The organism is Paenibacillus sp. Aloe-11, from assembly GCF_000245715.1.
Taxonomy (GTDB): Bacteria; Bacillota; Bacilli; order Paenibacillales; family Paenibacillaceae; genus Paenibacillus; species Paenibacillus kribbensis.
The window spans coordinates 109,363-167,033 of record NZ_JH601082.1; the positions used below are offsets into that span (position 1 = coordinate 109,363).

Consider the following 57,671-nt stretch of genomic DNA (forward strand, 5'->3'; position numbering starts at 1 on the left):
GCCTTCCACTTGTTCCATCGGCTGCGATTTAAGGCCGTTAAACAAGAAGAGCCGCGTAACTTTTTCGTCATATTGAACCCCGCCGCTCTCGTAACTAAGCTGTTCTCTCACCTTTAGCCGACCACCCAGCGCCTTAATGAACGTGAGTCTCGCTCCGCCTGCATCGTGCCGAATTTTATAAGCCCGCCCCTGGAACGAAGCATTCTCGTCATAAGTGGTTGTCGTCAGCAGATGCAGCTGATCCAGAAATTCAATGACGCCTGTATCCTGAAGCGCAGAGCCGTAAGCACAGGGGAAGAGAAGACCAGCCGCTATCATCCTCTGCAAGGCCTTCAGCCAGAAGCCAGAAGCCTCTCTCCCCTCCAAGAATGCTTCCAGCAAGGCTTCGTCCCGCTCCGCCATGGCCTCCCGCAGCGGCTCGCCGACTATGCCGTCAGCGAAGCTCTGTGTAATGCAGCATACTTCCTCCGTCAACTGCTGACGAATATCCGCCTCGGTTCTGCCTGCATCCGCGCCGATCCGATCCGTCTTGTTGATAAAGAAGAACGTCGGAATCCGATGCTTGCGCAGCAGCTGCCAGACCGTCTCAGTATGGCCCTGGACACCTTCAACTGCGCTTACAATCAGGATGGCATAATCAATGACCTGAATCGCCCGCTCCATCTCTGGGGAGAAATCGACGTGTCCGGGCGTGTCTATTAAATAATAGCTATCTCCTTTATATCCTATTACCGCCTGATCTGCGAACACCGTAATACCCCTTGCCCGCTCGATGTCGTGGCTGTCCAGAAACGCATCCTGATGATCCACCCGTCCCCGCGACTGGATACTGTTCGTATGGTACAGCAGCTGTTCCGCAAAAGTTGTCTTACCTGCATCCACATGGGCGAACAGGCCAATCGTTAGTCGCTTCATAGAATCCCACTTTCAACGCTTCTTGTTGATACTGCTCATTTTATTAAAGCATAGAAATCGGGAGAGTGGGTAGAAGTTGGTTTTGAGAGAGGGTCTTTTTTCATAGACAGAGGATAAAAACAACAGTTTGATGAATCTGTTGAAAAAATTAAAGCGGATAGGAACAGTCCGATTAGAATCGGAGAAGATTGGGCTTATCTGACTGTGATGAGTGATAACGAATTACCTCCTTGTCCGGCTGATTAGTAACGGTTCTGTGATGCGAAAAAGCGTTCAATCATTTGTTTTGTTTCGTTTGGACTTCTCAATTGAACTGCCCTTCCGTTTTCATCAAAGGTAAAATGCCCCCTAAATGCTTCCGGCATATCCTGATACTGTTTCTCGACTTGTTGAAGTGCTTTTTCAAAACAGGGATATCCGTATTTTTTAATTAGTAGAGGCAGCCCGAAGGCAGATCTTAAAAACTCATATTCTTGGTAGTTATAGGGGGTATTCTCCGGTCTCTTTATCAAGATCTTAAGAAAATGGTCCATGACCTTTTCGATTTCTTCTTCTGAGGCATAATGTGATAATCCATGGATCGAGAGCAGTCTCATGTCCAAATATCGTTCTTTTTTATAGGCTTTCTGAAAGAAATCCTTCAGTTCCAAATTCCTGCACCGGATTAAACCATACAGAGTCTTATTTCGTAGGGCAATATTTTTCATTTTAGAATACAGTTGCTCTATCAAACCTACTTCATCTGTTTTATATGAAATAGACGATATTGATCGCGAAATATTTTCTGAGCGCCTGAGTGTATTAAACAAGGAGCTGGATACCGAACTTACCCACAAGTCAAAGCTGGAATTAGAACTTTGAGATGATCAAGGCGACCCTGTACCCTATGAGCTTGTGAAGTCCTTGATGACAAACTTCGATGCCTTGCTGCATCATTCCCCTTTTCAGCAACGCAAAACTCTCCTGCACCTTGATCGTAAAGAAGATTACGCTGGACAACAAAAAGCGTGTCAACAGCGTTGAACTCTCCTTCAACGAGGAGACTGAGAAGCATTTTTTAAGTGCAGCCCCCTCCGCAAACAATATAACGGAAGGGGCGTTTCTTTTGCCCGGAAAAGCCCCACTTCTCCATCAGAAGTTGGTCATTACAATTTGACCAGTTCTGTATATTTACTTTCACGATTCCAAGTCCTTCAGAGCGAGTAGATTTATCTTTTCTTGTTTTTTCTGCCAGACCACGATTTTCACCTTGGAAGGAAATGTGAATTTTATACGGCTCACTTTAAATGTCCATATAATGAGTTCAAGCAATTCTTGATCCAATATATTTTCGTATCCTCTAAAGCGAGTGATCCCAGATCCCAAAACAGGCAAGGCAACTGTTCTACCGGCATAGACTCTGTCTATCTCATTCCAGAAATTCAACAGGCAGTTTATATAGTCGTTCATCTCGAGATATGCTTTGTTTCTATCATCGAAACGTGAGAACGCCGTAAGGAGATAATCGTCTACCGTGCAGATTGTTCCAAGCCTATATCTAGTCTTCTTCCCGACAGTTCTGCCTGCATTTTCGTAGACAATCATTTCTGGCAAGTGGGGGTCAGAAGAGATAATTTCGTCTAAAACAGCGGTATTTCCCTGATAGAATTTTTTAATATATATTCCGTTGAGTGAACTGCTTGAGATGACTTTCTCGTCTACCAGTGTGTCAAAATATTCATTAAAAGCGATCGCTTTCAGATCAGCCTCCTCAGAAAATATATCACCGAACTTTACCTCAATCTCTGAAGTGTTAATCGTTAGTTTGATGCTGCGACGCATATTGGCATGGGCCCAGATTCCGATGTAAACAAGGACCAACAATGCCAGTGCTCCTCCACCAATGACCATCTTGATTTTAGGGTCTATTTCAACGAAAAGAAACACAATAGAGGTGATTACGCTTATCGCGTTTAGAAAGCCATAGAATATATGTAGTATCTTTTTATCGAAAAATGGGACTTTCATTCACATCTTCTCCTTTATTAAATTAGGCCCCATTTGATTTGCGTTTCGCGTTTGTAATGATTCTTACCACTACTAAGATGCTCACCATTCACATGAAAACGTGTGATAGCATTTAAAATGCACTCTTTAGCGAAAGGGATATGTATTGCTTCTATACCCGTATCATTTATACGGTCTTTAAGTGCCTTTGGCCAAATGCCACTGTGGCTATCCACATACAAAATAGATGAGAATTCAGGGTAAGCGACAATAAGCGGAATTCTGTACGTGTCTATGGCCTGCTCGATCTCATAAGATAAAGCACTTCCGGTATAACGAGTCTTACTCGTAAGAATGACGAGCATGTTTTTCGATGCTCTAAGCCGTTCCTGAATGCGTGCATACAATGTTGCCCGTTTACTTGTATCACGTACCGCATCCGTTTTCTCGTGACTGTTAGTCAGCGAAAACTGGATGTTTTTATTCGCATTCCATGCTTGAAGAGTGGCATAGTATTTGAAGTCAGACTTTGTAGGGTCTGCCTCTCCTAAACCATCAAAAGCAACATAGGTTCCAGTTCGATTTTCCATGATCTATTCCCCCATTATAAACATTATTTGCTTCTTCATATGGAGACATCTTACCATATATCTCCTGATACTGCTTACTCTATTTGTACTACTTGTAATATATTTCTCCCCTCGTTGGATGTTCCGGTAACGAAAAGTAAAAAGAGTCTGCATAAGCACAGACTCTAAATCAATTTATGTCGAAATTTGTATTCTTTGTCCCAATACCTTCTCCCAAAACGGTCGGTAGATCAGACTCATCCGTACAGATTCATACTCTGTTTCAAATCTTTCCTCGATAGCCGGCCCTATATCGCCAATATAAACAGCTAATTGGTCTAAGGCATCGTTTGCCTTGGAAATACTAGGATGTTCATAATCAGGTTCCCATCCTGCTTCCCATTTAATGTAGCCGTCGCTCTCATAAGTAATCAACTCCGACCTATCTTCGCTGCTGGTAAAACCCTCATAGCCTGAACGACGAGCATTATATATGATGCTAACTACCAGTGCCGGTAAAGGATCAAGTTTAATTTTAACGGACTCTACTTTTTCCATGAAGGTATCCCATTCGCTCATCTCAGCATAGTCCATTTCTTTAACTTCTTCTGCATCTTTCATTATTCTAAGTTGCTCATTCTGCTTTCTAAACTTCTCTAATTCTACTTCCATTTCTAAATACGCTTCCTTGTAAGTAGCCAGATCATTTTTTAGCGTAACGAAATCAGCATCTGTGAGTGGTTTCAATTCTTCTGTCGCTTTGATAAATGAGAGAAGTTTATCCTCGTAAAATTCTTTCGCCCTCGTTCCAAAACGCACCATATTAGGAGAGTTCAATCCACGATCTACAATGGCTTGAGCTAGCTTACTCAAGTCCTCAATGCTTGAAAGAGTAATTGTCTGTAAATTAGTACGGTATGGGGTTTCGGATAGTGCCCTATAATCCATCGGAGGTACCACTAAAGGTATAATTGCTTGCTTATTTACCCAAGTAGCCCCTAACTCACATAAACAAAATTGGCTTTGTAAGTAGTTGGGAGTTATAAACGGCAGAATTATTTTGCATTCTTCCATACCTTTTCGAATCTGCTCTACCCAATCTCCTCCGTAAGTTAGCTCTTCGTCAGAAGTTAAGAAGAAATCACTTCGCGAAAGGTTGAACTGGTTTTGAAGTAAATCCATGAGATTTCTTACTATAGTAGCATCCTTTGAGGAATGACTTATGAAAAACATGGCCATAAATTCCTTCTCCTTGTTTGTAGAATTAAGAGCAGAAAACAAATTTTACCTTCTTATATTAACACCTACTCAATGCAAAAAACTAGATCAAGTGCTCTTGAATCTTCTTATATTTCTTTATGTCTGTGAAAAAAATAAACATGAGAGCCAACGATCAAAAATCTGCTCTCAGGAGGTGAAAAAATGCCCCCTAATATGGATGCCTACGAAAAGCTGGTCGTACAAGAAGACCGGCTCGTTAAGCGTGTCTGCACTTGCGAAGGGACCACCAACACGATCCTGTATGTGCTCTTCCAACGAGGAAAAACGATCAGTCTTTCAATCTGTCGATATATGGCGATGAGTATGATGTACAACTTTGTAAATATACCAGTATTAGAAGAAATCAATAAATCGAGAGGGTGTTGTTATTTGATTAGATAAGTATCTGAGAGCGATTCCCAAGAAATCGCTAGGCTTTCAAGCGAATTGGGCTATACATTGGATGTCTCTAAATTGCATCTTTAAAGTCTAAAGGGAAGGCTGAAGCGCTATCAGCTATTTCGCCCTATTTGTGATACGGTTCACCGCGTTGTCTGTAACGGCAAGTTTTGAGAAAGTCCATCCTGGAGGGATGGACTTTTCATGCTTACCTTCTTGTAAGCAACAATGCTTTTGTTTGGATCAGTGTAATGTCATTTGTGGTTGGTTCGAGATCCCGACGCTGACGGCGTACAATACCTATGAGCCCAATATTCCTACCAACTTTTCAAATTCTCTTTCGATAATCTGCGGAAGGCTATCTTTGTTATTCTCAAATGTTGCTGCCCTACGGGCAAGTGCTTCTTTCGTAAAGTAAGTCTCCACATTGCAGTTATGCGCTTCAAAATATTCTTGGGTAACAATTTTAGTAAATGGAACAAAAAAGTCATTTGACCTACTGTACATAATGCCTTTGACTTTAAAAAGTCGTAGTAACTCTCTTAAGTTTTGATCATTACTTAGAAAAAAAGGAATGAAGTAACGTCCATGTCCGCCATTTATAAGCTGTCGCTCCATCATCCTAGGTACAGAGAAATCCCAGGCTATATTTTCAATAAATTGAAGCACTTTTTTAGGGTTCATCCCTTTATTGATTTTATTGAGAATTTTAACATCGTTTTGTGTAGTGAAATACTTATGAGCAATAACAAACTCTCTATCAAAATACACACCAACAATATTAGTTAAAAACTCAAAGAGCTTCTGAACTTTCTTATGTACAGTTGTTTTTGATTCAAACTTAATCTGCATTACCCCTATTATGAATAGTACCATATACCTCTGTATTCTTAAGAAATAATCCATCCCTTCTTGTGCATAAGCAGAATTGAAAATTCCATTAAAGATTTGATCGGCTTGCAATTGTGCTTCATTTTCTGTAATCCCATATTGCAACTTTCCTGTTTTAATATATTCTTCTCTATTAATGCTCTTGAAAAGTTCGAGGCTGACCAAATTAAGGTATAACTTGGCCTTTTTATCCCTTTTGGTCTTTTCATCCTCACCTTCTATATTTACAAACGAATTCTTATAGTTTTCTATCATATAAAAAATATGATCATAATTAAAATTATTCCTGATGAGTAGGTCAATTGTGGTAAATATCTCATTATTTAAAGTCGAATAATCTCTACTTACAAAATTATGTATATAGCTAGCATAATTTGTATCCAGCATTATTGAGTAGTCAAGACCAAATATGGTGTCCTTTTCCCCGTTATTAAAGGTTTCATTCAATAACTCGTCATCAATAAAGTATAGCTTGTCCGTCTCAAAGTAAGGAATGAAGTGGCTATCGATATTGTTGATTAATTTATTCAACTCAGTAGGATATACACTTTTGTGATAGTTGTCTAAAGAGATAATTGATGACTTACCTTCCGTTGACTCCCCCATCATTACCCAAGCTTCAAAAACTTCACTTGCATTTGTCGCAATAGAAAGACTGTATAGTCCTTGTTTAATACGTTCATCTTCCATTCGGTTACGCTCCTCATTAACAGTTAGCCTAATGACTTTTAACAGGTAACAGATCATAAATGCCTACATTCGCTAAAATATTGACCTTTATTTATGATGTCCTCAAAATACTCTACTGCCTTACAACTTTAATAACTCGTGCTTTACACTTTGAAAGGCATTTACCATTTCCTCAACAGAAATAAAGCGTTCATCAATATTTGCAGCCAAACCCTTTAAAAGAAATTCCTTAACCGCCTGGCTCTTCCCGTAAAGTCCATTTCCATGCTTCTTCCCACAAAGCAAAAAGTTTACGACCTGAGTGAGAGCGTATATCTCATGCCTCACTTCGTAGTTTGCGAATCCCACCTTTGTTAAGTCAGGATCGTTTAGTGAGCCTTTCACACTCGAATCTATACTCGTTAATGAGCTTTCTGGGATTTTTACTAGACCAAAATCCGCTATCTTGAGTACAGTCCACGTTTGATCGAAGTGATGAATCAGAATATTGTGGTAGCTAATGTCTCGGTGCAATATTTCCTTCTCATGGATGTAGATGAAAGCGTTGAAAAGCTGACCAATAAGCTTAAGCCGATCTTGCATATCCAACTTAGTGTTATTGTCGCGAATGTAATCAGCAAGCGTTCCTCCATTAGCATACTCAAGGGTATATTCATGCTTCTCATCGTTGTAGTTATAGGCTTCAATAATGTAAGGCGAATTAAATTTACGTGTAATCTCGTACTCATTCTTAAATCTCTGTAATTCCTTGGCCGTTAAATTAGTTTTGGCACGCTTTAGGGCAAACCAACGATTATAATACGGGTCTTTGTATTTAAATACCTGAGCATATGACCCACCGCCGATTAGCTTGGTTTGAAAGACTTCTTTATTGAATGGACGCTTAACTTCGACGACGTTCATCATTATAAATATAGCTCGATGCTCAATCAGTTCAATCATTGGAAAATCAGAGGGAATAGTGCTGCCCCCGCTCTTACTCAAAAAGGCACTACATCTACCTATTAACTCCACATAATATGGATCCAAATCAAAAGCAATCGGTGATTTCTTCAAATTTGCCTGAAGCTTCTGAAAAGCTTCAATCACATCAATTAATTCCCGGCTAGGGTCTGCATTGAAATGTCCACCATATCCAGGTGAAAGCTTCTGATTCATGAAGGAAAATAAATTATTTAACATGGCATGAAACAGTGGGAAAACTTGTTTAAGGTCATCATTCTCAATGTTTTCATAGTAGTCATCATATAATGCAGATGCATCTTTCATGTTAGAGAACTGAGCATTGATCTTTCGGGTTTGTACACGTAAATACTCGTCAATTTCATACACAGGAACAGCCATATTTACCCCCTAGCTAAAGTCGTATAAAAGCAACCAGTGTCAAATATCCTCATTTTACCATATCTAATTAACAGAGGTTACTTCTTTGATTACCTATAACCACGTTCGTAACAAAAAACTTGCCGTTATTTATGATACGGTTCACCCCGATTAATCTTCACCGCCCGATAAATCTGTTCCACCAGCACCAATCGCATCAACTGATGAGGCAAGGTCATCCTTCCGAAGCTCAGCTTCTGCTGGGCGCGACGTAGGACTTCGTCAGAGAGTCCGTGGCTACCGCCGATGACGAAGACGACATGGCTTGTACCGTAGGTGCCGAGCTTATCCAATTCCTCAGCAAGCTCCTCAGAACTCCAGAGCTTGCCATCGATGGCAAGCACAATGACATGTGCTTCACTTTTTACTTGAGCAAGGATGCGCTCTCCCTCTCGCTCCTTGACCTGTCGAACTTCCGCATCGCTCAGAGTGTCAGGAGCCTTCTCATCGGCTACTTCGATCATTTGAAACTTAATGTACGGGCCCAGCCGTTTAGCATATTCCTGAATTCCCATGACCAAATACTTCTCTTTTAACTTTCCCACACCTATAAGTTGAATTAACAAATTCCCTACCCCTATCTATGTCGAATGATAATGTAAAATTGTATTTACGGTCCCTAACATGAGAGATACCTTTAACATGGCTATTGTAGCACCTGATTTCATCTCTTACCTATCTATTTCCTCTCCGTTACAAGCATATTCTCTATTCAGATCATATCCAATCATTGATTTACTTTCTTCATGATGCTATCCCTATCAGTTTCGTACTCATCAAGACACTGCATTAGAATCTGCCGATATTCGCCGATTTGTTCCACTGTCGCCCACTCACGCAGTGATTCGAACAATGCCGTACATCTCTTAAAATGACCGTCATTACCCGACCGATCGGCTAAGTTCATCGCCTCCACAGTAAGCCCTACTGCTTCCTGTAATCTATCGTACTTCCGATAGTACAAAGCTAAATGATAGCAGTAGCTATAATAGTAAGATACGTTCTCTATGTCTTCGTAACTCCCGAATTCATTAATCTGCTCTGCAAACGTATGTAAAATATCTCCTACATCCAAATGATACATAAGCGCTGCCTGTAATATGGTATTGAGCCCCGGTAATATTTCCTCTAGATTATCCTGCAAAAAGGCTACATATTCCTCGATCAGCTCTATATTTCCAGACAAAATATCTACTGCATATAAATTAGTCTTGGCTAAAAACCTGAATTCCTCGACAACCTGCATGCCTTCTTCTTCTAAATCCTCCATCCAACCCAGCTCAGCATACTTATAAATGTACTCCCTTGCCTGCCCATATGCACCCTGGTTCTGGTGAGCCATTCCACACATCAGATGACTGAGTCCAAAATAATATACCAACGGACGCTCTAATTGCACATGCGGGATGGGTAATTTCATCGCTTTATGATACTGCCGTTCTTCATAGATACTCTGTACACATTGGTACAAAATATCCGCCGTCTCTATCACCTTTTTCCAATTCTCAAAAGCCACAGCCATCTTCAACATTTCAACAATGATGTCCGGTTTCAGTGATTTTAGGATAGAAGTTCTCAAGAATAGTCTCTCCTTATATTCCCATTTACATCCAATTGTATAGAAAATAAGAAAGATGGTCAATATAAAAAGTACTTAAAAGTACTGTTTTCGATGTTTTTATTTTGCATAAGATGGTCTGTAACGATAATCTGTCCTCTTCTAACCTTAAGTGGAGGTGATTACATGAGTTTACCAGAAAGTGTCGGAAATCGGATACGGGAGCTAAGAAAGGCTAAAGGATGGACACAGGAACAACTGGCAGAAGCCGCAGGACTTCATTACAGTTATATTGGCGGAGTAGAACGTGGGGATCGAAATATTTCATTGGAGACGTTGGAAAAAATAATTTTAGCGTTACAAGTTCCAGCCTTTGAACTTTTCCAATTCGATGAAACTACTGATCGAAAAGAAATCATAAATAAACTTATGTTACTAATAAATTCAAGAGAAACCGCAGAGCTTGAAATTCTTACTACTATAACAAAAAACATTATTGGCTTAATTGAGTTACAACAAAAAAGTTAATTGAACTATTTCCTTTCTACCTGACTTTTATACTTCATCTTCCATAAGCTTGTTATGAGGTGGTTATATGACAGAATTACGCAAGCAAATGGGTATCAGAATCCGGGCTCTTCGAAATGCAAAGGGACTTACACAGCAAAAGCTGGCTGACATCGCAAGCTTGGACTATAGATATATTGGTGCATTAGAAAGAGGAGAAAGAAACTTTTCGATTGATACCTTAGAGAAGGTGTTAACCGCCTTAAACGTGTCTATCAGTGAATTGATGTTTTCAAAAGAGCATGTGAATAAAGACGAAACTATTCGGCAAGAGGCGATAGATGAGTTTGTTGCGTTGACCAGCAGATTGAATGAAAAGCAAATCGGGATTCTCAGACGAGTCAATAAAGAAGTTTCACGCGCGTTCGAGTAAGTCATTCCACCTTCCACCTAGAATGGAACACAACATAAAAATTCTCATAGATACCTTTCAGATTGTCGAGAAGCCCATCTTTTTTTGAAGTGGGTTTCTTTTTTCTTTACATCACTGCCGGTATTCCTTACGGTCTGTCGTTAGATAGGGCAATTCTTGTTTGCCGGGCACATATACACATTGCGTTTGGCATCCAAACTTCCATTTCGTAAACGTCCTTGTCTGGGATGGAATCTTCAGTGAGCAATCACGGCAAATCGGCGTCGTTAAATAACCTGAATTTAGCTCAACTGCTTCTACTTGAAAATCAAAACGCTCTCTCTAGCAGTCTAAACGGGACAAATAGGGGGCGGAATCATGTACATTCCCCAGTGTCATATGCACATAAGTAATCACATTGTACTTCATATCCACTGTACGGTGTGGCTCAGATAAAAGAAGCCTTTGGGCTTGCCATCACGCATCATATAGCCACTGTCCGGATCTGTTTTGCTCACTTTTAATTTCTTTTTCTTCGTTCACTTCCTCTCAGGATTGTAACGCTTTTTTCCGTGTTTTCTCCGCTCCTCCTTTACCGCTTCGTTAAGCCCGTCCATATAGTCTTTGGTATTCTGCAATACTTGCTCTTTGGTGTACTGATGTTGATTGGCATTAGCCTTGACGTGTGTTGAATTGGTTATGAGAACACGTCCGCCCACCATTCGGTGAGAGATCACCTGTAGTACAATTTCATCAAGCATTATCAGAAGCAGCTTATTTCTTATCCATGAAAAATACAATCTTAACGACGATTATCATTATCGAAATCGTCTACAGTTTGAATCATTATATACGTTTTTATTAAAGCCTTAGTTTTATTTTAAGGAATAGTAACCCTAGCACCCCATATATTTAACAATGGAATTCCTACAAAGGAGATGATCTTATTGTCGCCTATCGAACTTGATAAAAGAATTTTTGATAGCTCAGCGGAGGGTGTTAGACCATGGTCTGAGATTAAGGGTAATAAAGTTGTTACAACAGATTTGAGTACAAGGCGTGGGTTTAATCTTGAATTAGAGGCTTATGCTTATGCTAAACTTGTGTCGGAATTGAAGAATTTTAATTTCTTTGCCAATGTTACGGCTGAAGCGGCCCTGCAAGCACAAGCACAATCGCCTCTTAATTTATTTAATGAAGCCGGGCTTGGATTAAGACTTAGAGCCATCCTCAGTCTCGCTGCCGGAATTGGATTGAGATTGGATGTCAGAGGGCGTGACCTCATTGATGCATTAAATGCAGACCCGCAAATATCAGGGCTGTTTGGCAAGATGATGGATATTTTCCTTGACGAAATTGAGCTTGAAGGCGGATTGTATGCTCAAGCAGCTTTTTCGATTATGGCTTATGCAAATATGGCGCTGACCGGAGCTTTGGTAGCGACCGAGGAAGTACCGAAACCTAGTTTTCAAATGGTATTTGATTATGGTTATGGATATGTCGCAGGCGGCGGCTACCGTGTCATTATGAATATGGATATCATCAACCCCCGACGGCTAGTGATAAAGCTGACTGATGTCTTCGCTGATGAAATCCTTCGAGAAGCCAGGGAAATAACAGGTGTTCACGTCCTTACTGCAGCTTTGAAGATAGGAGCCCGGATTTCATATGAGATTGGCCAGGGATTAGCTGGACCTAATGCCTTAAGTGATGACCAGTTAAAGGAACTTGCCATGAATGTCATTACCCAGGAGCTGCAGCGGTTTTTGTTTCACCAATTTAGCTACTATACGAAAGATCTTTTTCCAACCTTAGCTGGAAATGGAACACCAGAAATCAACAATTTTCTTAATATACTCTCAAGAAATACATTGGACACTCTTTTTGTCCCGCTTGAGGTATGGAATAAGGAGTTAATACCTGCTGGTGAAAATGTGATAGCGGCGTTGACGGATGAAACAGCTCGCGGGCAATGGCAGCAGGCACTTGCAGTTGCTTGGGGAGCTACCTATTTAGCGGAAGTCGTTACCACACATGTTGGTGAAAAAGGAACAACGTTTGCGTATACAGATGCTCTTGTATCTCAAGCACATCCTTCTATCGAATCATGGATTAATATTCAATTGAACCTTGCGTCGGATGCTTCTTTAACATTTGAAAATCTCGTCACCTTTTTAATCCGAAATCCTTTGAACACGCTACTTGGTGAAAGGGAAGAGTTGGCGGAACTGCTTAGAATTATAAGCGCTCCTAATGGGGATATAACCGAGCTTGTACAAGCGTTATTTTTTAATCCAGGGGCTTCTCCGGCAGAATTCTTGCAAAGAGCGATTCCAAATCTCCAAGCTCTTGTCTCCCGTTACCTGACCGGGCCGATTATTGATCAGATAAAAAGCGATTTAGCCGGAAATCAAGAAATCGTCATTTTATTTGAAAATTTTGTGGTTCCTGCTATACAGTTGGCCAGCAATGTGGCTCTTCCGTCAATATTGAACGGTTTTCAAGGGGGATTCAACAAAGAAGAGGTTCAGGAAGCTTTTTCAACGGTACTGTTAACTTTAGTCGGCCGAAACTTGGTTAGATTAATCGAAGTATCCATAAAACTGGTTCAACAGTATGTAGGGAATGCGATTAGACAGACAAGTGAGAATATTTCAGGAATTATGGATGTGTTAAAACCACTGGGAGGGAGCGGCGAAGACCTTGGGCTTCTTGGAGAATTACTTCAACTCTTTTTAAGGGAATTAAGTGAGCGGGTTGGGCCTTTCACGCAAAATCAGTACGAAAAAATTTTTAATAATTTAAGATCTGTCGTCACCCCAATGGAAGGGTACAGCGTTCAAAATTTCCTCCAGGAACTTAAGAGGCCTGAATGGGTGCCTCAACGGGATAACATTGAGAACATTGCATCGCAGCTGGCAGAAATTCTGTTTAATGGGCTGAGTACAATTTCTATTCCTTTGCTAGAAAAAGTCGCCGAGATTGTGATTCGTCTCATTGTTGCTGAGATACAAGGCCTGATTGCAATCTTCCAGGAAAATCTCAATAAGATTGGTAAAGCCCTTTCAGCCCTTATTCGTGATTCCTTATTAGAGCAGCTAACTAATTTATTTCTTCTAACGGCCAGGAATACGTTAGGACTACTATTGCTTTTTCCGTTTATTCGGGGCCTTGTTGAAAAAGAGCTGCCGAATGCCGTGCGTGCTGAAGTAGAGAGGTCTATTTTACCAGCAGTATCAGATGCGATAAACAATATTAACTTTACCCCTGGACCTGTCCTTGATACCTATCGCAACCAAACAGACATCCGTGCATTTAGGAACATCGTGACCAGCCAGCTCCAGGAACATCTAACCAATAGACTGCGAGCCATCAATCTTGGTTTCGATTTAAACATCCCCGTTTCATGGAAAATTGATAACCCAGTACCCGGATTACCAGATATCACAATAAATAGAACAATTCGTTTAGGATTCATTCAACTCCCTAATAATCAAGACATTGTTGATGCAGTGATGAACGAACTCACAAAAATAGACATTGAATTATTTTATTTATATTTTAGACAATTGTTTCCATTTGTCGGGCCGATTTTTGAAAAAGAAAGAGAACTGACGGAGAAACAGAACCAAATTAGTTCTTTAATGGAGTATTTACGAGGACTTATGAGGAATGCCTATCGGTTACTTGATGGATTTAGTAATCCGATTATTACCTTAGAGCCAGTGAGAAATTCACGTTCTGATGAAGAACTTGAACTGACCATTCATTATCCTGGTCTGCTCCCACAGCAAATCGGCTGGCCAATTGTCCATGCAGTATATTTGAATAATCGAATCATCCCATCTCACTCATTTATAATAAAAGAACCGTATAGACAATGTTCATCATATAATAAACCAGGAATGTTATTATTTAGAAACATTCAATACAATGAGTTGGTTCTTGGGAAAAATATTATCTCTACAATTGTCATTGATCCGTTAGGATTGCAATATGAGTCATCCTATACGTTTTTATTAAAAAAGTAGCCTGCCATAAATTTTTTTGATTTCTACTATTAATTAAGAGAGCTTTTGCGTCCACGAAAAAAGTAGTCTTTAAATAGACTCAGACTGTCGAGAACCCCCCTGTTTTTGAAGAGGGTTAAAATAGTCGTTTTTCTCAAATAAAGTGGGTCATCAGATCGTTTTAAATCGAATTTTGTTTTGAAAATTGGGTCTCCCCAAATAAAAAATAAAGTGTCGTAAAATCCACCGGACTTTCTCGACACTCTGAAAGGCACCACACAGGTGCCTTTAAATTTTTCCACCAAAAAATACTCAAGCATACAACATAAAAAAGCTCACATCATGCCCCAATTGCTTCAAATAATTATAGATCTGCGAACGGTGATGGAATACATGTGTCATGGTCTCGATCTGCCATTGGACCTGCAAATGTCCATGCTCCATATAAAAGGCCTTCGTCGAACGATTCAAATAATCGTCTTCACTAAGCGAAAGAATGTAAGCCTTATAGGCTTCAAAATTCTCTCTGAAAGTCACAGCCAAGCGCTCGGGATCTTCCACCCCGGACAGGCTGTTTTCGATGCTTCCCACTTCTCCCTCGGACTTCTCCTGCATAATCGCAAGATCCGACGCCGGAATAAGCACAAAATGATGCACTAACTCCAGCAGCGAGCGGAAATTGTCCTGCGGCCGAAAGCTCCAGTCCTCTGGACGTATTTTGCGGATCAGGGCTTCCCCTGTCCGTACTCCGGTCTCCAGCTCATTCAGCAGATGATCCCGAACTTGCAGCGTTCCACTCATGTTCTCTTCTCTCCTTTGCCATTCTCTTCATGTTTTGAGTATAATCGAAGGCTCTGCGCGTGTATTGTAAAAATCGGACAATCTCCGAAAATCCTTGGCCGCAGTAAGCGGGGAATCGCCATAAAACCTGCGAAAGTCTCGGCTCAGGTGTGCCTGATCGAAAAATCCATGCTTTAACGCAAGCTCCGTCCAATCCAGACTCCCACCGCTTTGAATTGTGTGCAAAACACTCTGGAAGCGGACAACTTCACTGAACTTTTTGGGACTGATCCCGATCCACTGCCCAAACTTGCGGTTAAGCTGTCTCTCACTGATCGCTTCGCGCTCGGCAAGCTCCTTGATCCCCACGCTTCCACCGCTCACAAAAATACGATGCAGCAGATTTTTCATCAGGTCACAATCGCTTGTCCTTTGCTGCAGCAGAAGCTGGCTGAGATACTCATCCATTATGCGCACCCGTTCATCAAAGTCTCGTGCCTCCAAAATACGCTCACCTATGATCTCGACATTCTCGGGCCATATCTCTTCCAAGCGATAATTACCACCTGTAAACAAATGAATCGGCATGCCGTGAAAATAATGTGCCCCGCCCGGAAAAAAACGCACCGCAAAAATACGTGTCTCGGCACCCGTCTGTCTGGCAGACACGAATGGATGCGTAAACGTCCCACAGTACGAGATTTCCTGACGCTTCGTCACCGGGTTGTATTCTAATAGAATATCCGTACAGCCATCAGGCAATACCCGGTCCACCGCCGCTTCATCCAGCCAGCTTAATGAAGTGGCGTCTTCACACGAAGCTGTTAGATTCCCCTCTACCACCCTGGCAGCCGGACCGGACTCCCAATAACAAGCTACGTAAGCTCTTAGCGCAGCAGACGGCTTTTTTTCGATATAGGTTGCGGAGGGATCACTCCCATTGACTTGAAGCGGACGAAATAGTGAATGCAGCAAAGGGTCCATCCATCGTTCACTCCTGTCTCAGCACGTGCTGGGAATAAATATAGCAGCTCTATGTATGAGGATGTTGGAAAAATCCTGGTATACAAAAAGGACGTTTCTGCCCGAAACGCCCGTGCTCCTTTTTATACGACCAAAAATTCCGCTTTGTTCTCACATTCCTTGCACTTCACCGGAGGGTCCCAATCCGAAAATTTCGTTTCCTTGAGATCGACGACATCCGGTGCATCCTCGTATTCATCGACGAACATATCAATTGCCAGTTCCACATGCTCTTTACATACTACGTACATTCAGTTGCATCCCTTTCCGTTTGAAGCTCTTCCTGTTGTAGGTGTCTGTTTCAACCGCCTTCTCTTGTTCTACCATACTTGACGCGGAAAGGAAAGGGCCTGCTTACTAAGCCTGACGTTTGGTGTTGAAAATAAGAAAATGGCTGACATTCAGGTCTTCCCGGAAATGGGGATATCTCTCCAGCATTTCGGCAGACGGCTTCGGTTCGATCATCCCTTCCAACAGCAAACCCGCCCCAATAATGGTCTGTACGTAGCTACCCAGCGTGCGGTGAAAATACAAGAACTTTTCCTCCTGATCATAGGGAATAGCCTGCTCCAAGGGGCCTTCGCTGAAATATCGATCCACTTTCCAATACAGCTTTTTCCCTGCCTCATCCTTCACCCATCCACTCTGCGGCGTCAGAAAGCACGGATGCAGAATCGAAAAAATAAAGTGGCCTCCCGGCACCAGCAGCCGCCGCATTTCGGCAATCGCCAGCTCATAATGGGCCAAATCCTGGATGACCATATTCGAAACGATCAGATCAAAGCTCTCATCTCTGAACAGGTCCAGCTTCTCCAGATTGCCGTGGTGATATGTAATGCCCAATGCTGGCGGTGTCCGCTCTCTTGCAAGCTTCAGCATTTCTGTCGAATAATCGACAGCCTCCACCAACGCACCCGCCTTGGCCATCTTCCGGCTCAGATAACCTTCACCACAGCCGGCATCCAGCACTTTTAGGCCCGTGAGAGTTCCCATACATTGTTGCAATGCAGGATTGAGCAGTACTTCGCGAGAGCGATCCCCTTCTTCAGTGTACTTGGAGGTAAAGTTCTCTGCATGCATATCCCAGCGTCGGATGGCCTCTTCGGTATCCCACTTATTCATATTCATCTCCTTCTTTCTCCTGTCTTGGCTAATCCACGCTACTCTAATTTCCGCGTAGGGCCATAGATTCTACACTCATTTTTACCTTTTCGCAATGATAACGCTTACAATAATAAAATATCTAATTATAACATGATTCTTCCATTAATTATATATGTATTATATAATGGAATAGTATGGTAGTATATCATCAGAAAGCGCTTTCAAAAAAATGTAAAGGAGACTATTATGTTAAAACGAAAACCCGTTTCATTGCTGTCGTTGACTCTTGCCATTACTCTAGTATTATCTATGTTCACGTCCGTTGCCGCCGCTGCGGAATCTGACGGACAAGCACAGCCAGCTGCCGCCACAAGAAATATGCAATCGTATGTGGAAGCCATGCAGCCGGGATGGAATTTAGGAAATTCTCTGGATGCTACCGGAGCAGATGAGACATCCTGGGGCAATCCGCGCATTACCCAGGCGTTGATCCAGCAAATTGCTGCCCAAGGATACAAAAGCATTCGTATTCCCGTCACCTGGGATAAGCATATTGGAGCAGCACCCAATTATACTGTTGAATCTGCCTACATGAACCGTGTGGATGAGGTTGTTCGCTGGGCGCTGGATGCCAATCTGTACGTCATGATCAATGTTCATCATGATTCATGGATGTGGGTAAGCAGTATGGAGCCCAAGCACGATGAAGTGCTGGCTCGCTATAACGCAATATGGACACAAATTGCCAAACACTTTAAAGATAAGCCGGACAAGCTGATGTTCGAAAGCATTAACGAGCCCCGTTTCACCGAAGGCGGAACAACCGATGAAGCGAAAGCGAACCAGATGCTCCAGGAACTGAATGTGTCCTTCCACAAAATTGTCCGCGCCTCCGGTGGTAACAATGCCACTCGCCCACTTGTTCTGCCGGGCTTGGATACTTCACCTGCCCAAAACAAAATCAATGAGCTGTACAACACGATGACCAAGCTTAAAGATCCCAACCTGATTGCCACCGTTCACTATTATGGTTATTGGCCTTTCAGTGTGAATATTGCGGGCCATACTACTTTTGATCAAGATACCAAAAACGATATTACTCAAACCTTTGATAACGTCTATAACACCTTTGTAGCCAAAGGTATTCCAGTTATTGTAGGTGAATTCGGTCTACTCGGCTTCGATAAAAATACAGGCGTTATTGAACAAGGTGAAAAGCTGAAATTCTTCGAGTTTTTGACCTATTATTTGAAAGAGAAAAAAATAACAGGCATACTTTGGGATAACGGCCAGCATTTTAACCGGACAACGTACAAGTGGTCTGATCCTGAACTCTTTAACGTCATCCGGGCCAGCCTGAAAGGTCGTTCCTCCAATGCAGCCAGTGACCTCATTCACTTGAAGAAAGGCGCTTCCGTTCAGGATGCCAAGGTCACCTTAAACCTGAATGGCAATCAGCTGAGCACACTCAGTGCCAACAGCAAGCAACTGAAACAGGGCACGGACTACACGCTGAGCGGTAACACATTAACGTTCAAGGCCAGCTTGCTTACCAGCCTGATCACTTCCGGCAAATATGGCGAGAATGCAGTCATCAATGCCAAATTTAACAAGGGTGCAGACTGGAATTTTAAAGTAGTCGTGTATGATACACCAAAATTAAGCGCTACCGAGGGGACTACGCAAGCCTTTACCATTCCAACCGACTTCCGTGGCAGCCAGCTTGCCACAATGGAGGCTGTGTATACCAATGGCGGCAATGCCGGTCCGCAGGATTGGACATCCTATAAGGAGTTTGGCAATACCTTTACTCCTGCCTATGATACCAATGGCATCAAGCTGCTGCCTGAATTCTTTAACAGCGTGAAGGATGGTGAAGTCACACTGAAGTTCCATTTCTGGAGCGGCGATGTGGTGACATACAAGATCACCAAGAGCGGAACCCGTGTGACGGGAAAGGCATCTTAACCTAAAACAACACTATCGACAAGCTGAAAAGGCGTTCCCGGATATGAGCCGGAGAACGCCTTTTTTTATAGTTATGCCTACAAGCTAAATCCTAGCCTTCCGGCTTATCCGTTAATTTTAACGTCACCGTTTCTTCCTTGCCTGCCCGGTAAAAAGTAACCTCCAGCTCATCGCCAATCTTCTTGGTATCATACAAGTAGCGGCGCAGATCAAGCGTGGAGTTGATCGGCTCACCATCAAAAGCTGTGATGACATCGTTCAGCTTCAAGCCTGCCTCTTTGGCAGGACCGTGGGCTTCCAGAACCACTGCCCCGTCCTTCACGCTATCGGGTAGCTTGAGTTCCTTGCGCTGTGTTTCATCCAGCGGTGCGTACTCATTATTGAGGTCAACCGTGTAGACCCCCAGATAAGGGCGGGTGATCTTGCCGTCCTCAACCAGTTCATTCACCGTCTTCATCACCTCATTGGCGGGAATGGCGAACCCAAGTCCTTCAACCCCGGTATCGGCGATTTTCATCGTATTGATGCCAATTACACGTCCGTCGAGATCGACCAGCGCACCGCCGCTATTTCCCTCATTAATCGCTGCATCGGTCTGGATAACATGCTGCTCCCAGTCATATACGCCATCCTGATTAATGGAAATGGGAATGATCCGATTCGTATAGCTCACAATGCCGGAGGTAAGCGTGTCACCCAGGCCGAGCGGATTGCCAATAGCAATGACGGTCTCGCCCAGACGAAGCTTGCTGGAGTCACCGATATCGGCTACCGTGCTAATGCCTTTATCATCAACCGCCAACACAGCAATGTCGCTGATGCGATCCTTTCCGATCAGCTTTGCCTCTTTTCTGACACCGTCCACGGTTACAATATCCAGATCATCCGAACCTTCGATGACATGGTTGTTCGTCATAATGAAAGCTTTGCCAGAGCTCACCCGGAAAATAACACCCGATCCAAGCGCCGATTGCTCTGTGCTGGTGCCGTTTTCCCCTTTCAGGTTCACGATGCTGACGACAGCCGGGCGCACCTTGGCTGCGGCCTGCACAATCCGGTCATACGGATCACCCGCTGCTTGCCGCAAGGAATAATGGCTTGCTCCGGTTACCGCTGTAGTGGAAGGCAAACCTGTAATAAAGCTGAACAGCAGCACAGCAACCACTGCACTGACGACCCCGCTAATGACAGCAGCCTGCATCGGACTCACTCCGCGGTTCCGGTGTGGCCAACGTCCCCTTCCTCCACGGCGTGCCTTGAATGCCGTTTTCTTAGCCGCACGTGTAGATACCTTTGTTGAATAAAAATCGTCTCCAAACAAGCCCATACTAATCCTCTCCCCTTCGTTGTCATGCACCGACACTCACTAAAAAATTAGGGCTATTCGGGCTTGCGCCAACCTATGCTACAGAGAACCTGCTCCGTTGAACATCTCAAGTGGATGGAATATCCCCCATCATCGGAATTCAGCAACCAATCGTTCCAGCCTACTTATCTATCACCACAACTGGCGACTTCCCAAGCAACCGGATCTCATAAAATAGCATACACGCCGAATCTGACGCCGAATAGAGGAAAAAGGAGGAATGATTTCCAAACCAATGGACTACAATAGTAACAAGTCTTCTATTCTATTACAAAATGATCGTCTCATAGAGACGTTCTGGCCTGTTCCCGTCTGCTTCAAGCAGCCTATACTTTTGGATGAGAGCCTTCCTTCAGAAAGCTATCTGTTGTTAGCTTCATTGTATCACAGCACCCAGCAAAACCACAGGCATAACCAAGCTTACCACACGCCATTTTCAAAATATTTTTCAGGAGGAATATATGATGAATTCACATCGTTCAGCTATGGATGAAGTTCGTATGGCTGCCAAGCTTGCGGATTTAAAAGACGAGCATTACCGCAACACACTGGCGCTAAGTACATTGATTGAACTACTGGTGGATAAAGGCGTCGTGACCCGTGAAGAGGTAGAACGAAAAGCCGCCGAGCTGGACAGCTTTATGACTCACTTACCTTATCCCAAGGTGTAGGACGATCATAATACGTATCGCACAACCGGAATTCACTGTCCTTGTAAAAGCAGCCGCGGTCCTCCATTGCTCCGCGTACGGTCAGTTTCGCAAGCTCCATCATATTGTGGTCACGGCTCAAATGTGCCAAATACGTTCGCTTCGTCCGTCCTGTCAGCAGCTCGCTAAGAATCGCACCCGCCATCTCATTGGATAAGTGACCGATATCACTCAGAATACGACGCTTGATGTTCCATGGATAACGCCCCATACGCAGCATCTCCACATCATGATTAGCCTCCAGCACCAATACGTCTGCGTCTGATATCGCCTGCTTCACTTTGTCGCTAACATAGCCGAGATCGGTCGCTACACTGAGCTTCTCGGCCCCATCGTAAAAGCTATACCCTACGGGCTCGGCTGCATCATGGGATATGCCAAAAGACTCCACGCGCAATGACTCGAATTCCCGCGTCGCGCCTGTCTCCAGTATTCTGCGGTTCTCGTCCGCAATTTGCCCGACAGCATTGCTGATGGCAAACCACGTCTTCTCATTGGCATACACAGGTAAATTATATTTACGCGCCATGGCGCCTAGTCCTTTAACATGATCAGAATGTTCATGCGTGACCAAAATACCATCCAGCTCTTCTCCGCTCAGGTCGCGTTCCTTCAGCAATTCATCAATACGCTTCGCGCTGAGACCTGCGTCGATGAGTAATGTCGTGTCTTCGTTCCGCACAACGGTAGCGTTGCCGGTCGAACCGCTCGACAGCACGGTAAATGAAATCCCCATATCGTTCAAGACCCTTCTGTATGTTCTGTCTTTGGACTAATGACATCTCCGTTCATCTGTACATAATAAACGCCTTTTCCGTTATCCAGCATAAACCGCCACACGGGGGCGGCCACCTGGCTATCCGAGTTAAAGGTCTGTCCATAATAACCGAGCCGAATATCCTTCACAATCGAGTCACGCGGCAAATAGCTGTCGATCAAGCGTGCCAAGGCCTTGGACGCAGGCAGCATTTTCTTTGCCTCGTCTGAGGGCTGGAGAATCACCTGAATTTTACGATACCCTGTAATCTTCTGGTTGCTGTAAAACAAAGCCAGCTTCACATTAAACAGCGGCCACTTATCCTGTACCAACGGATGCAGCACAAAAGCGTCCATCTGTCCGGATGCCGGCTCCTCCTGAACATCCAGTGGATCATACTGATAGTTGTCGATATCCTTGATTTGCGGCTCCAATGCCTCAACCAGCGCATCATGGGTGAAAACAAGCTTGCTGTCTACCGGTTTTACCAGCTGCACGCGATCATCCTTCTCCCCACTATGAACATACGTGTAGGAAAGCTTGGGCAACTGTGGGGTGTCCCCGGGAATCGGAGCCAGCACCTGAATGCTCTTTTCTTCCATTAAACGCTGCGTATTTTCATCCAATGAGGTAAAATCCAAATTCGGCCCTGCCGTTTCCTGCGCATCATGCCACAACTGGTAGCCCAGCACCGCATTGAGCAGCAAAAATGTACAGATCAGTACGTTTTTCGCGCGGCTCCAATCCATTCCCGTTCCCCCTTCCTGTCACTTTTTTGTCTCCTGAGACAGCTGCGTTTGTGGTGAATTCAATGCTGTCGATGCTGTCGTTACCGGAACAGCATGAATCTCTGCGACAGAACCGTCGCCCAGCGTAACGCGCCACTCAGGAACAAGCTTCAACCCATCATTGGTCAGCTCCGGCTGATATACAGGAGTTAAATCCCTGATGTTTTTTCCTTTGCCTATCGTCTCCAATTGCTTCTTCAAGGTTTCGCCGCCCGGAAGCATAGCCTTCTTCGAGGATTGCTCCCCACCCTTGAGGTACAGCAGCGAACGATCATAGACAGATGCCGTTTCCTGCTGGATTTGCAGCGCAATCGTACCAAAGCGGAATGACGGTGTATCCAGCACCGGATAAGCCCCGTAATACTGCTGGAACAGCACACTCGTACGATTTTCATCGCTGCTTCTCATTTTCAGCTGATAAGAAGCATCCCAGCCACCATGTTGATTTACAAAATCAACTGCGGCCAATACATCCCTGATCGGGCTGCTTCCGCTCGCCCCGGGGGCGCTGGGATCGGTATAGCTCATCCATCGCTGATCCTGCTTGATTTGCAGACTCCGCTTGCTGTCAGTATAAATTTGGGAGCCATCCTTCTCCTGAATATTGCGTGTAATCCCCGGATCGAAAAACAAGTTGCGCTGCATCTGCTCTGTCGTAAACAACCCGGCATACACCACAGGCTGTACCGTCTCCAGATCGTTTACGGGAATGTAATACTGATTATCCACCAGTTCGTACAACGGGGCATTTTTGCCAAAATTCACATGCTGTCTTACATCCTCCACCGTCATGTCGAACTGGTTCGCCTCATACACGACATCGCCTCTGGCACTGAAAAAGAGCGCATGCGGCTTGGCATTCTTTTCGTCGATATAGATCCAGATGCGGTTAATCGTCTCTCCCTGAAACACCGAATCCGGCGTCAGACGCATGACTCGCTCCAGTAATGAAACGGGAACGCCGCCCGAAAAAGACAATTCAATGCCCTCATTTTCGCTGCGAATCCGCGCCCAGTCCGCCGACTGGATACTTCGACGCTGGAAATTGTTAAAACTCCGGCTTTCCAGCCGCGTGTAAATCAAGTCGTAAAAAGCAACACCCGGATAAAAAACAGTATGTTTTTTGCCCCCTTGGTGAATGAGCATTTTATCAGGAAACACGAGGTTCTCAATCTTTTTCTCCTGCCCCATGCTTTCGGTCTTCACATAGTTTGTTTCTGAAGTGAGTACAGAATCACTGCCTGGAAGGCGGTAGATCAAAAAATAAGTCTGTACCAGGCTGGAAGCCACCAGAAAAACAAGCGCCCCTGATTTCAAACGTTCCTTCACTGTGCTTCCCTCCCTTCACCCGACATGGGGAGCGTAAAGGTTGTGCAGGTCCCTTGACCATATTCTGACTCCAGAAAAATCTGGCCTCCATGTGCCTTTACAATTTCCCGGGCAATCGACAGCCCTAATCCTGTACCGCCCATATTGCGCGATCTTGCCTTGTCTACACGATAAAACCGTTCAAAAATCCGGTCCAGGTCCTTTTTCGGAATACCAATTCCGGTATCCTGTACCGAAATGGACAGCATCCCCTCACTGTTGCGGCGAGCTTCAATCCGAATACTCCCGCCCTCCGGCGTATATTTCAACGCATTGGACATCAGATTGTCCAATACCTGCTCAATTTGATCGCGGTCGATGACGACCTTGCCGATCCCCTGTTCTACGAACATTCCTGAGCGAATGTGCTTTTGCTTCATTTGAAAAGAGAATCGATCCGCCACTTCGTCCAGCATCTCCATCACATCCGCAGGCTGCATCCGTAAAGGCGCTTCATTGGAATCCAGCCGCGACAGATGCAGCAAATCCGTGACCAGCCGGATCATACGCTCCGTCTCGTTGCGAATTACGCCCACGAAGCGCTCCGCAAGCTGCGGCTCACTCAGAGCGCCATCATCCAGCGCTTCGGCATAGCTGCGGATCGTCGTCAACGGAGTGCGCAGCTCATGGGATACATTCGCTACGAATTCCCGCCGTGTCGTCTCCATCTCCTCCTGCTCCGTCACGTCCTGGAGCACGGCAATCGTGCCCGTAATGCCAAATTCCCGCCGATGAATCGGCGTGAACGTCACGCGGATCACGATCGGCTCATCCTGACCCGCAGGCTCCAGCTGCAGCAGCGTGGAGGCCGAAGAGCCGCTGTACAGGGCCTCGGTTTCCTCCGGATCGATCCCCAGCAATACCGCGATATGTCTACCGGTCATTTCGTTCTCGTTCACGCCCAGCATGGCGCTGGCCCGGCGGTTAACCAGAATGACCCGGCCATGATCATCTGTAGCGACTACACCGTCGCTCATATTGGTCAGGATGGAGGAGAGCTTCTCCTTCTCCTCTTCATTTTGGGACAGCGCCTCACGCAAGCGGCCTGTCATATAGTTAAAGGCCACGCTGAGCCTGCCGATCTCATCTTCACCAAACACCGGCATCTGCTGGTCAAACTTGCCCTCTGCGACCTCTGTCGCATGGCGTGTCATCACCTTGATCGGGTGTGTAATGGTATGCGCCAGCACTACGCCCAGCACAGCCGTCAACGCCAGCGCAATCAGCATACCGGACAGAAACACATTGTTAATGCGTTTCATCGTATCGTACAGCTCAGTCATCGAAGCGGCAATGTACACCGCTCCAACAATTTTGCCCTGACTGATGACAGGCTTGGCGACGACCTTTTTACGGACGTTATCCTCGTCCACCATGTACTCCTCGTTATCGCGAATCCCCTGGAGTGCGCGACTGACGACGGTCTGCGTGTTTTTACGCCCGACATAATCGGCGTGTGAGCCTTGGGAGGTGATCAATACCTTGCCGCTGGCATCCAGCACCTGAATTTCCGCACCGCTGAAATCGAACAGATTGTTCACCCGCGCGCGCAGGCTTTCTACGCTGTCCTCCTCCATTTTACCGTCACTGCCGCTCAAATCCTGCTCTGCCAGCACAGACAGCATTTCCGCCCGTGCCTGCAAATCCTGTGTAAAATTACTCGTCAGAGAGTTCTTCATGGAGCTGACAAAATAGACTCCGATCAGCTGCATCGCCACCAAAATCAGCAGCACATAAATAATAATCAGCTTGGCATGAATGGTGCGAAAGAAAGACAGCCATCTCATGCCCTCAGGCCACCTTTGCTCCCGCTAACAATATATCCGAGCCCACGGCGTGTCAGAATGGTCTCTGGTTTGCTCGGATTTTCCTCGATCTTCTCGCGCAGTCTCCGAATCGTCACATCCACTGTCCGTACATCCCCGTAGTATTCGAACCCCCACACCGCCTGCAGCAAATGCTCGCGGGTCATGACTTTTCCAGTATTCTTCGCCATGTAGTGCAGAAGCTCATACTCTCGGTGTGTCAGATCAAGCGGCGTCCCGTTTTTGTAAGCTGTATACATATCTGTATCAAAAAAGAGGTCACCCACGCGCAGCCCCTGCTTGTCCTCCTGCGGACGACTTTCCGGCGTACTTGCCCCGCCGCGCTGCTGTCTGCGCATCTGTGCCTTTACCCGTGCCAGCAATTCCCGTGTACTGAACGGCTTCGTCACATAATCGTCCGCACCCAGCTCCAGCCCCAGCACCTTATCAATTTCGCCGTCTTTGGCGGTCAGCATAATAATCGGCGTCTGGAGTTGATGCCCGCGCACCTCGCGGCATACATCCATGCCGTCCATGCCCGGCAGCATCAGGTCCAGCAAAATCAGGTCAGGCTGCTGCTTGACCGCAATATCCACCGCGCTGATTCCATCAAACGCGCAAATTACCTGGTAGCCCTCTTTTTCCAAATTAAATTTCAAAATATCAGCGATAGGCTGTTCATCATCCACGACCAGAATCGTCCCCTGCATACAGCGTTCACCTCTTCTCACGGATCGTCATTTATATTGATCTTTCGTGTGTTAATACCCATAAGATGCTGATTCTATTCTATCATACCCGCGCGCCATTCCATTACTTCTTCGGACCCTTTTCTTTACGCAGAAAAAACCATGCCTGCACCTGACCTTAGTCATGCAGAAAAACATGGCCTTTCCCCTTGATCTTCATGAATCATGTACATTCCGATATAATCGATAAATCTATCTTAAATACGTCATTGGATTTTGTGCGGTATTATTTTTGCGAATCTCAAAGTGAACATGTGTGCCTGTTGAACGTCCGGTGCTTCCCATGATGCCAATCGCTTCACCCTGCTGTACGACCTGTCCCACACGAACACCAATACTGCTCAAATGCCCGTATACCGTTTGGTAGCCGTTGCGATGGTCAATGATAATGACATTACCGTAGCCATTCTGTTGGCCTGCAAATGTGACCACACCATCATCCGAGGCTTGAATCGTATGATTGCCGACCAAATCAACGCCTTCATGCATACGTCCCCAGCGTCCTCCGAAGCTGCTCGTCATGATTGCACCCGCCGTCGGCCAGGCAAATTGACCCGAGCCTTCTCCCATGACCTTCGTGCCTCTCAGAACCACCTCGGTAACAGACGGCTGCAGCACCTTTTGACCGAGCCATTCCTCTTGCACAACCTCACCGTTCTCCTTGGTCAAACGATAGTCCATCTCTTTAAGACCCGCTTGTCCTGGTCTGACGACTTTGGTGACCCCTGCCTTCAATTCATCACTCTGGCGAATCTCAACCTCAGGCTCGATGGCAATCTGCTCGGCAACCTTCTCTACCGTCCGTACCGTGACTGGGGCCTTGGGTGCAGTGACCTTCAATTCGTCCCCAATTTGCAGATACAGCTCGCGCACGCCAGGATTATTCTGTTTAATATCCCAAGCCGTCATATTGAATTTAGTGGCGATGGACGACAACGAATCGCCTTCCTGTACCGTGTACGTTACAGGCTCCTCCCGGCCCTCGGTCAACACCTTGACCGCTTCTGCCTCCGTCAGCACCTTGTTAGGGTCAGCTTTCACAGGCTCATATGCAATTTTCTCACGGATACTGGCAGACTCCAGCCATGCTTTAGGAGTTTTGGTACTGGCACCAGCGTGACTGCTGCCCACCGACGTCTTGCGAACCAGCCCCTTAATACCTGCAGCCTTACTCTCACCCGCAGGTATGTATTTCTTCTGTACTTGCTTTAACGCCGCCTGTGCCGTCGCTTTATCCTTCACAATGCCAACCGTCTTTCCATTGACCTTCACTTCGACCCCTTTGGCATATGCTGTCAGCATGCCGTCCAGCTTTTTTAGCGTGGCAGCACTGTCGATGTCCGCTTTATATGCCTTTTCCGTGCTTGTTGTTACCGCGCTCGTATTAAGTACCATGTCCACGCCGGGATACTTGTCCTTATACTGTTTGGTCTTGGTAGCATACAGCTGCTTCAGCTGCTGCTCATTCAGGATATTGCCGACCTCGACGCCCTTTACATACACTTTATAATAAGGAACCGTGTTGGCTCCAACATACTGATTGCCAGCAAAAATAAGAATGCCTGCAATCACTACGCCGCCTGCCGTCCAGCTCAGCCATCTTTTCCGTCCGCTCCACCATGCTGCTATTTTCCCTGCTTGGCCAGCAGCATTGCTTTCAACGCTTGAAACCTCATTGCTGTGATCTGGTGAATACTTTCCCTTAGAAACCTCCATGGTCCTCTCCTTTTCAGCATATCCTCTCTCTATTAAATGCGTTCGTTATTGTTCTTTTCCACGACAAAAGTAGTCATTTTGCAAGTCTATATAAGTAATTAGTCGCTATATATCATTACGTAGTTGCGTAAAAGGTTTCAAAATTTTAACCTTTTCACAACACAGTTTACTTTAACATAGCTTTTACAAAGAATTCAACTGCGCTCCAATTTCTTCCGAGCACGCAAAAAAATCCGCGCCAGGCGCGGACTCCTCAGTGTTATGTTGAGCATAAGCTTTGCCCATAATATCATCGTTATTATTTGAGCATACTCATCAGCTTGTTGTACTCTTCTTTCGTCAAATACTTCGCAAGCACCTGCTGAATATCCTGAAGCTCTTGTTCGGTCAGGCCGCCTTCCATGGCGGCTGATATTTTCTGCATCTCCTCCGGCGGCAGCTTATTCATCAGAATCGCAAAAATCTCCTGTTTCTGCGCCGCAGGCAAATTGTTCTTCTTCTCCGTTAAATGATCGGGCGTAATCACCAAGTCATGGCCCTCAATACTGGTCGACTGACCTGTTTCAGGTGTAGCGGCACCTGTACCGCCTTCACCCTCGTCCAATCCCTGTCCCATGACGGGCAGAGCACCATCTGGTGGGGTTGCATTTTCCGAGCTCCCGCCCGTCGCCTTGCTTTTTCCTGTGTCTGTACTTTTACCTGTATCTGTGCTTTTATCTGCGCCCGAGTTCCCACTCAGCCAGCCCAATCCCCATATCGGTTGATGATCGAGCTGAATGTTGAATTGCCGCAGCAGCGATTGAACATAGGCATTCACGACCACACCTGTCACAGCCAGCGTCAGAACGCTGACCAGCACCACCGTCATTCCTTTTTTGAGCAGCCATCCAAGCCATCTCATATCCCGTTACCTCCTTCATACGCAGCTTGCCATGTGTACATCATCATGAAGTGCATATCAATCAGTATTGACGAGATATGACGATTTTTAACCCTTGGAATATGTAAAACTAGCACGCTTGAATAGTAGATGTGACCTAGCAGTGGATCAGCGGGTCCGGCGTACCCAAAAGCGGAAAATATCATTGCGGACATAATCCAGTGAATACAGCACCTGTCGGTTCAGCTCATCGTAATGAAGCTGCTTGAGCAGTAATACCGTAGCCTGTGGCTGCTGGAGCAGACGTGCCGCGTGGGCATCGTGATCATTCGGAACGGTAAGCTCTGAATAGGCCCCTACAATTCGTACCCCGGCCTGAAGCTCCAGGCTCTGAAATAAGGACCCTGAAAAAGAGCCGTCCTCCAGAATTGGACTCGCTAACTTTTCCGGCATCCAGTTTATAGAGTGTGCCACCGCTTCTCCGTCCGCGGTACGCGTACGCTCCAGCACAATCATCGGTTCATGCTCGGAAAGCTCCATTCGGTCGGCAATATCCGGCGGACACGCCGAAATCCTCTGGATGGATTTCAGTTGCTCGTCCTCCCGCAGCCCTGCAGAACGGATCATATCCCCGATGCTGTACAAGCGATCCAACGAACTGGGAATGCTGGGGAGCGGACGAGTGGCGAACGTACCGCTTCCGTGCTTTACCAGCAGCTTTCCTTCCGCTTCCAGCTGGCGAATGGCTCCACGCAGCGTCGTACGCGACACTCGGAACGATTGAGAAAGCGCAGCCTCCGAAGGCAGCCTGTCACCCGGGCCAATCTGGTTAGCCTCTATATATTCCTCTATGAGCAACTTAATGCTCTCTTGTTTGGTCGACACCGTCCAAAGCCCAGCCTTTCTATCATAATGATTGGATTCCAGCGATATAAATCGGATTCGTAAAAGCAATCATAGTAACGCAGTCTTCCATACATCCATATAGCTCAGCTCGTACCCAGCCCTTTTCTGCCGGGTCTTGCAGTGTTATCGTATATTCTCCGGATTGAGCAGGAATGTGGATTTCAGAGCATGTCCCCTGACGGCTGGTCAGCAGCAGACGAAGGCTTTGCGGCTCCAAACGGTAATGGGCGGCTCTGGTCTCTGTATCCAACTGTATCGTCACTGACAGTGCATCTTCTACCTGCGGTTCTACATATTCCCCGATACGATAGCGCTTGTCATCCCCCTCAACCTGTGCCTGCATCGTCAGCAACGGCCCCATCGTAACCGATGCAGAGCCGTTGCGAATCGCCTCAACGGCCCGGATCGCCAAGGTCCCCTGTTCTCCTGTCTCCTCCTGCACACCCAGATAAGTGACCGCCGGAAGGGCATCATCCGGTTTGGATACGTGCCAGTCCCGACCGCTTACCGCCGTGATGCGATAACCCTGATTCAGCAAATCCGTCCACATCGCAAATGCCCGCTGGCTGTCACGCTTAATCGATGGCATGAGTGTTGACCATACCTCGATATAATCGACCTCATGCCAGTCCTGAATGGTGTATTCCCAAAAACACCCCGTACAGATCGGGCTTCCAATCCTGAACGGATGGGCAATCCCTGCAATCCCTCCCTGCTCATGCACCTTCCGAATCCCCTCGTGAATATCATCCGGCCCGAGAACACGCCAGTCGATAAAACGGTCTACCCCAAGCGTCAGCATATGTCCGTAAAAGGTGGTCCATTCCATCCCTGGAATGATCGGGACACCAAACTGCTGCTCGACCCGCTCCTGATCTACAAGTGCAGACTGGGTATTGTGATCCGTCATGGCGATGCATTCAAGGCCGAGATTGGCCGCACTTTGGGCCAGCTCCTCCAATGTTTGCTTGCCATCGCTGTGAAGCGTATGGGTATGAAGCTCCGCCGGAATCCATTTAACCATGTGCAGCATCCTCCCCCCATACCTGAATGCTGTATGCCAGCGTCTCTGTTACAACGGCATGCAGACTGACGGTTATCCTCCACATTCCTGCGGGATTGTCGCCTGCGACAAATCCCGGCGAAGCCGCGGAAGGACCCAGTCGATGCTCCTGCTGCATCTCGGGGCGGTGTGCATTGCCCCGATGGCGAACAGGATCATCGACAGACAGTGTTAATAAATTTTGCAGTGGCGCATACTTCTTCCACGCGTCCTCAGCATGACCTGGTTCATCGTATCCGTATCGGCTCATACTCGCTTCAATCATGCTTCGAGCCTGCTCCTGATCCTCCAATAGCTTGGGGGTGTACGAAAACTGAATGTGAATGATGTCTGCCGGCTGTGAAATATGAAAAGAGTACGTAATATGGCTCTGGGTACAGGAACGATCAACTGTTCCTTCTACATACAGCAGCTTGCTCATACATGCTCATCCTTGCCTGCTTGGTAATTCTCGGCATTAGAACCTGAGTCTGCCTCGTCTGCCGATGCCCATAGAATACCTGTTGGGGTATCCCGCGTTAGCTCAAGCACCCGGTTGGTACGAATCCCCGACTGCTGTGGCAAATAATTTTCGTTCAGCATAAAAGCATACAATCCCGCCACCTTCATCCGGTCGGCACCGCCTTCCAGCAGCACTGCTCTGATTTCCGCTATATCATCCAGCGCAGGCTCTCCCGATAGCTTGATCGTCGTGGAAAAATGTGACTCAGCCCCCTCGTAAGCGGCTCTAAAATCCCCGAGTCTCAGATCATGATGGCACGATGAATACCACTGATCGGAGCCATGCAGGCGAAGCTGGATATCGACACAGGCATCCTCTTCACGTCGATTAAAGCCCGGTCTGGATGGCAAAGCGCGTTCACCGTCGGAACTGGGCACAGGATATTTGGACGTCTGGATAAAGACGTAGCTTCGCTGAGAAGCAAGGGCGATAGATGACGCAAGCGATGGCATTTCCAGCTCCTGCTGGCGCTCCATTTCCCACCCGGTGACCTGATAGGCAAAAGGAAAACGACTCATAACCGCCTCACGCGGCTCTTCCTCTGGCTTCCACTGGAATGAAGGTGTCAGCATAAAACGGTAGCCTGACGTAATATGATCCGTAAAGTTTCCATTGGTCGTAGCCGATTGAAGAACAGGATGCCCGCCCAAAGCATATTTTCCCTGGAAAGGAGTAGTGATGTGATGAGGGCCTTGGAAAACAGCATTCAACACGCCGCCTTCTGCATCCAGCTCAACGCGATACATCCATTCAATATCTGTTGTTCTTCCCCACTTGCTCATTAACAGCGGTGCTGGCGTTCCTTCATCCTCATGGCTGAACATCATCTGATATTCGATGATCGTTCGTTCTGCCTCCTCTGCCACCGAATAAAACAGAACCAGCGGCGTATCCGTGAAACGATTTTCATAGGGATGGGACAGATTGCGACCATACAAAAGAGGGGTGTGGCGATAGACAAGCGATCTGGCCGAAGAATCAGCCACACAGCGCAGCTCGACCCCGTCGATCCAGGCTCTGGACACCAGCGGAGCAGACTCCAATTCGCGGAATTCCGCATACACCTCATAATCGCCTTCCTTCAGATACCCCAACAAACGAGTGTACACACCCAGGCTGCTGCCATAATACAAAATAACGTCCTGATTATAGACATCGTTCAGGTAGAGGCGCACGAAGGCTGATTCCCGATCTGCCGCAGCCCAGTCGCTCTCCGAGCGGGCCAGCAAATCCAGCTCTGCGAATCCGTCTTCCGGCATGGAAAACGTGAATCGGAACCCGTTCCCCGTGCTGAGCTCGACCTCGGCTTTGTGTAAGGCAATCCGATACCCGCAATCCAGCAGGTCTTTTTCCTGTAATTCCCCGCGAAATCCGGTCATCTGCACTTCTGCTTGGCTGTTCATCCCTGTAACCTCCTTAGTGTATAGCGGCCATCTAGCCCGCATCCGCATCCTTCACCATGGTTCGAATATAAAAGTAGCCCATGAAAGAACACAGTAAAAACATAAACACTGCCATAGCGCTTGCCGTATGCGTTTCCTGATAGCTGGAAAATACCTGCTGCATGGCGACACCCAATACCTGCGGCGAGTTGGCTCCGATCAGGAACGGGGCTGTGAAGCTGCCCATGATTCCCATAAAAATGAAAGTCACCGCGACCCACATCGTTTTGTAGGAAAGGGGTAAAATAAAGCGCCCAAACAGCTGCATCGTGCTGGCGCCCGCATCTCTGGCACTTTCGACCACAGCGTTCGGAATGCTGGCAAGTGCCGAGCTGAGCAGCATGGTTGCAAACGGGATGTTGAACCACAAATTAGCCAGCACCAGCCCTTTGTAGTCATAAATAATCCTGGGAATGGTTTCAATGCCGAGCGGCAGCAAAAGACGTGCAGCCCAGCCGTGATTGCCATACATCGTAATAATCGCATACGTTGCAATTACTCCGGGAACAAACATCGGAATAAAATACAATCGGCCTATCCACTTTACGACGACCCCTTTGCCAAATCTCAGGTAAATCGCCAAAGCATAGCTGATGACCAGCGTAAGGGCCGTCGAGACTAGCGTGACATTGATCGTATATATAATATTTCTGCGCATGGCAGGCTCCGTGAACAGCCGAATATAGTTCGCCAGGCCGTAGCCGGTTCCATGCTGATCAATCAAGCTTTCCTTCACGGCATAGACAATGGGAATAATAACGACCACCAGCAAAATGAGAAAAGACGGGATGACCAGGGCAAGCCCCACCATCCCTCTTTTAGAAGATGAACTCATGATCAGCCGCCTGCGACTTCACTTTGCCAGCGTTTGTAGATTTCCTGCTGAAGCTCGCCGCTGTTGAAGCTGCGGTAGCCTGAAGATACGCTGTTGAATTTCTCTTGCAGCTCACTTGGCATCAGACTCCACTTGATTCCCGGGTATCCATACATTTTATTGATAACAACCTTCTGTGCTTCCGGTGTCAGCACATAGTTCAGAAATTCTTGTGTCGCTTCCTTCTTGGAGGAAAGGGAAGGAACCATCAGATAAGACGGGCCGCCTGTAAAAGCAGGATCAATCTGCGTCAGCTTGATCGTGTCAGGTAGCAGTCCTTTCGCCAATTGCTCCAAAGCCATATCGGACCAGGCTGGAATCATATCCACCTCTCCGCTCGCGAGAACATCAAGCGTGCCCTGATTCTTTTTCGGATAGACACCCTTTTGATACATCGAAGGCCCCAGTTCCTTAAGCAGTGAGAAGCCTTGATCCCATTTCTTCATATTAGCCGGATCATTGCTGTTCATGGCCTCTGGCGGGAGGAAGTTATAAATGACGGTATTTACAAACGAACTGCCTGAACCACCCGTGGACGGGTCGTTATAAGCAAACTTGCCGGGATGCTGGCGAATCCACGTATACAGCTCATCCGCTGTTTTGGGAGGCGTAGCCACCTTCGCACTATTATAGGCAAGAACTACCGAAGATGCCCGGTATGGAATAGCCTGATTATTTACTTGCTTCAGATAGGTTTCATCGACATTAGTCAGGTTCGGAACCTTCTTGGCGTCCATCGTGTCCCACAGTTGTTCACCTGCACCTCTGGTGATGTCATCCAGACTACCCTCGTACAGATCGATATCCACATCGGTTTGTCCGCTCTTTTTGGCTGCGATCAGACGATCCAGCGTCGATGCACCTCCGGTCCCGGCTGGCAAATATACCAGTTTGACCTTAATGCGATCATTTTTAGCTTCAAAATCTTTAATTAAGGTTTCCCATAACTCTTTGACGTTCAAAGATCCGCCAGTGTACAAGGAAATCTCCGTCGCGCCTGCAGCTGCCCCTGCTTTCGTGTCCTTGGCCTCTCCTGTCGTGGTTGCGGCCTTGCCGCTGTTCCCACATCCGGCCAATAACGATAGGCTGAGCACCCCAGCCAAAATCAGACTCATCTTCTTTTTCCCAAACACGTTGTTTCCTCCTTTAGATGGTTGCACAAGTTCGCAACACCGCTAGATGATGCGTTCATGATGGATTGATATTGAAGCAATGTAGAAGGTTGACGGTAGACATTCACTGTGCTGCTGGAAAAGTAACAATTTTATTGAAGCTGAATCTGATTTGCTCTCCACTGCGCAGCTCGGCAGCCCGTTCACGCGGCACAAACATTTTCAGATGATCCGTACCACTGTCCAGCGACACCTCGGCATAATGCCCGAGAACCATCACCTGCCGGATCGTTCCAGACAGAGACGGGTTGTCCTCATTCGTCAGAACAACATCCTCCGGCCTTACACCTACCATGGATTCACCTGTGTATTCATGCTCTTGCGGAAAAGGTATTCCACTTACGGAGACACTGCGGCCTTTGCTCACCCCCCTTAATAAATTGATACGGCCGATAAATCCTGCCACAAACAGTGACTGCGGATGGTCATAAATCTCCTGCGGCGTCGAAAGCTGCTCAATCCGGCCTGCATTCATGACTACAATCCGGTCCGAAATGGACAACGCCTCTTCCTGATCGTGGGTAACGAACACCATCGTCATTCCCGTCCGCATCTGGATGTCGCGCAGCTCCTCCCGCATCTCCATCCGCAGCTTGGCATCCAGTGCGGAGAAAGGCTCGTCCAGCAGCAATACTTCCGGCTTTAGCAGCAGAGCACGGGCAAGTGCTACCCGCTGCTGTTGGCCGCCTGAGAGCTGACCGGGCGTTTTGCGTTCCGCCGTCTCCAGCCGGACCAGCGCCAGCGCTTCCTTGACCTGGCGGTCGATCTCCGCCTTTTTCACCTTGCGGATCTTCAATCCGAAGGCCAGATTGTCATACACCGTCATATGCGGCCACAGATTATAGCTTTGGAACACCATAGCTGTCGGGCGCTTTTCGGGAGGCAGCTTCAGTACGCTTTTACCTTGAATCCGGATGTCACCAGCGTCCGGGTCAAGAAAGCCGCCAATCGAGCGAAGCACGGTTGTTTTGCCGCAGCCGGACGGCCCAAGCAGCGTCACCAGTTCCCCCTTCATTACGTCAAGTGAAATGCCTTTGACTCCGTCTCCTGTCTTGAAGCGTTTGGTTAGCTCTTGAATGGATAGTTGAATGGACATGATCTAGGCTCCTTTTGACCAGTTACGTTATTTCACCTGAAATCCGCCTGCCAGTACATCCGCACTTACAAAACGCTTGGCGGCCAATAGCAGAATAATCGTTGGTAGAGTAAGAATGACCGAGAACACAGCACCCGTTGTGCTCGGATAATCGGCAATGATGGAATACATAATGACTGGCATCGTTTTATAGTCCGGTGTTCCGACCAGCAGTGTCCCCTGTGCCTCATCCAGTGAAGCGAGAAAGGTAAAGATGGAAGCAACCACAATACCGGGCAACGCCATGGGAAAGGTGATTTTCCAGAATACCCGAAACGGTCCGGCTCCGGCATCCCGTGCGGACTCCTCCTGTGCGCGATGTACGCTGCGGAACGCAGAGGAAGGAATCCATGTCATATACATGAGCGTGTTCACCATGTGGATGAGTACAATGCCTGCAAAAGTGTTCATTAACCCGAATTGGTAGAACAGCACGGCAATAGACACATACAAACCCATTTTCGGAAAAGCATGCGTGAGCAGGAATGAGAATAGAAACCACTTGCTGAGCGGAAAGGAAATCCGTGCAAAGGCATAGGCAGCAGGAATACATACGATAATCGAGCAGACCGTAACGGTAATAGCAATCAGGAAGGATAGGGAAATCGAGCTGAGTACGTCATCCTGGGTAAGTACAAACTTCCACCATTCCAGTGACAAGCTCTGTGGGAGCGGTGCAGGATACTGCCATTTTCCCGAAACCGCCAACAGAAGCAGATTGGTCAGAGGCCCCAGAAAAAAGATGACGAAAACGACAAGCACGATGAATTCCACAATTTTGCGTGTGCCGAGTGAGCGAAGATACCAGTTCATAATTCATCCCTCTCAAGACGTCTAGACGTCCGAATCTCTTTTCAATTTGGATTATAGAGAGGGTTTGTTATCACAAATCGACAAGGAAGATAAGATTATGTAAAGGGGGACGGAAAATGTACACGAAGCGCCACTACGCGAACGGATGGTGCTTCCCATCGCTGTTGTGCCCGGATTTCCTTAAATCAAGCTAAAATGGTTGAAATCCGGGCACAAAGGCGAACGCTGTCGCTTGTACAGCACCATTCCGTCCACTTCGTTCTCGTTCCACTTGTTCTATTCTTTAGTTCATCCTATATAGTGAGACGAATAATAAAGGTCTATCTTTAAAGCAACTTTGTTCCTGTTCTCAATCAGGATTACAAAATGACTTTAAAGATAGACCCTATCCTTCTTATTACGAATTTATATAGGAAAAAACCAAAAAGAGAAACCCGGAGTCTTTGAAAAAGACTGGGTTTCTCTTTTGAAAATAGCTATATCATTGAACGAGGCAATCGGCTTAACCCATCCCCGTTCATTCTGTCTTACAAGTAAATCGGAAGCACCTGGTTTGTTTGATCACGGTTACGACCCACAGAGAAGATGGCGATAGGAATGCCTGTCAACTCGGATACACGTTGTACATAATTGCGGGTTGCCTCAGGCAGCTCCTCCAGTGTTTTCACACCAGTGATGTCCTCGCTCCAGCCCGGCATTTCTTCGTATACCGCCTCGCACTCCGCCAGCATTTTCAGACTTGCCGGATAATGCGTAATGATCTCGCCACGGTATTTGTAGCCTGTGCAGATTTTGACCGTTTTCAGGCCTGTCAATACATCCAGTGAGTTCAGGGACAGACCCGTAAGTCCGCTGACACGGCGGGCATGGCGCACAACGACGCTGTCAAACCAGCCTACACGGCGAGGACGACCTGTAACGGTGCCGTACTCATGACCTGTTTCACGGATATAATCACCGATCTCATCGTTCAGCTCGGTTGGAAACGGTCCATCCCCTACACGAGTGGTGTACGATTTGGCTACACCGATCACTTGTTGAATTTTGGATGGTCCGACACCGGAACCGATACATACGCCGCCAGCCGATGGGTTGGAGGACGTTACGTACGGATACGTACCTTGGTCGATATCGAGCATAACGCCTTGCGCACCCTCGAACAGTACCTTACGGTTCGCGTCAATCGCATCATTCAGCACAACAGACGTATCGCCTACATAAGGACGAATAAATTCCGCATACTCCAGATATTGCTTCAGTATTACTTCTACATCCAGCGGCTCACCGCCGTAAACCTGCTGGATCACTTGATTCTTTTCCTTCGTAAGAAGGCGCAGCTTCGTTTCGAATTCCTCCGCATCCAGCAAATCAGCAATACGGATACCGTTTCGTGCAGCTTTATCCATATAAGCAGGGCCGATCCCTTTACGCGTCGTACCAATTTTGTTAGGACCTTTACGGTCTTCTTCCAGTACGTCCAGCGTCATATGGTAAGGCATAATCACATGTGCACGGTCACTGATGACCAGATTTTTCGTAGAAAAGCCATTATCATGAATATAATTAATTTCTTCAATAAGAGCGGCTGGATTCACTACCATGCCGTTGCCAATAACACACTTTTTATCTTCATAAAAAACGCCGGATGGAATCAGGCTCAGCTTATACTTTTTACCGTCAATGAGAATCGTATGACCAGCATTGTTTCCGCCTTGGTAACGGGCCACCACTTCAGCACTTTCTGCCAAATAGTCCGTGATTTTACCTTTGCCCTCGTCTCCCCATTGTGTTCCCACAACGACTACAGTTGACATGTTTCATTCCTCCGTGGAGTGCCACAGACACTCTGATTTTGAGCTGACACACTACGCACATCTGACTTTAACTGTCTCAGCGAACAGATATGGAGCGTTCTCGGACAGCAGGAAAAAACGTCCGTCGCAGACATTCCGTAGATCGGAAAGCCCCGGGCGTAATGATCTCCCCACTGCGTTGAAGCAGCACTATAAGTGTACCAGCACCATTTTTCAAAGTCAAATAAAAAACGAACAATATATCACATGAAAATAGTATTGTTCGTAATTAGGAGTTTCAATCCTGATATGAAAATATGTAAATAGCCTATGAAAAAGACTCCTTCAACTCGCAAAACACGCGTCGAAAGAGCCCTTTTCTAATATATTCATTACATTAGCCCGCGAACGCATCCGAATGGGCACGCTCGTAATTGGCGAATTTATTATAGTTTTTGAGAAACACCAGCTCTACCGTTCCGACCGGGCCGTTACGTTGCTTGGCTATGATAATCTCAATAATATTTTTCTTTTCCGTTTCCTGATTATAGTAATCGTCCCGGTACAGAAACGCGACAATGTCGGCATCCTGCTCGATGGAACCCGATTCCCGCAAGTCACTCATCATCGGCCGCTTGTCTTGACGCTGCTCCACACCCCGGCTCAACTGGGAAAGGGCAATAACGGGCACTTCAAGTTCACGGGCAATTTGCTTCAATGTCCGTGAAATTTCGGATACCTCCTGCTGACGATTCTCGCCTGCTTTGCCGCGTCCGTGAATGAGCTGCAAGTAGTCGATTACGATCATGCCAAGTCCCTTCTCCGTCTTGAGACGGCGGCACTTGGCACGGATATCGGCGACAGTGACACCGGGCGTATCGTCGATATAGATTTCTGCCTCGGACAAGGCTGCAATCCCCATCGTCAGCTTGGCCCAATCCTCGTCGCCTTTAAATTCACCTGTCCGCATGACGTTCGCGTCCAGATTAGCCTCGGCGCAGATCATCCGCTGTACGAGCTGAGCCGCCGACATCTCCAGACTAAAGATGGCTACCGTCTCTTTCGCCCGCACTGCAACGTTTTGCGCGATATTCAGGGCGAACGCCGTTTTACCTACAGATGGACGGGCGGCCACAATGATCAAGTCATTGCGTTGAAAGCCTGCCGTCATCTTGTCCAGGTCAACGAAGCCGGATGGAATTCCGGTTGTGTTGCCCTTGTTCTGATGCAGCATTTCGACACGGTCGAACACTTCCATCACGACATCGCGGATGGCGATAAAACCACTGCCTGAGCGACCGTTGGATATCTCCATGATCTTGCGCTCGGCATCGCTCAGCATACCGGCGACATCTTCGCCGTTGCTATAGCCTTCGCTCACAATTTGCGTAGCTGTGCGAATCAAGCGACGAAGCATCGCTTTTTCTTCAATAATCTGGGCATAGTAATCCACGTTAGCCGCTGTTGGCACCCCGTGAGCCAGCTTCGCCAGATAACTGACACCGCCGATATCCTCCAGCTGACCTTTGTCCTGAATTTTCGAGGTCAGTGTAACCAGGTCAATCGGCTGCCCGGATTCACCCAGCTCAATCATTGCTTCGTAAATCATCTGATGAGCCTTATCGTAAAAGTCCTCGGTCTGCACCCGCTCCATCGCGGTAATCAGTGCTTCCGACTGGAGCAAAATCGACCCGATAACCGCCTGTTCAGCCTCCAGATTTTGCGGAGGAATCCGATCAAAAAATTCGCCGCCCATAATTATTCTTCAGTCACCTGTACCTTCAGCGTAGCTTTGACCTCAGGATGAAGCTTGACGGTCATTTGAGTCACGCCGAGCGTACGAATCGGTTCTTCCAGCTCGATTTTGCGTTTATCCAGCTTGATGCCGGTTTTAGCAACAGCCTCTGCGATTTGCTTGCTTGTAATCGCGCCGAACAGCCGTCCGCCGTCTCCAGCCTTCGCTTTGAGCTGAATTGTTGTCTCTTCCAGCTTTTTGCCGAGTACTTGTGCCTCTTCCTTTTCCTCTTGCTTGCGTTTTTCCTCAGCAGCGTTTTGATTCTCCAGCGTCTTCATATTTCCTTCCGTTGCTGGACGGGCAATACCACGCGGCAGCAGAAAATTCGCTGCGTAACCGTCGGATACTTCCTTAACCTGCCCTTTCTTACCTTGACCCTTCATATCTTTAATGAATATCACTTTCATTCAAATAACCCCTCTTCCCCATCAATTTCGGCCAGCACGTCGACCACTCTGCGCTCGGCTTCCTCCAGCGAGCAATCCAGCTGGACCGCCGCATTCGTCAGATGTCCTCCGCCGCCTAGCCGTTCCATGACGACCTGTACGTTCATGCGCCCGAGCGAACGGGCGCTGATCCCCACCAGGCCGTCAGGACGTTCACTGACCACAAAGGAGGCCAGTACATCCGTCATATTGAGTAATGAATCCGCCACCTGAGCAATCAGAAGCTGCGGTATTTTTTGTCCGGGCTCTGTCACCGCAATCGCGATGTGGCCATATATCATTTTAGCATGCTTAATAATTTCCGCCTTAGCAATATATTCATCCAGGTCCTCTTTTAGCATACGCTGGATCATGACTGTATCTGCCCCGCTGCGCCGTAAAAAACCGGCCGCCTCAAACGTACGTGAGCCTGTATGCAGGGAAAAATGCTTGGTATCCACCGTAATCCCGGCCAGCAGCGATGTCGCCTCCAGCGGTGTCAATTGGACCTTCTCATGAATATATTGCAGCAGCTCGGTCACCAGCTCACAGGCCGACGACGCATACGGCTCCAAATAGATCAGAACCGAATCGTTGATAAATTCCTCGCCCCGACGGTGGTGATCTACAACGACCACCCGGCTTGCCGTCTGCACGAGACGCGGCTCAATCGTCATCGAGGCCTTGTGCGTATCCACCACGACCAGCAGGCTATGCTCGGTCATGGCCTGGAGCGACTGCTCCGGCGTCATCAGTGCCTGCGACAGCTTCTCGTCCTTGTTAACCTGCTCCATCATCCGGTCGATGGACGGATTGGATTTATCCAGCACGATATGTGCTTCTACATTGTACAGCGCTGCAGCCTTCCACACGCCGATGGCCGCTCCCAATGCATCCATGTCCGGTATTTTGTGTCCCATGATCAGCACGCGGTCGCTCTCCTGCATCAGATCACGCAGCGCATGGGCAATGACCCGAGCGCGCACCCTTGTACGCTTTTCGACAGCGTTGGACTTGCCTCCATAAAAAGACAGGCGCTGCCCGGCCTTCACTGCTGCCTGATCGCCCCCACGTCCGAGCGCCATATCCAGACTGGACTGAGCCAGCTCGCCCAGCTCCTTGATGCTCTCCGCACCGAAGGACAAACCGATGCTCAGTGTCATGGGCACTTTCAAATCCGCCGTCATTTCCCTTACCGTATCCAGAATGACGAATCGGCTCTGCTCCAGCTCCTGAAGCGCTTTATGATTCAGCATAATGAGATAGCGCTCGGATGACAAGCGGCGCAAATAAATATTGTAATGGTTCGCCCAGGACGTAATCTCGCTTGTCACCTTCGCAATAAGCGCAGTACGCTGCTGATCGTCCATCCCCTGAGCGGCCTCGTCCATATTGTCGAGCATGACGATACCGAGCGCCAGGCGCTCGTTTTCATACTGCTTGCGCAGTACCGCCAGCTCTGTTACTTCATACAGGTATATCAGGCGCTCATCCAGCACAATCAGGAACTGATAGTAGCGCTCATCATGCTGAAGCTCCACCTTCAGCTCGCGAGTCAGCTCCTTGGTTTCCTTTTTGACACTTAAAGCTCCTGCCAGTTGGGGAAATAGATCCTGCAGAGGCTCGCCGATCAGCGACTGCTCCTCGAACATTTCCCCGACAAACCGATTATGCCATTCTACCGTTCGATGTTCACTGTATAAAATGATCCCAAACGGCAGTGTGCTGATGGCTTCCCCCTCTACCCGCTTGACCCGGAAGGAAAGACCGCTGATATATTGATTCATCTCCCGACGAAAATCCAATTCCGTCTTCAGCATCAGCCCGCCAAGCAAGAATGACAGCAGCAGTCCTATCACACCCAGTTCCCAATTGTACATGGAAATACATATGACAAGCACCAGCAGCAGCAAAAACGCCCAGGCAGTTTGATAGCCGTGCCAGCGTTTTTGTAGAAATTTAGGCATGACTGTTCACCTTATTTCTTTGATCTTGTAATAGCTTCACGCAGCGGAAAGGCCAAATCAATAATACCTATAATGCGGAGCGGTGGGACAATCAGGACGACGAGCGACAGCAGCAGTGCAATCACCGAACTCATTTTACGGCTATGCATCCAGAAGTAAACAAAACCAATCGTCTGAATGGTGAAGCATGCATGGACTAGCGGCAGCATACTGATGGAAACCATCTGAATCCAGCTGCCATTGGAGGAACTTGCTATCCATTCAATCACAATAGCTAGCAGATAATACCAGATCAGCGCGCGCGGCAGCCTCCACTCTCGGGCAGGCTTCATTTTACGCACAGGCACATCGAGACTACTCAATGCCGGACGTACCAAAGCGTGTGTGATTACAGCCAATAAGAAGGAGGTTACAATCAGCACATATGGCACTCTACCGATAAGCATCGTACCGAGCTGCTGTGTATCCTCCGCAGTCCAATTTGTGCCCGAAAGCATCGGATTGGCGCTTAAAATCTGCTGTACAATATGTTCCGTTATCGCCGCCTGATCGCGAAGATACTGCGAAAGATCGAATCCGAATGAATACGTAGCGATAAGCAATACAACCAAGAACTCGGCTAAAATAACACCCATTCCTGTCATCAAAGCCTGAAAAGAAGATCCTCCCCTTTTATATATCCGTCCCATCAACATGGAAGGAATCAGAAAATAAATCGCAAGGAGCAATGAATACACGTCTAGTAGCGCCAAAATCAACAACGCCGGCATGACATGAATCAAAAATCCTTTGAAATGCAGCGATGAAAACAGTACAGCGCCAGGCACAATTAGCAAAAATACGGTAATGATTTTCAGTGGTGTCAATAAAGTCAGCAGCAGAAGCAAATAAATAACGCTCCATGCTACAGTTGCCAAGCGGAATTTCAACATTTTCACCTCTTACGCATATGTTCTTCCAGTGCAGAGATATCCTGATACCAATCCTCCAACTGGTGTCCTTCTTTTCTGTGTCTTCTTAGCTTGTCGATGAGTAGATCATCCAATTCACGGTAAGACACTCCAAGACGCCTTCCCAAAATATAACTGCTCATCATTAAGCTCGCCAGACAATCGCCAATACGGGCTGTACTGCCTTCCCACATCGCTTTAAACAGACGGGAAACTTGGTCAAGAACTTCTGTTTTGAGCCATTCAATAACCTTGGCCCTTTTCACAACATCCATTTCCTTAGGCATATGATGAAGAGTCACACTCCTCTGAAAAAGCTTTATTCTCCATTATAGCATATCCTATTTTGAAAATAATTGTTGCCCCATAGGAGAAATCGTTATTTTCAAAAGCAGCTATGCGCTTATTTTAAGATGAAGTATTAAATGATTCTCTGGACACAAACTTTTCACAATACTCTATAATTTGGCTGCGGCGCACGATACCGATAAATCGTTCCATATCATCCACAACGGGTACAAAGTTCTGTACTTTAGCCAAATTAATTAAATCCTCCATATTCGCATCAATAGACACCGGCTTCATCGAAACCCGCAGCGGAACGTCCTTGAGCATAAACTTAGAAGCGTTTTCGAAGGTGATTTTCCCCTCAGACTCTTTCATATGCCACAACAGATCACCTTCTGTAACCGTACCCGTATATCTACCTTCCTTATCTAAAATGGGAACCGCTGTGAAACGGTGATATTCCATCCGCTCCAACGTTTGCCGCAAAGTAGCATCCGCCGTTACACAAGCGACTTCCTGTTTGGGAAGCAAGAAAAAAGCGATATTCATGAGAAACGAATCCCCCTCAAAATCAAATGTAAATCAAATGATTACTCACTGAATGTCCTGCTTGTCGGGAAGCTTCAGCGTCTGCGGGGTTGTACCGGAATCCAGCCAATTCGCGATCAGAAGCCTGGCATATTCCAGCTCTTGTTCATTGGCACGATCATAATACACGCCCTTCTTCTTGAACCCTTCCCCCGTAATCGTAAAACTTGAGATCTGCGGTTCACCCTGCGTAATAGCCTGCTTGCCGAGCCCTGTAATAAAAGCAGGCTCCATATCGGTCTTGAAATTGGCGCCCATAATATCGAGCAGTTCCGGAATTTTGGAAATTCCGTTGATATTCAGCAGCTTATCTGCCATAGCATTCAGAAAAATTTGCTGCCGCTTCGTACGGTTAAAGTCACTATCTTCCCGATATCTAACATAATACATGGCTTCTTCACCATTATAAAGCGGCTTCCCCGCCTCTATGCGAAACTGGATATGCAGCGGATTTTTGTTCTCAATCGGCTTGTCGATTGGAAGCACAACTCCGCCTACTGCATTCACGGCATCCTGAATACCCTGGAAATTAATCGTAGCATAATAATCGGCCTTATGCTCCATCAGCTTCTCTACCGTAGCCATGGACATATCTTCGCCTCCGAACGCATAAGCGTGCCCCAATTTATCAAAATCATCCTCACCATCGCGATTCGGATCATGTCCGGCAATCTGTACATACGTATCCCTGGGGATGGAAATCAACAGCACACGCGATTCCGCAGGCCGTACTACCGCATACATAACGGTATCCGAGCGACCGCGCGCCTTTTCGTCTGGCCTCTGATCGGTACCCAGCAGCAGCACCGAAAACGGCTCCTGATGGTAAGCCACCGTCTCCTGCTGCTTCTGTTCTCCAGACAGGCGCGGCTGATAGGACTTCTCCAATTTTCTTTCCAACGTCGGAGATACAAACCAGTCAAAAGCCACCAGTGTTAACTGTTTGCGGAACAGATACCCTCCCACTGCGACCAGAAATAAAACAATACATGAAATATATAGGGCGGTAAACCTTTTTTTCTTTTGAGGCTTGCCGCTGGTCCTTCTCTTATGTCTTCTCTCCATAACAGGTTCTTCCTTCCTTCTCTCCTTCACAAATCCCATCTCTCATTAGACCGAATAGATCCCTCATGAAGCGGAGGCTTCCCCTCAAAGCATAAAAGGTCTGCTGCCTTGTTGTCAAAAAGCGTAACATGCTATAAAGTACACATACAAAAAAACCATCTATTGGTCCTCTAAAGGGATAGATGGTTTTTCTGTATGTGTATAATTAAATGGAGCCTGCGCCTAATCCGAGCACTTTGTCCAGATAACGCAGAGCTGCTTCCTTATTACCGGACACTTCTGTCTCCCGCCGCTGGTCCTGAACATACTTCAGCCTCGCTTCTTCAGCCACCTGCTGCTCCATCCCCTGCGGAACAACCACGACGCCGTCGACATCCCCGATAATCCAGTCTCCAGGTTGAATACTAACTCCGCCAACCGATACGGGTACATTCGTTTTGCCTCCACCATATTTGCTGCCTGAGGCAATCGTAGTTCCTCTGGAAAAAATGGGGAAGTTCAGCGTGCGGACTCCTTCAATATCGCGAATCACGCCGTCCACTACAATCCCCTGCAATCCCAGTGTCTGCGCCAATCCTGCCACAAAATCACCCGCAACCGCACGGCTGGTATCTCCCTTGGCGTCAATAACCAACACATCGTCGGGGTTAGCTTCCCGAATGGCCCGAAGCACGGCCAAATTATCTCCCGCAGGTATAGTAACGGTAAATGCTCTGCCCGCAATCTTACAATGCCCGTGTATCGGCTTAATATCATAATCCAGATTGGTTAATCCGCCCAGAACATCTGAAATACTGGTTGTCGGAAGCTCCTTAAATGGCTGGTCTATGCTCGACATATCGTTCTCTCCTCTTGATTACTTTTGGTTATTGTGAAGCCCGCGCGTATGGCGGTTTACCGGGACAGGTAAGCCTAGATGCTCCCGCAACGTGCTGCCCTCGTATTCTGTCCTGAATAACCCGCGATTCTGAAGTTCAGGGATTACACCGTCCACAAATTCATCCAACCCACCCGGTACATAAGGCGGCATAATATTAAACCCATCGGCGGCATATCCCACAAACCATTGCTGAATGTGATCCGCAATTTGCAGAGGCGTGCCCGTCACAATGCGGTGCCCACGTGCTCCGGCAACCTCCTTGTACAGTTGGCGCAACGTGTACCCCTTATCGCGTGCAAGCTTGAGCAGCAGCCGAGGACGACTCTTTCGCCCGTCCGCTTCCGGAATATCCGGAGCCGGCTCATCCAAAGAATAAGCCCTCATATCATACTGAAATCTCTCCGACAAGGAGTCGTACGCGAAGGAGTCATCAATAAAGCTTTGCAAATATTCATATTTTTCATGAGCCTCCTTCTCTGTGGCACCGATAACCGGAAGCAGTCCTGGCATGATATGTAGATGCTCAGCGGCACGACCATATTTGGGCAGTTGCGCTTTCAGATGACTGTAGAACTGCTGTGCATCCTCCAAGGATTGCTGTGCCGTAAACACCACTTCACCGATTCGTGCAGCGAGATCCTGACCCGGGCCAGATGATCCTGCCTGAATAATGACTGGATGCCCTTGAGGACTTTGCGTGACATTAAGCGGCCCTTTTACGGAGAAAAATGTGCCTTCATGATTCAGCTCATGCAGTTTGCTCTTGTCGATGTACTCTCCCGTTTCTTTATTCACAATGTAGGGCTGCTGTTCCCAACTATCCCACAGCCCTTTGACGACCTCGACAAACTCCGCAGCGCGTTCATAACGCAAATGATGATCCGGGTGATCTTCCCGCGAAAAGTTTTTGGCCGCTTCAGGTGATGAGGTTGTGACGACATTCCATGCTGCTCGCCCCTGACTCAGTTGGTCCACAGATGCCAACAAGCGGGCGATATTAAAAGGATCGTAATAAGTCGTTGAGGCTGTGACAGCAAGACCGATCCGGCTGGTGACCGTAGATAAGGCAGCCAGCAATGTAATCGGTTCAAAACGGGCAACGACGGATGCCGAAGCATCGGGAGACGTGATCAGACCGTCAGCGAGAAAAACCATATCCAGCTTGGCCCGCTCGGCTGTTTGAGCCAGTTGCTTGATCAATTCAAAATTTTCACTTCCCGATTGGGCATCTTTATGCCGCCAGCCTGATGTATGGTGGCCTGCACCCTGAATGAATAATCCGAATTTCAGCTTTCTTCCTTCGCTCATGTATGAAGAACTCCTTTCCCCTCCTGTGGATTGGCAGTAAATTGATTCGTCGGCCGGGATAGACCGAGATTCTCACGCAGGGTTCTTCCCTCATACTCCGTATGGAATAATCCTCTGCGTTGCAGCTCAGGCACGACAAGGCGGGCAAAATCCTCTAGCCCGGTCGGCAACTGCTGCGGCCGAATTACAAAGCCGTCACAGGCTCCCTGACTGAACCATTCCTCCATCTCGTCGGCAATCTGGACAGCCGTCCCGGCAAAGGTACGGTGGCCATTGCCCCCGGAGGCTCTCTCGATCAATTGGCGGATCGTCAGCTTTTCGGTTTCGATCATATTTTTCATCAATTCAAACCGACTCCGGTTCTCATTAATGGTGGCAGGGTCAGGCAACTGCGGAACCGGACCATCCAGCGGATAGGCGGACAAATCCACCTTCAGTCGCTTAGACAACCGCTGTAGACCAAGCTCGGGAATAACCGACTCACGCAGCTCAGCCTCCTTCTCTCTCGCCTCAGATTCAGTAGCTCCGACGATCAAGCTAAAACCCGGTACGATTTTGACATCCTCTGGATTACGTCCGTATTTCTCGACTCTAGATTTCACGTCAGCATAGAACGCCTGTGCATCCTGTAACGTCTGCTGGGCCGTGTAGATCATTTCTCCCGTCCGGGCGGCCAGTTCCTTCCCATCCTCCGACGAACCCGCCTGTGCCAGCACCGGATAGCCCTGCGGAGGACGCGGAAGATTCAGCGGGCCTTCGACCGAGAAGCGCTCGCTTTTATGGCGAATCGCATGGATTTTGTCCGTATCGGCATATAGTCCCTCGCCTTTGTTAAACAGCAGCGCATCGTCTTCCCAGCTATCCCACAGCTTGGTTGTCAACTGTACAAATTCCAAGGCCCGTTCATAGCGCTCCGTGTGTTCAAAATTCTGCTCTCTGCTGAAATTCAGGTGCGTGTTGCCGATGCCTGTCGTCACAATGTTCCAGCCTGCACGCCCCTGACTCAAATGATCCAGCGAAGCAAACAAACGGGCTGTGTGAAAAGGTTCTGTATAAGAAGTAGATACCGTAGCCACCAACCCTATGCGCTCCGTTACCGCAGCTAGAGCCGCCAGCAGCGTATACGGCTCCAGACGGTTTAATGCCTGATGCTTGACTTTCTCGCCCAGTTCGTAGGAATCTGCCAAAAATATCGTATGGAATTTGGCTTGTTCTGCAATAAGCGCCATCTTCTTATACAAGGAAAAATCCGTAATCCCCGCCGGCTCTGCCAGAGGATGCCTCCACGCGGTTTCATGAAAGCCTGTACTATTCATAAAAAAATTCAAAATCATTTGACGTTGATAACTCACTTTCCCTCACCTCATGTTCTGGTTCATTTGAGTTTCCACATTGTTCCTGTATGTGTTGCTTACATCGTCACTCACATTGGAAAATGGCAGGCTACGCCATGCTTATCTGTATGCTGCTCGAAGACTGGAATCTGACTTTTGCAAATATCCTGAGCCATCGGACAACGAGTATGAAAGCTACAACCGCTTGGCGAGTTAATCGGACTTGGAATGTCGCCCTTCAACAAAATCCTCTCCTTGGTTTCCCGGGGATGAGATACAGGAATGGACGACAGTAATGACTTCGTATACGGGTGTTTGGGGCGAGCAAACAACTCATCCTTCTGCCCCATTTCAACAATCCTGCCCAAATACATGACAGCTATATGTTCACTGACGAATTTGACGGAAGCGAGACCATGAGCAATAAAAATATACGTTAGCTGATATTCCTTTTGCAGCCTTTTCAATAGATTTAATATCTGAGCCTGAATCGAAACATCGAGCGCCGAAACCGCCTCGTCGCAAACAATCAGCTTTGGGTTTAGCGATAATGCCCGGGCGATTCCGATCCGCTGCCGCTGTCCACCACTGAATTCGTGCGGATACCGATTCAGATGATGCTCTCTCAAGCCGACAATTTCCATCAATTCGCTAATTCGCTTTCTTAACTGCAATCCTTCTGTTTCCCCGCGAATGATCAGCGGCTCTGCGATAATATCCTTAATTTTCATTCGTGGATTCAGAGAAGCGTAAGGGTCCTGAAAAATAAGCTGCAAATCGGCTCGAACATGACGCAATGCCTTACCGCTCATCCCCGTTAATTTACACTGGTCGAACCAGACTTCACCGCCTGTCGGCTCCTGCAATTGTAAAATCATCTGTCCCAGAGTCGTTTTCCCGCTACCCGATTCACCGACAATACCCAGCGTCTCTCCCCGGTTAACCGAAAAGCTAAGACCGTCCACTGCTCGAACATAACCGGTTTTGCGTGATAACCATCCTGTTTTCACTGGGTAATATTTTTTCAAGTCCTTGACCTCAAGCAAAGGCTTCTCTTCCGAAATGACCAAGCTCATAGCACCTCCCCTTTAGCGCCGGGATAAAAACAACGTACGACATGGCCTGCCTCCACCTGTTCCAGCTCTGGCTTATCCAACATACATCTGGTTGTCGCCACAGGACAACGTGATTGAAAGGCACACCCTTTCGGAAGTTGCGACATATGAGGTACTGTCCCGGGGATCGAATATAATTCCTCCTGATATCCATCCATTCGGGGTAGCGAATGCATCAGGCCTATCGTATACGGATGAAGCGGACGGTCAAACAAATCAACTGCATACGCTTCCTCCACAATTTCACCGGCATACATCACCGCAACCCGGTCTGCCATTTCAGCCACCACGCCCAGATCATGGGTAATCCAGATGACGCTCATCTCCAGCGTGCCGCTCAGTTGCCCGATAAGGTCCATGATTTGGGCCTGAATGGTTACATCCAATGCTGTTGTAGGCTCATCCGCAATGAGCAGCTTGGGGTGGCAGGACAAGGCGCTCGCAATCATGACTCGTTGTCTCATACCGCCCGATAATTGATGAGGAAAATAATGAATGACCTTTTCCGGATGAGAAATGCCAACCAGCTTCAGCATCTCGATGCTTCTGGCCTTGGCCTCCTGTTTGCTCAATCCTGTATGAGTTCGTAGTGACTCCGAAATTTGGCTGCCTATCGTAAACACGGGATTCAGCGAGGTCATAGGCTCCTGAAAAATCATCGAAATTTCGTTACCGCGAATTTTACGCATTTCTTTGGGCTTCAGCTCTAACAAATTGCAGCCTTCCAGTACAATTTCGCCTCCTACGACCTTCCCCGGCTGATTTACCAATCCAATGATGGACAACGAGGTCACGCTTTTGCCGCTTCCTGATTCACCGACAATACACAGCGTTTCTCCCTTGGCTACATGGAACGATACCCGATTGACTGCCGGGACCACACCAGACTTCGTCATGAACGAGGTCTGCAAATCTTTGACCTCCAGCAACATTTCTGGCATTCTATCCCTCCTTTCCTGCCTATGCCGAACCATCAGTTGCACTGCTATACATCCAGCTTGGGATCAAGCCAATCTCTTAGCCAATCTCCGACAAATATAATGGCGAGCACGGTAATCGTAATAGCAATACCCGGAAAAGTAGCCACCCACCAGCTTGTAGCTAAATACTGGCGACCATCACTCAACATTCCTCCCCACGATACAGCAGGCGACTGAATGCCCAATCCAAGGAAGCTCAAAGCCGCCTCAGAAATGATCACCCGACCTATGCTAAGCGTAGAAATGATAATAAAAGAAGAAATCACATTAGGCAGCACATGTACTCGTATGATTCGGAAATCTTCAGCACCGACCACTCTTGCCGCGCGTACATAATCACGCTCACGTACACTCAGAACCTCACTCCGTACCATTCTTGTATAGCCCACCCAGCCGGTTATCCCAATTACAAAAATCAACGTTCCCAATCCCTGCCCGAGCACCAGCATGAACAGCATCATAAACAGGATCGTGGGTATAGCCAGAAAGGCATCTACAATCCGCATAATGAACGCATCCACCCAGCGGCCGTAATATCCCGAGATCAGTCCCAGAATAATGCCAATAGCACCCGAAATACCTACGGAACAGAAACCCACGATTAGCGAGACACGGGACCCGTACACGATTCGGCTCCAAATATCTCTGCCCAAACTATCTGTCCCCAGCGGAAATTCAGTCATTCCTCCTGCTATCCATGCCGGTGGCAGTAGCTTCCGCGCGATGTTGGTCTGAGCCGGATCATGAGGAGCAATCAGGGGTGCAGCCACAGAAATAGATACAATAATGACAAGAACAATCAAGCCTAGAAAACCCGTCTTGCTCTGAAACAGATAGCTCAGACCCCTCCTCAGCAATCCTTGTGTACCCACGCTTTGTACGGGCAAAGCAAGAGCAGCCTTGGATTGAACAGATTCAGACATGCTCATACCACCCCCATTTCCTTTTTATCCGACTATTCTTTCAACTTGATATCATCTGCATAGAACATCTCGTCCACACGTGGAGTAAACTCCACCCGGTTATTGACACCATAGTTGAATTTGTTCTGGTACAAGAAAATTCGAGGGCGATCCACCGCCAGAATCTCCTGTACTTTTTGATACTGCTCTGCTCTCTTCTGGTCATCCAGATTGGTAGAAGCGTCTTTCAGAAGCTTATCGACCTCCGAATTGCTATAATCGGTCTGGCCTTTGGCATTTTCCGTTGTAAATACTTCCAGCGGAAGCGGTGACTCAAACATGGAATTGCCTTTACCCTGAAGTGCCAGTTCCTTAAAGGTGTTGGAGTTATCCCGTTGTTTATATTGCGTCTGTTCCAGAATTTCAAGCTTCACCTTGAAGTTGACCTCTGTCAAATATGCAGCGATCGTCTCCGCGACCTCCTTCGTACTGGCCGGGCTGCTCAACGTCAGCTCCACTCCATTCGGATACCCTGCTTCCACCAATAATTGCTTGGCACGTTCAGGATTATAGACATTCGTATTGAACAGCTTGGGGTCATGTCCCAGAACACCTGGACCAATCGCCTCCTGTGTGGGAACCCCTGCCCCACCAAGTACATTGTCTACGAGTGCCTTCTTATCAATAGCCAACTCAATAGCTTCCCGCACTTTGGGATTAGCGGTTACGACTCCGGGTGTCTGACGCACCAGCAAGCTTTGGACCCGCGCGCTATCCTTATCGGTATAGTAGGTTGTTCCGCTATCCTGTACACGCTGGATATCCCCGGGCGGGATGATGACGGCAATATCAATAGCGCCTGTCAACAGCTCGGATATGCGGGTCGTGGATTCAGGAATCGTACGGAACACCAGACGATCCCATTGAGGCTTATCTCCGTAATAGTCTGTATTTTTAACCAGTTCCACACGGTCGTCCTTAATCCATTTATCAAACTTATACGGGCCTGTGCCCACCGGATTCCGAATGAATCCTTCTACACCTTGTTTCTGAAAATAGGCTGCAGGCAGGATTCCCGAGCTAATTCTGCTTAAGCGGGCCAACATGATTGGGTCAGGTCCTTTCGTAATGATGTCCACGGTATAATCATCAATAACGTTCACCTGCTGAATACCGGAATAAGCCGAATAATCCACCAGCGATTTATCTTTAGCTACGCGTTCCAGTGTAAATTTCACATCTGCGGCGGTGAATGGATCTCCATTATGGAATTTGACCCCCTTTCTCAACTCAAATCTCCATGTCTTGTCATTCGTTCGCTTCCAGGATGTAGCGAGGCCCGGTAGTTTTTTTTGCGGATCATTGCCGTCCTTCTTAACCAAATATTCAAACATATTGACATGAATCGATTCTGTCTGCGTGTTTCCATGATCGTGGATATCGAACGTTACGTTATCAATCGTGTTACCGATGGTCAGCGTCTTCTCCTGTCCTGATCCGTTCGTGCTCGCGCATCCCGTCACCGCCAAAACAATCATTAGCCATACCCAAGCTATTTTCCGCATCCTCTTCTACCTGCCTCTTCTATTTTTCTTCGATTTTTCTAAAACTTATTTTTTCCACTTGTTTAGTTGGTTTAAAATTTAAAAAAATAGAGACTTCGCTGTTATTCATTGTACTTAATACGAGGGTCGAGAACTTTATAAGCAATATCCGTAATCACTGTGATCAAAATGACCAGAATAGATATCACGAATACCGAAGCCTGAATGATCGCCATATCATGAGTATTAATAGCCTGCACAATCAGTTGCCCCATACCGGGCCAAGAAAATACAGTCTCTGTCACGAGTGATCCGCCTACCAAATTAGTGAATTGCAGCCCGGTTATCGTCACTACCGGAATTAACGCATTGCGCAAGGCATGCTTGTTGATCACGATCATTTCCCTAATTCCCTTGCTGCGGGCGGTTCGAATATAGTCCTGTCCGATGATTTCCAGCATACTGGAACGGATTAATCGGGTCATTTCCGCCGCTATCCCTGTTCCTAATGTAATCGCCGGTAAGATCAAATGAGACAAGCCTCCTCTTCCAGATACCGGAGTCCAGCCCAAATGAACAGCTACGACCAGAATCAGCATGATGCCTACCCAGAAGTTCGGCATGGCTTTACCTAGTACAGATACACCCGAAATGAAGATATCAATGAATGAATTACGCTTCACCGCAGACCATATCCCCAGAGGAATAGCAAGACAGCAAGCAATAATCATCGATGCAGCCGCTAACTCAAAGCTGGCAGGCAATCTCTCCAGAACGATGGGCAACGCGGGTTCACTGTAACGAAAGGAAGTGCCAAAATCACCTTGTACCAAATTAGAGAGAAAAATATAATACTGCACATATAGCGGCTGATCCAGACCAAGCGCCTCAGTCAAAATTCTTCGGTCCTCAGCTGTTGCCGTATCCGGTAGCATCATCGCCACAGGATCACCCGTTACGTGAACAAGAATGAATACAATCAGTGTGATAATAAAAAGCACCGGTACCACTTGCAGCATCGTTTTTCCAATATACTTACTCACGGATTCACATCCTCTATCAACTAATTCCGGGCTTCCTTCACAACACCCGTTCGAGTATGAATCACTTCTCCCTGAATATCCTGAGATTTCAGCAGCAGATTATAGATTGGACATACACGCTTAACAGCGGCATGCAGCGCAATAATGGTTTCCTCAGGTTCATCAGAGACGATACGTAGCTTGTAATGAATGTGATGTGGATATATCGGAACATCCTCAAACCCTTCTTCTCCTGCAAAAGGATGCTCTTCTCCACCTAGCTCAACGTCGATGGATTCCAGAGACACACCCAGCTTGGCAGCCTGAATCAGTGTAATATGCGTCATGCAGCTTCCCAGCACCCCCAGCAAAATTTCCGGTGAGGATGGTCCGAGACTGTAGCCAGCGAACGATTCTGGACTGTCGCTAATAATCTGATAATCCCGAATCCGAATTTCCCTCACTCCGCTACGTCCAGCAGCACGAACCTTCGCAGAAAATTGGATCGGTTTCGGATCGGCCCTAGCCACTTCATGCAGCGCAATCGCCGCCTCTCTTTTTTGGACCAAATATTCATTTAATGAACTCATATCTTATTCGCCTCCATCGGATATAAAAAAATTAAATAAACTTTACTCATAGGTTTAATGAGTTTTTAGATTAAAAATAATGCCCTATTCCAGCCGTCTGTATAGACGGTCAAGATAGTGCTGCCTCCGTTATGCTTAATACTACTGTAATATAGAAACCATATCCGATAAAATCGAATTTTCTGATGCCCCGCCATATCAAATAGCTATGACAGTTCTTATCCATCACCGTATGTTCTGAAAATCCAGATCTTTGACAAAGCTCACAAAAGCCTTCACCACGTTCAATTGCAACGACTCTCCATGGTAAAACATCCACGTATTGCGGTGAACAGGCTTCCCTTCCTGATTCTTAATTTCCACCTTCGTAATATCCTCTTCATCAAAATACATACTCGGCATAATCGCATAGCCCAGACCATTCATGACCATCTCCCGACAGCTGTCCACCTGATCCACTTCCATGCCTACCAAGGGAGGCACCGAATAATTCTCAGCCCACCAGTTGTCTATGGATGCTTTCAGTCCATAATCCGTACCATAGTCAATTCGAGGTCGATTGGGCAGATCGCTCAGATCGATTTCACTTTTAGAAACAATGCACAGGGTGTCCTGAAATAAAAAATGCTTCTCATCTTTCCATGAATAATGACCCCGGATAAAACCAATGTGAATATCTTGATTAAAAATCAATTGATGGATTCTTTTACTCTGCCCCGCCGTGACTTTGAATTCGACATCAGGATAACGCTCCTTGAACATTTTCAGAACCTTGGGCAGCTTATTTTTAGTGAAAAAGAAGCCCGCTCCCAGCCTTAACGTCCCGGTAACCTTATCTTCCATATTTAGCAGATCATCTTTTATTTTTTGATATTTTTTCAGCATTTCTTCAGCAGTCAGCGCCATATATTCCCCTTGGGGAGTGAAATTAACCCCCCGCCTTCCCCGCTGTACAATCGTTATGCCGAACTCCTTTTCAATATGCTGGAGTCGACTGGTCAAAGCAGGCTGTGATATAAACATGCTCTGGGCTGTTTTCGTAATATTTTTATGTGTATATAAAGCCTGTAATAAATGCCAATCCCGGTCTTCCATCCCCATTCCCTCCTTCTTCCATTCTACTTCCAGTGCCTAATCGTATGATTCTTCCTCCTCTGCGACATACACTTTTTCCCCACACTATACCAAACCGCCATTCCCAAAAACAACAAAAGACCCTCCTACACTGAATTGCAAAAGGGTCTTCTACTATAGTTTTTCATTTTTGGGGTCATTAAATATGCAATTCCTCATCATCACTCTGAGGTTCCACACCCCTATGTAGCCTACTTTTAAAATCAAGTCTCCTGCCTTAGCGTGGAGCCAGCTTCACCAAATTTTGCAGCCGTATCGGAAAAGAAGCTGACAGCGAAAAACCATAATCGAACAGCTTCCGTGTCTGCTCAAATCGCTCTTCCTTGCTCGGCGCACCGAGTACCACAGCAATTAACCGTCTGCCATGCTGCTCTGCGGTACCCGTGAAGCAATATCCAGCATCACTCGTATATCCGGCTTTCAGGCCATCCGTTCCGGCGTAAGAGTACGGTCCAGCCAGGGAAGGCAGCATCCAGTTCGTGTTACTAAT

54 protein-coding genes and 1 pseudogene (1 of these 55 running past the window's edge) are annotated in these 57,671 nt (G+C 47.1%); 6 read left to right on the plus strand and 49 right to left on the minus strand.

What is annotated here, in order from left to right; all coding sequences use genetic code 11:
- From WG8_RS29255 to WG8_RS25405, 5 genes are all read right to left on the minus strand, one after another.
- On the minus strand, nt 1-915 hold a 915-nt coding region (locus WG8_RS29255; RefSeq protein WP_007433170.1), incomplete at its 3' end, for a GTP-binding protein.
- 242 nt (nt 916-1,157) lie between these two features.
- The gene (locus WG8_RS29260; protein WP_232289172.1) at nt 1,158-1,646 is read right to left on the minus strand and encodes a hypothetical protein; all 489 of its coding nucleotides are present in this window, start codon (nt 1,644-1,646) and stop codon (nt 1,158-1,160) included.
- A 445-nt stretch (nt 1,647-2,091) separates the two neighbouring features.
- Nucleotides 2,092-2,922, minus strand: coding sequence for a macro domain-containing protein (locus WG8_RS25395; protein WP_007433172.1), 831 nt, complete (start codon nt 2,920-2,922; stop codon nt 2,092-2,094).
- A 17-nt stretch (nt 2,923-2,939) separates the two neighbouring features.
- Nucleotides 2,940-3,491 carry a TIR domain-containing protein gene (locus WG8_RS25400; protein WP_007433173.1) on the minus strand — a complete coding sequence of 184 codons (552 nt, stop codon included), beginning with the start codon at nt 3,489-3,491 and terminating at the stop codon, nt 2,940-2,942.
- Nucleotides 3,492-3,665: 174 nt separating this feature from the next.
- Nucleotides 3,666-4,709: a toll/interleukin-1 receptor domain-containing protein gene (locus tag WG8_RS25405; protein WP_043891424.1), complete on the minus strand. Its 1,044-nt coding sequence runs from the start codon at nt 4,707-4,709 to the stop codon at nt 3,666-3,668.
- Nucleotides 4,710-4,892: 183 nt separating this feature from the next.
- Between WG8_RS25405 and WG8_RS25410 the strand changes: the two genes are divergently transcribed.
- Nucleotides 4,893-5,132, plus strand: a complete 240-nt coding sequence (locus WG8_RS25410; protein WP_007433175.1) for a hypothetical protein — start codon at nt 4,893-4,895, stop codon at nt 5,130-5,132.
- A gap of 297 nt (nt 5,133-5,429) precedes the next feature.
- Here WG8_RS25410 and WG8_RS25415 read toward each other — a convergent pair whose 3' ends face one another.
- The 4 genes from WG8_RS25415 to WG8_RS25430 form a co-directional block, all read right to left on the minus strand.
- The gene (locus tag WG8_RS25415) at nt 5,430-6,710 is read right to left on the minus strand and encodes a hypothetical protein (protein ID WP_052310884.1); all 1,281 of its coding nucleotides are present in this window, start codon (nt 6,708-6,710) and stop codon (nt 5,430-5,432) included.
- Between the two features lie 120 nt (nt 6,711-6,830).
- Entirely contained in the window at nt 6,831-8,054 is a 1,224-nt protein-coding gene (locus tag WG8_RS25420) for a protein kinase family protein (protein ID WP_007433176.1), read from the minus strand.
- Between the two features lie 125 nt (nt 8,055-8,179).
- Complete coding sequence (rlmH, locus tag WG8_RS25425; protein ID WP_043891425.1) at nt 8,180-8,659, minus strand: 23S rRNA (pseudouridine(1915)-N(3))-methyltransferase RlmH; 480 nt, start codon at nt 8,657-8,659, stop codon at nt 8,180-8,182.
- Nucleotides 8,660-8,820: 161 nt separating this feature from the next.
- A complete protein-coding gene (locus WG8_RS25430) occupies nt 8,821-9,672 on the minus strand; it encodes a hypothetical protein (RefSeq protein WP_007433178.1) in 852 nt (283 codons plus the stop codon).
- A 165-nt stretch (nt 9,673-9,837) separates the two neighbouring features.
- Between WG8_RS25430 and WG8_RS25435 the strand changes: the two genes are divergently transcribed.
- Together WG8_RS25435 and WG8_RS25440 are read left to right on the plus strand one after the other, a co-directional pair.
- A complete protein-coding gene (locus WG8_RS25435) occupies nt 9,838-10,179 on the plus strand; it encodes a helix-turn-helix domain-containing protein (RefSeq protein ID WP_043891426.1) in 342 nt (113 codons plus the stop codon).
- 67 nt (nt 10,180-10,246) lie between these two features.
- Entirely contained in the window at nt 10,247-10,591 is a 345-nt protein-coding gene (locus WG8_RS25440) for a helix-turn-helix domain-containing protein (RefSeq protein ID WP_007433179.1), read from the plus strand.
- 251 nt (nt 10,592-10,842) lie between these two features.
- Here the strand turns inward: WG8_RS25440 and WG8_RS29640 are convergent.
- Nucleotides 10,843-11,100 (minus strand): annotated as a pseudogene (locus tag WG8_RS29640) (IS5/IS1182 family transposase); the annotation flags it as partial.
- A 417-nt stretch (nt 11,101-11,517) separates the two neighbouring features.
- Between WG8_RS29640 and WG8_RS25450 the strand changes: the two are divergent.
- Nucleotides 11,518-14,601 carry a hypothetical protein gene (locus WG8_RS25450; protein ID WP_007433181.1) on the plus strand — a complete coding sequence of 1,028 codons (3,084 nt, stop codon included), beginning with the start codon at nt 11,518-11,520 and terminating at the stop codon, nt 14,599-14,601.
- Between the two features lie 291 nt (nt 14,602-14,892).
- On the opposite strand, the gene WG8_RS25455 is transcribed toward WG8_RS25450, so the two are convergent.
- The 4 genes from WG8_RS25455 to WG8_RS25465 all read right to left on the minus strand — a co-directional run bounded on the left by WG8_RS25455 (nt 14,893) and on the right by WG8_RS25465 (nt 17,505).
- The gene (locus WG8_RS25455) at nt 14,893-15,381 is read right to left on the minus strand and encodes a DinB family protein (protein WP_007433182.1); all 489 of its coding nucleotides are present in this window, start codon (nt 15,379-15,381) and stop codon (nt 14,893-14,895) included.
- A gap of 27 nt (nt 15,382-15,408) precedes the next feature.
- On the minus strand, nt 15,409-16,344 hold the full coding sequence (locus WG8_RS25460; protein ID WP_007433183.1) for a helix-turn-helix domain-containing protein: 936 nt from the start codon (nt 16,342-16,344) through the stop codon (nt 15,409-15,411).
- A 122-nt stretch (nt 16,345-16,466) separates the two neighbouring features.
- On the minus strand, nt 16,467-16,634 hold the full coding sequence (locus WG8_RS26915) for a CxxH/CxxC protein (RefSeq protein WP_007433184.1): 168 nt from the start codon (nt 16,632-16,634) through the stop codon (nt 16,467-16,469).
- A gap of 106 nt (nt 16,635-16,740) precedes the next feature.
- Complete coding sequence (locus WG8_RS25465; RefSeq protein ID WP_043891436.1) at nt 16,741-17,505, minus strand: class I SAM-dependent methyltransferase; 765 nt, start codon at nt 17,503-17,505, stop codon at nt 16,741-16,743.
- Between the two features lie 228 nt (nt 17,506-17,733).
- Between WG8_RS25465 and WG8_RS25470 the strand changes: the two genes are divergently transcribed.
- Nucleotides 17,734-19,455, plus strand: coding sequence for a cellulase family glycosylhydrolase (locus tag WG8_RS25470; protein WP_007433186.1), 1,722 nt, complete (start codon nt 17,734-17,736; stop codon nt 19,453-19,455).
- A 91-nt stretch (nt 19,456-19,546) separates the two neighbouring features.
- On the opposite strand, the gene WG8_RS25475 is transcribed toward WG8_RS25470, so the two are convergent.
- Nucleotides 19,547-20,782 carry a S1C family serine protease gene (locus tag WG8_RS25475; RefSeq protein WP_007433187.1) on the minus strand — a complete coding sequence of 412 codons (1,236 nt, stop codon included), beginning with the start codon at nt 20,780-20,782 and terminating at the stop codon, nt 19,547-19,549.
- Nucleotides 20,783-21,285: 503 nt separating this feature from the next.
- Here WG8_RS25475 and WG8_RS25480 point away from each other — a divergent pair.
- The gene (locus WG8_RS25480) at nt 21,286-21,492 is read left to right on the plus strand and encodes a hypothetical protein (RefSeq protein ID WP_007433188.1); all 207 of its coding nucleotides are present in this window, start codon (nt 21,286-21,288) and stop codon (nt 21,490-21,492) included.
- On the opposite strand, the gene WG8_RS25485 is transcribed toward WG8_RS25480, so the two are convergent.
- The 34 genes from WG8_RS25485 to WG8_RS25650 all read right to left on the minus strand — a co-directional run.
- On the minus strand, nt 21,461-22,267 hold the full coding sequence (locus WG8_RS25485; RefSeq protein WP_007433189.1) for an MBL fold metallo-hydrolase: 807 nt from the start codon (nt 22,265-22,267) through the stop codon (nt 21,461-21,463). The genes WG8_RS25480 and WG8_RS25485 overlap by 32 nt on opposite strands.
- A 5-nt stretch (nt 22,268-22,272) precedes the next feature.
- Entirely contained in the window at nt 22,273-23,037 is a 765-nt protein-coding gene (gene yycI / locus WG8_RS25490; protein ID WP_007433190.1) for a two-component system regulatory protein YycI, read from the minus strand.
- 18 nt (nt 23,038-23,055) lie between these two features.
- The gene (locus WG8_RS25495; RefSeq protein WP_007433191.1) at nt 23,056-24,405 is read right to left on the minus strand and encodes a YycH family regulatory protein; all 1,350 of its coding nucleotides are present in this window, start codon (nt 24,403-24,405) and stop codon (nt 23,056-23,058) included.
- Complete coding sequence (gene walK, locus WG8_RS25500) at nt 24,402-26,231, minus strand: cell wall metabolism sensor histidine kinase WalK (RefSeq protein ID WP_007433192.1); 1,830 nt, start codon at nt 26,229-26,231, stop codon at nt 24,402-24,404. Before walK ends, WG8_RS25495 begins: the two co-directional genes overlap by 4 nt.
- Nucleotides 26,228-26,959: a response regulator YycF gene (yycF, locus tag WG8_RS25505; RefSeq protein ID WP_007433193.1), complete on the minus strand. Its 732-nt coding sequence runs from the start codon at nt 26,957-26,959 to the stop codon at nt 26,228-26,230. The genes walK and yycF overlap by 4 nt, the downstream gene beginning before the upstream one ends.
- Nucleotides 26,960-27,190: 231 nt before the next feature.
- The gene (locus WG8_RS25510) at nt 27,191-28,714 is read right to left on the minus strand and encodes a M23 family metallopeptidase (RefSeq protein WP_007433194.1); all 1,524 of its coding nucleotides are present in this window, start codon (nt 28,712-28,714) and stop codon (nt 27,191-27,193) included.
- A 298-nt stretch (nt 28,715-29,012) separates the two neighbouring features.
- Nucleotides 29,013-29,615, minus strand: coding sequence for a hypothetical protein (locus tag WG8_RS25515; RefSeq protein ID WP_007433195.1), 603 nt, complete (start codon nt 29,613-29,615; stop codon nt 29,013-29,015).
- Between the two features lie 147 nt (nt 29,616-29,762).
- Complete coding sequence (locus tag WG8_RS25520; protein WP_043891427.1) at nt 29,763-30,479, minus strand: GntR family transcriptional regulator; 717 nt, start codon at nt 30,477-30,479, stop codon at nt 29,763-29,765.
- Between the two features lie 22 nt (nt 30,480-30,501).
- A complete protein-coding gene (locus WG8_RS25525) occupies nt 30,502-31,524 on the minus strand; it encodes a CehA/McbA family metallohydrolase (protein WP_007433197.1) in 1,023 nt (340 codons plus the stop codon).
- The gene (locus WG8_RS25530) at nt 31,517-31,984 is read right to left on the minus strand and encodes a hypothetical protein (protein ID WP_007433198.1); all 468 of its coding nucleotides are present in this window, start codon (nt 31,982-31,984) and stop codon (nt 31,517-31,519) included. The genes WG8_RS25525 and WG8_RS25530 overlap by 8 nt, the downstream gene beginning before the upstream one ends.
- On the minus strand, nt 31,981-33,468 hold the full coding sequence (locus tag WG8_RS25535) for a hypothetical protein (RefSeq protein ID WP_007433199.1): 1,488 nt from the start codon (nt 33,466-33,468) through the stop codon (nt 31,981-31,983). The genes WG8_RS25530 and WG8_RS25535 overlap by 4 nt, the downstream gene beginning before the upstream one ends.
- A gap of 31 nt (nt 33,469-33,499) precedes the next feature.
- A complete protein-coding gene (locus WG8_RS25540; RefSeq protein ID WP_043891428.1) occupies nt 33,500-34,342 on the minus strand; it encodes an ABC transporter permease in 843 nt (280 codons plus the stop codon).
- Nucleotides 34,343-34,344: 2 nt separating this feature from the next.
- A complete protein-coding gene (locus WG8_RS25545) occupies nt 34,345-35,514 on the minus strand; it encodes an extracellular solute-binding protein (protein ID WP_007433201.1) in 1,170 nt (389 codons plus the stop codon).
- 103 nt (nt 35,515-35,617) lie between these two features.
- The gene (locus tag WG8_RS25550; RefSeq protein WP_007433202.1) at nt 35,618-36,649 is read right to left on the minus strand and encodes an ABC transporter ATP-binding protein; all 1,032 of its coding nucleotides are present in this window, start codon (nt 36,647-36,649) and stop codon (nt 35,618-35,620) included.
- Between the two features lie 27 nt (nt 36,650-36,676).
- Entirely contained in the window at nt 36,677-37,501 is an 825-nt protein-coding gene (locus WG8_RS25555) for an ABC transporter permease (protein WP_007433203.1), read from the minus strand.
- Between the two features lie 527 nt (nt 37,502-38,028).
- A complete protein-coding gene (locus WG8_RS25560) occupies nt 38,029-39,315 on the minus strand; it encodes an adenylosuccinate synthase (protein WP_007433204.1) in 1,287 nt (428 codons plus the stop codon).
- Nucleotides 39,316-39,691: 376 nt separating this feature from the next.
- Complete coding sequence (dnaB, locus tag WG8_RS25565) at nt 39,692-41,050, minus strand: replicative DNA helicase (protein ID WP_007433205.1); 1,359 nt, start codon at nt 41,048-41,050, stop codon at nt 39,692-39,694.
- A gap of 2 nt (nt 41,051-41,052) precedes the next feature.
- Entirely contained in the window at nt 41,053-41,496 is a 444-nt protein-coding gene (rplI, locus tag WG8_RS25570) for a 50S ribosomal protein L9 (RefSeq protein WP_007433206.1), read from the minus strand.
- Complete coding sequence (locus tag WG8_RS25575) at nt 41,493-43,481, minus strand: DHH family phosphoesterase (protein WP_007433207.1); 1,989 nt, start codon at nt 43,479-43,481, stop codon at nt 41,493-41,495. Before WG8_RS25575 ends, rplI begins: the two co-directional genes overlap by 4 nt.
- Nucleotides 43,482-43,492: 11 nt before the next feature.
- Nucleotides 43,493-44,410, minus strand: a complete 918-nt coding sequence (locus WG8_RS25580) for a DUF2232 domain-containing protein (RefSeq protein WP_007433208.1) — start codon at nt 44,408-44,410, stop codon at nt 43,493-43,495.
- 5 nt (nt 44,411-44,415) lie between these two features.
- A complete protein-coding gene (locus tag WG8_RS25585) occupies nt 44,416-44,718 on the minus strand; it encodes a MazG-like family protein (RefSeq protein WP_007433209.1) in 303 nt (100 codons plus the stop codon).
- Nucleotides 44,719-44,839: 121 nt separating this feature from the next.
- Nucleotides 44,840-45,268 carry a CBS domain-containing protein gene (locus WG8_RS25590; protein WP_007433210.1) on the minus strand — a complete coding sequence of 143 codons (429 nt, stop codon included), beginning with the start codon at nt 45,266-45,268 and terminating at the stop codon, nt 44,840-44,842.
- Nucleotides 45,269-45,313: 45 nt separating this feature from the next.
- A complete protein-coding gene (locus tag WG8_RS25595; RefSeq protein ID WP_007433211.1) occupies nt 45,314-46,372 on the minus strand; it encodes an LCP family protein in 1,059 nt (352 codons plus the stop codon).
- Between the two features lie 205 nt (nt 46,373-46,577).
- The gene (locus WG8_RS25600) at nt 46,578-47,210 is read right to left on the minus strand and encodes an RraA family protein (protein WP_007433212.1); all 633 of its coding nucleotides are present in this window, start codon (nt 47,208-47,210) and stop codon (nt 46,578-46,580) included.
- A gap of 18 nt (nt 47,211-47,228) precedes the next feature.
- Complete coding sequence (locus WG8_RS25605) at nt 47,229-48,560, minus strand: LLM class flavin-dependent oxidoreductase (RefSeq protein ID WP_007433213.1); 1,332 nt, start codon at nt 48,558-48,560, stop codon at nt 47,229-47,231.
- Nucleotides 48,557-49,894, minus strand: coding sequence for an LLM class flavin-dependent oxidoreductase (locus WG8_RS25610; RefSeq protein ID WP_043891437.1), 1,338 nt, complete (start codon nt 49,892-49,894; stop codon nt 48,557-48,559). Before WG8_RS25610 ends, WG8_RS25605 begins: the two co-directional genes overlap by 4 nt.
- Before the next feature lie 89 nt (nt 49,895-49,983).
- Nucleotides 49,984-50,970, minus strand: coding sequence for an ABC transporter ATP-binding protein (locus WG8_RS25615; RefSeq protein WP_007433215.1), 987 nt, complete (start codon nt 50,968-50,970; stop codon nt 49,984-49,986).
- Nucleotides 50,967-51,950, minus strand: coding sequence for an ABC transporter ATP-binding protein (locus WG8_RS25620; protein WP_007433216.1), 984 nt, complete (start codon nt 51,948-51,950; stop codon nt 50,967-50,969). Before WG8_RS25620 ends, WG8_RS25615 begins: the two co-directional genes overlap by 4 nt.
- Nucleotides 51,951-51,994: 44 nt before the next feature.
- Nucleotides 51,995-52,912 carry an ABC transporter permease gene (locus tag WG8_RS25625; protein ID WP_007433217.1) on the minus strand — a complete coding sequence of 306 codons (918 nt, stop codon included), beginning with the start codon at nt 52,910-52,912 and terminating at the stop codon, nt 51,995-51,997.
- A 32-nt stretch (nt 52,913-52,944) separates the two neighbouring features.
- Complete coding sequence (locus WG8_RS25630) at nt 52,945-54,456, minus strand: ABC transporter substrate-binding protein (RefSeq protein ID WP_007433218.1); 1,512 nt, start codon at nt 54,454-54,456, stop codon at nt 52,945-52,947.
- A 101-nt stretch (nt 54,457-54,557) separates the two neighbouring features.
- A complete protein-coding gene (locus WG8_RS25635; protein ID WP_007433219.1) occupies nt 54,558-55,478 on the minus strand; it encodes an ABC transporter permease in 921 nt (306 codons plus the stop codon).
- Nucleotides 55,479-55,498: 20 nt separating this feature from the next.
- Entirely contained in the window at nt 55,499-56,047 is a 549-nt protein-coding gene (locus WG8_RS25640) for an OsmC family protein (RefSeq protein ID WP_007433220.1), read from the minus strand.
- Between the two features lie 225 nt (nt 56,048-56,272).
- Nucleotides 56,273-57,142: a LysR family transcriptional regulator gene (locus WG8_RS25645; protein WP_007433221.1), complete on the minus strand. Its 870-nt coding sequence runs from the start codon at nt 57,140-57,142 to the stop codon at nt 56,273-56,275.
- Between the two features lie 256 nt (nt 57,143-57,398).
- On the minus strand, nt 57,399-57,671 hold the final stretch of the coding sequence (locus WG8_RS25650; RefSeq protein WP_007433222.1) for a D-alanyl-D-alanine carboxypeptidase family protein. The gene runs 669 nt beyond the window's last position; only the last 273 of its 942 coding nucleotides appear in the window; its start codon lies beyond the right edge, outside the window; it ends in the stop codon at nt 57,399-57,401.

Bases quoted from the DNA above. Each gene is read 5' to 3' on its own strand.
- WG8_RS25465 (WP_043891436.1), bottom strand. From the start codon at position 17,505: ATGAATAAGTGGGATACCGAAGAGGCCATCCGACGCTGGGATATGCAT.
- WG8_RS25540 (WP_043891428.1), bottom strand. From the start codon at position 34,342: ATGAGTTCATCTTCTAAAAGAGGGATGGTGGGGCTTGCCCTGGTCATC.
- WG8_RS25630 (WP_007433218.1), bottom strand. From the start codon at position 54,456: ATGCGGAAAATAGCTTGGGTATGGCTAATGATTGTTTTGGCGGTGACG.
- WG8_RS25615 (WP_007433215.1), bottom strand. From the start codon at position 50,970: ATGAGCTTGGTCATTTCGGAAGAGAAGCCTTTGCTTGAGGTCAAGGAC.
- WG8_RS25510 (WP_007433194.1), bottom strand. From the start codon at position 28,714: ATGGAGGTTTCTAAGGGAAAGTATTCACCAGATCACAGCAATGAGGTT.
- WG8_RS25600 (WP_007433212.1), bottom strand. From the start codon at position 47,210: ATGTCGAGCATAGACCAGCCATTTAAGGAGCTTCCGACAACCAGTATT.
- WG8_RS25625 (WP_007433217.1), bottom strand. From the start codon at position 52,912: ATGTCTGAATCTGTTCAATCCAAGGCTGCTCTTGCTTTGCCCGTACAA.
- WG8_RS25530 (WP_007433198.1), bottom strand. From the start codon at position 31,984: ATGAGCAAGCTGCTGTATGTAGAAGGAACAGTTGATCGTTCCTGTACC.
- WG8_RS25640 (WP_007433220.1), bottom strand. From the start codon at position 56,047: ATGAGTTCATTAAATGAATATTTGGTCCAAAAAAGAGAGGCGGCGATT.
- WG8_RS25560 (WP_007433204.1), bottom strand. From the start codon at position 39,315: ATGTCAACTGTAGTCGTTGTGGGAACACAATGGGGAGACGAGGGCAAA.
- WG8_RS25455 (WP_007433182.1), bottom strand. From the start codon at position 15,381: ATGAGTGGAACGCTGCAAGTTCGGGATCATCTGCTGAATGAGCTGGAG.
- yycI (WP_007433190.1), bottom strand. From the start codon at position 23,037: ATGGATTGGAGCCGCGCGAAAAACGTACTGATCTGTACATTTTTGCTG.
- WG8_RS25400 (WP_007433173.1), bottom strand. From the start codon at position 3,491: ATGGAAAATCGAACTGGAACCTATGTTGCTTTTGATGGTTTAGGAGAG.
- WG8_RS25610 (WP_043891437.1), bottom strand. From the start codon at position 49,894: ATGATTTTGAATTTTTTTATGAATAGTACAGGCTTTCATGAAACCGCG.
- WG8_RS25485 (WP_007433189.1), bottom strand. From the start codon at position 22,267: ATGGGGATTTCATTTACCGTGCTGTCGAGCGGTTCGACCGGCAACGCT.
- WG8_RS25595 (WP_007433211.1), bottom strand. From the start codon at position 46,372: ATGGAGAGAAGACATAAGAGAAGGACCAGCGGCAAGCCTCAAAAGAAA.
- WG8_RS25585 (WP_007433209.1), bottom strand. From the start codon at position 44,718: ATGCCTAAGGAAATGGATGTTGTGAAAAGGGCCAAGGTTATTGAATGG.
- WG8_RS25435 (WP_043891426.1), top strand. From the start codon at position 9,838: ATGAGTTTACCAGAAAGTGTCGGAAATCGGATACGGGAGCTAAGAAAG.
- WG8_RS25515 (WP_007433195.1), bottom strand. From the start codon at position 29,615: ATGAGATGGCTTGGATGGCTGCTCAAAAAAGGAATGACGGTGGTGCTG.
- WG8_RS25470 (WP_007433186.1), top strand. From the start codon at position 17,734: ATGTTAAAACGAAAACCCGTTTCATTGCTGTCGTTGACTCTTGCCATT.
- WG8_RS25460 (WP_007433183.1), bottom strand. From the start codon at position 16,344: ATGGACCCTTTGCTGCATTCACTATTTCGTCCGCTTCAAGTCAATGGG.
- dnaB (WP_007433205.1), bottom strand. From the start codon at position 41,050: ATGGGCGGCGAATTTTTTGATCGGATTCCTCCGCAAAATCTGGAGGCT.
- WG8_RS25590 (WP_007433210.1), bottom strand. From the start codon at position 45,268: ATGAATATCGCTTTTTTCTTGCTTCCCAAACAGGAAGTCGCTTGTGTA.
- WG8_RS25395 (WP_007433172.1), bottom strand. From the start codon at position 2,922: ATGAAAGTCCCATTTTTCGATAAAAAGATACTACATATATTCTATGGC.
- WG8_RS25410 (WP_007433175.1), top strand. From the start codon at position 4,893: ATGCCCCCTAATATGGATGCCTACGAAAAGCTGGTCGTACAAGAAGAC.
- WG8_RS25620 (WP_007433216.1), bottom strand. From the start codon at position 51,950: ATGCCAGAAATGTTGCTGGAGGTCAAAGATTTGCAGACCTCGTTCATG.
- WG8_RS25405 (WP_043891424.1), bottom strand. From the start codon at position 4,709: ATGGCCATGTTTTTCATAAGTCATTCCTCAAAGGATGCTACTATAGTA.
- walK (WP_007433192.1), bottom strand. From the start codon at position 26,231: ATGAGATGGCTGTCTTTCTTTCGCACCATTCATGCCAAGCTGATTATT.
- WG8_RS25475 (WP_007433187.1), bottom strand. From the start codon at position 20,782: ATGGGCTTGTTTGGAGACGATTTTTATTCAACAAAGGTATCTACACGT.
- WG8_RS25645 (WP_007433221.1), bottom strand. From the start codon at position 57,142: ATGGAAGACCGGGATTGGCATTTATTACAGGCTTTATATACACATAAA.
- WG8_RS25525 (WP_007433197.1), bottom strand. From the start codon at position 31,524: ATGGTTAAATGGATTCCGGCGGAGCTTCATACCCATACGCTTCACAGC.
- yycF (WP_007433193.1), bottom strand. From the start codon at position 26,959: ATGCAGGGGACGATTCTGGTCGTGGATGATGAACAGCCTATCGCTGAT.
- WG8_RS25555 (WP_007433203.1), bottom strand. From the start codon at position 37,501: ATGAACTGGTATCTTCGCTCACTCGGCACACGCAAAATTGTGGAATTC.
- WG8_RS25535 (WP_007433199.1), bottom strand. From the start codon at position 33,468: ATGAACAGCCAAGCAGAAGTGCAGATGACCGGATTTCGCGGGGAATTA.
- WG8_RS25575 (WP_007433207.1), bottom strand. From the start codon at position 43,481: ATGCCTAAATTTCTACAAAAACGCTGGCACGGCTATCAAACTGCCTGG.
- rplI (WP_007433206.1), bottom strand. From the start codon at position 41,496: ATGAAAGTGATATTCATTAAAGATATGAAGGGTCAAGGTAAGAAAGGG.
- WG8_RS25415 (WP_052310884.1), bottom strand. From the start codon at position 6,710: ATGGAAGATGAACGTATTAAACAAGGACTATACAGTCTTTCTATTGCG.
- WG8_RS25440 (WP_007433179.1), top strand. From the start codon at position 10,247: ATGACAGAATTACGCAAGCAAATGGGTATCAGAATCCGGGCTCTTCGA.
- WG8_RS25420 (WP_007433176.1), bottom strand. From the start codon at position 8,054: ATGGCTGTTCCTGTGTATGAAATTGACGAGTATTTACGTGTACAAACC.
- WG8_RS25605 (WP_007433213.1), bottom strand. From the start codon at position 48,560: ATGAGCGAAGGAAGAAAGCTGAAATTCGGATTATTCATTCAGGGTGCA.
- WG8_RS25550 (WP_007433202.1), bottom strand. From the start codon at position 36,649: ATGTCCATTCAACTATCCATTCAAGAGCTAACCAAACGCTTCAAGACA.
- WG8_RS26915 (WP_007433184.1), bottom strand. From the start codon at position 16,634: ATGTACGTAGTATGTAAAGAGCATGTGGAACTGGCAATTGATATGTTC.
- WG8_RS25480 (WP_007433188.1), top strand. From the start codon at position 21,286: ATGAATTCACATCGTTCAGCTATGGATGAAGTTCGTATGGCTGCCAAG.